This is a genomic window from Methylomonas sp. 11b (assembly GCF_000515215.1).
Taxonomy (GTDB): Bacteria; Pseudomonadota; Gammaproteobacteria; order Methylococcales; family Methylomonadaceae; genus Methylomonas.
In genome coordinates this window covers 1-57,671 of the sequence record NZ_KI911557.1, presented here as the reverse complement: position 1 = coordinate 57,671, position 57,671 = coordinate 1, and the positions used below count along the sequence as shown (strand labels likewise).

General features: G+C 49.0%; 53 protein-coding genes and 2 tRNA genes (1 of these 55 running past the window's edge). 15 read left to right on the top strand and 40 right to left on the bottom strand.

The annotated features are described in order from the left end of the window. The 8 genes from METH11B_RS0100270 to METH11B_RS0100240 all read right to left on the bottom strand — a co-directional run. Nucleotides 1-518, bottom strand: partial view of a hypothetical protein gene (locus METH11B_RS0100270; protein WP_026600233.1) — the 5' portion only. 247 nt of this gene lie to the left of the window's left edge; 518 of the gene's 765 nt are visible here — the first part of the coding sequence; the start codon lies at nt 516-518; its stop codon lies off the left edge, out of view. Between the two features lie 41 nt (nt 519-559). Beyond that, a complete protein-coding gene (locus tag METH11B_RS0100265) occupies nt 560-1,909 on the bottom strand; it encodes a hypothetical protein (protein WP_026600232.1) in 1,350 nt (449 codons plus the stop codon). Nucleotides 1,910-2,009: 100 nt separating this feature from the next. Next, complete coding sequence (locus METH11B_RS0100260; protein ID WP_026600231.1) at nt 2,010-2,918, bottom strand: hypothetical protein; 909 nt, start codon at nt 2,916-2,918, stop codon at nt 2,010-2,012. A gap of 189 nt (nt 2,919-3,107) precedes the next feature. Next, nucleotides 3,108-3,452: a hypothetical protein gene (locus METH11B_RS0100255; RefSeq protein ID WP_026600230.1), complete on the bottom strand. Its 345-nt coding sequence runs from the start codon at nt 3,450-3,452 to the stop codon at nt 3,108-3,110. Then, on the bottom strand, nt 3,452-4,204 hold the full coding sequence (locus tag METH11B_RS0100250; protein WP_026600229.1) for a hypothetical protein: 753 nt from the start codon (nt 4,202-4,204) through the stop codon (nt 3,452-3,454). The genes METH11B_RS0100255 and METH11B_RS0100250 overlap by 1 nt, the downstream gene beginning before the upstream one ends. 714 nt (nt 4,205-4,918) lie before the next feature. Next, a complete protein-coding gene (locus tag METH11B_RS28195) occupies nt 4,919-5,101 on the bottom strand; it encodes a CstA-like transporter-associated (seleno)protein (protein ID WP_081733713.1) in 183 nt (60 codons plus the stop codon). A gap of 11 nt (nt 5,102-5,112) precedes the next feature. Beyond that, nucleotides 5,113-5,427, bottom strand: coding sequence for a PilZ domain-containing protein (locus METH11B_RS0100245; RefSeq protein WP_231499555.1), 315 nt, complete (start codon nt 5,425-5,427; stop codon nt 5,113-5,115). 106 nt (nt 5,428-5,533) lie between these two features. Continuing rightward, complete coding sequence (locus tag METH11B_RS0100240; protein ID WP_026600227.1) at nt 5,534-7,831, bottom strand: DNA internalization-related competence protein ComEC/Rec2; 2,298 nt, start codon at nt 7,829-7,831, stop codon at nt 5,534-5,536. Nucleotides 7,832-8,091: 260 nt separating this feature from the next. Between METH11B_RS0100240 and METH11B_RS25865 the strand changes: the two genes are divergently transcribed. After that, complete coding sequence (locus METH11B_RS25865; protein ID WP_026600226.1) at nt 8,092-9,411, top strand: PepSY-associated TM helix domain-containing protein; 1,320 nt, start codon at nt 8,092-8,094, stop codon at nt 9,409-9,411. 29 nt (nt 9,412-9,440) lie between these two features. Here the strand turns inward: METH11B_RS25865 and METH11B_RS0100230 are convergent, their stop codons facing one another. From METH11B_RS0100230 to METH11B_RS0100145, 18 genes are all read right to left on the bottom strand, one after another. Continuing rightward, nucleotides 9,441-10,301, bottom strand: a complete 861-nt coding sequence (locus METH11B_RS0100230; RefSeq protein WP_020481931.1) for an HDOD domain-containing protein — start codon at nt 10,299-10,301, stop codon at nt 9,441-9,443. 29 nt (nt 10,302-10,330) lie between these two features. Next, the gene (locus tag METH11B_RS0100225) at nt 10,331-15,403 is read right to left on the bottom strand and encodes a response regulator (protein WP_026600225.1); all 5,073 of its coding nucleotides are present in this window, start codon (nt 15,401-15,403) and stop codon (nt 10,331-10,333) included. A gap of 13 nt (nt 15,404-15,416) precedes the next feature. Further along, nucleotides 15,417-15,956, bottom strand: coding sequence for a YfiR family protein (locus tag METH11B_RS0100220; protein WP_026600224.1), 540 nt, complete (start codon nt 15,954-15,956; stop codon nt 15,417-15,419). A gap of 63 nt (nt 15,957-16,019) precedes the next feature. Next, entirely contained in the window at nt 16,020-16,889 is an 870-nt protein-coding gene (locus METH11B_RS28940; protein WP_026600223.1) for a TonB-dependent receptor plug domain-containing protein, read from the bottom strand. Further along, nucleotides 16,880-18,010, bottom strand: a complete 1,131-nt coding sequence (locus METH11B_RS28935) for a TonB-dependent receptor plug domain-containing protein (protein WP_026600222.1) — start codon at nt 18,008-18,010, stop codon at nt 16,880-16,882. Before METH11B_RS28935 ends, METH11B_RS28940 begins: the two co-directional genes overlap by 10 nt. A 391-nt stretch (nt 18,011-18,401) precedes the next feature. Beyond that, the gene (locus tag METH11B_RS0100205) at nt 18,402-19,469 is read right to left on the bottom strand and encodes a hypothetical protein (RefSeq protein WP_036276470.1); all 1,068 of its coding nucleotides are present in this window, start codon (nt 19,467-19,469) and stop codon (nt 18,402-18,404) included. 56 nt (nt 19,470-19,525) lie between these two features. Beyond that, on the bottom strand, nt 19,526-22,324 hold the full coding sequence (locus tag METH11B_RS0100200; protein ID WP_026600220.1) for a class I adenylate cyclase: 2,799 nt from the start codon (nt 22,322-22,324) through the stop codon (nt 19,526-19,528). 42 nt (nt 22,325-22,366) lie between these two features. Continuing rightward, the gene (locus tag METH11B_RS0100195; RefSeq protein ID WP_026600219.1) at nt 22,367-22,966 is read right to left on the bottom strand and encodes a histidine phosphatase family protein; all 600 of its coding nucleotides are present in this window, start codon (nt 22,964-22,966) and stop codon (nt 22,367-22,369) included. Nucleotides 22,967-22,976: 10 nt separating this feature from the next. Beyond that, complete coding sequence (locus tag METH11B_RS0100190; RefSeq protein WP_036275496.1) at nt 22,977-23,723, bottom strand: phosphate/phosphite/phosphonate ABC transporter substrate-binding protein; 747 nt, start codon at nt 23,721-23,723, stop codon at nt 22,977-22,979. 12 nt (nt 23,724-23,735) lie between these two features. After that, entirely contained in the window at nt 23,736-24,212 is a 477-nt protein-coding gene (locus METH11B_RS0100185; RefSeq protein WP_026600217.1) for a PAS domain-containing protein, read from the bottom strand. A 27-nt stretch (nt 24,213-24,239) separates the two neighbouring features. Then, nucleotides 24,240-24,602: a roadblock/LC7 domain-containing protein gene (locus METH11B_RS0100180; protein ID WP_020481940.1), complete on the bottom strand. Its 363-nt coding sequence runs from the start codon at nt 24,600-24,602 to the stop codon at nt 24,240-24,242. Between the two features lie 41 nt (nt 24,603-24,643). Further along, nucleotides 24,644-25,300, bottom strand: coding sequence for a hypothetical protein (locus METH11B_RS0100175; protein ID WP_026600216.1), 657 nt, complete (start codon nt 25,298-25,300; stop codon nt 24,644-24,646). A gap of 5 nt (nt 25,301-25,305) precedes the next feature. Then, on the bottom strand, nt 25,306-25,842 hold the full coding sequence (locus tag METH11B_RS0100170) for a GTP-binding protein (RefSeq protein ID WP_020481942.1): 537 nt from the start codon (nt 25,840-25,842) through the stop codon (nt 25,306-25,308). Nucleotides 25,843-25,861: 19 nt separating this feature from the next. Then, nucleotides 25,862-27,091: a hypothetical protein gene (locus METH11B_RS0100165; protein ID WP_026600215.1), complete on the bottom strand. Its 1,230-nt coding sequence runs from the start codon at nt 27,089-27,091 to the stop codon at nt 25,862-25,864. Further along, on the bottom strand, nt 27,088-27,789 hold the full coding sequence (locus METH11B_RS0100160; protein ID WP_026600214.1) for a type IV pilus assembly protein FimV: 702 nt from the start codon (nt 27,787-27,789) through the stop codon (nt 27,088-27,090). Before METH11B_RS0100160 ends, METH11B_RS0100165 begins: the two co-directional genes overlap by 4 nt. Before the next feature lie 60 nt (nt 27,790-27,849). Then, nucleotides 27,850-29,241, bottom strand: a complete 1,392-nt coding sequence (gene argH, locus METH11B_RS0100155) for an argininosuccinate lyase (protein WP_026600213.1) — start codon at nt 29,239-29,241, stop codon at nt 27,850-27,852. A 35-nt stretch (nt 29,242-29,276) separates the two neighbouring features. Continuing rightward, complete coding sequence (locus METH11B_RS0100150) at nt 29,277-30,620, bottom strand: sensor histidine kinase (RefSeq protein ID WP_026600212.1); 1,344 nt, start codon at nt 30,618-30,620, stop codon at nt 29,277-29,279. After that, nucleotides 30,617-31,282 carry a response regulator transcription factor gene (locus tag METH11B_RS0100145; protein ID WP_020481947.1) on the bottom strand — a complete coding sequence of 222 codons (666 nt, stop codon included), beginning with the start codon at nt 31,280-31,282 and terminating at the stop codon, nt 30,617-30,619. Before METH11B_RS0100145 ends, METH11B_RS0100150 begins: the two co-directional genes overlap by 4 nt. A 135-nt stretch (nt 31,283-31,417) precedes the next feature. On the opposite strand from METH11B_RS0100145, the gene METH11B_RS0100140 reads away from it, so the two are divergent. The 5 genes from METH11B_RS0100140 (at nt 31,418) to lplT (ending at nt 38,113) form a co-directional block, all read left to right on the top strand. Further along, nucleotides 31,418-32,044 carry a cytochrome b/b6 domain-containing protein gene (locus METH11B_RS0100140; RefSeq protein ID WP_026600211.1) on the top strand — a complete coding sequence of 209 codons (627 nt, stop codon included), beginning with the start codon at nt 31,418-31,420 and terminating at the stop codon, nt 32,042-32,044. A gap of 289 nt (nt 32,045-32,333) precedes the next feature. Beyond that, on the top strand, nt 32,334-33,821 hold the full coding sequence (locus METH11B_RS0100135; protein WP_026600210.1) for an Ig domain-containing protein: 1,488 nt from the start codon (nt 32,334-32,336) through the stop codon (nt 33,819-33,821). A gap of 71 nt (nt 33,822-33,892) precedes the next feature. Beyond that, complete coding sequence (locus tag METH11B_RS0100130) at nt 33,893-34,522, top strand: cohesin domain-containing protein (RefSeq protein ID WP_026600209.1); 630 nt, start codon at nt 33,893-33,895, stop codon at nt 34,520-34,522. Between the two features lie 202 nt (nt 34,523-34,724). After that, the gene (locus METH11B_RS0100125) at nt 34,725-36,890 is read left to right on the top strand and encodes an AMP-binding protein (protein ID WP_026600208.1); all 2,166 of its coding nucleotides are present in this window, start codon (nt 34,725-34,727) and stop codon (nt 36,888-36,890) included. A gap of 47 nt (nt 36,891-36,937) precedes the next feature. Then, on the top strand, nt 36,938-38,113 hold the full coding sequence (gene lplT, locus METH11B_RS0100120) for a lysophospholipid transporter LplT (RefSeq protein WP_026600207.1): 1,176 nt from the start codon (nt 36,938-36,940) through the stop codon (nt 38,111-38,113). Here the strand turns inward: lplT and METH11B_RS0100115 are convergent. Next, complete coding sequence (locus METH11B_RS0100115; RefSeq protein ID WP_026600206.1) at nt 38,052-38,681, bottom strand: TetR/AcrR family transcriptional regulator; 630 nt, start codon at nt 38,679-38,681, stop codon at nt 38,052-38,054. The two genes, lplT and METH11B_RS0100115, sit on opposite strands and share 62 nt — an antisense overlap. A gap of 68 nt (nt 38,682-38,749) precedes the next feature. Between METH11B_RS0100115 and METH11B_RS0100110 the strand changes: the two genes are divergently transcribed. Further along, the gene (locus METH11B_RS0100110) at nt 38,750-39,253 is read left to right on the top strand and encodes an NUDIX hydrolase (RefSeq protein ID WP_026600205.1); all 504 of its coding nucleotides are present in this window, start codon (nt 38,750-38,752) and stop codon (nt 39,251-39,253) included. A gap of 69 nt (nt 39,254-39,322) precedes the next feature. On the opposite strand, the gene METH11B_RS0100105 is transcribed toward METH11B_RS0100110, so the two are convergent. Further along, nucleotides 39,323-39,399: transfer RNA gene (locus tag METH11B_RS0100105), tRNA-Asp, on the bottom strand. A gap of 64 nt (nt 39,400-39,463) precedes the next feature. Between METH11B_RS0100105 and METH11B_RS0100100 the strand changes: the two genes are divergently transcribed. Beyond that, the gene (locus tag METH11B_RS0100100) at nt 39,464-40,123 is read left to right on the top strand and encodes a class I SAM-dependent methyltransferase (protein ID WP_026600204.1); all 660 of its coding nucleotides are present in this window, start codon (nt 39,464-39,466) and stop codon (nt 40,121-40,123) included. On the opposite strand, the gene dmeF is transcribed toward METH11B_RS0100100, so the two are convergent. Further along, complete coding sequence (gene dmeF, locus METH11B_RS0100095; protein ID WP_026600203.1) at nt 40,086-41,087, bottom strand: CDF family Co(II)/Ni(II) efflux transporter DmeF; 1,002 nt, start codon at nt 41,085-41,087, stop codon at nt 40,086-40,088. The two genes, METH11B_RS0100100 and dmeF, sit on opposite strands and share 38 nt — an antisense overlap. A gap of 160 nt (nt 41,088-41,247) precedes the next feature. On the opposite strand from dmeF, the gene xseA reads away from it, so the two are divergent. The 3 genes from xseA (at nt 41,248) to METH11B_RS0100080 (ending at nt 43,679) form a co-directional block, all read left to right on the top strand. Next, nucleotides 41,248-42,591: an exodeoxyribonuclease VII large subunit gene (gene xseA, locus METH11B_RS0100090; RefSeq protein ID WP_026600202.1), complete on the top strand. Its 1,344-nt coding sequence runs from the start codon at nt 41,248-41,250 to the stop codon at nt 42,589-42,591. A 114-nt stretch (nt 42,592-42,705) separates the two neighbouring features. Next, nucleotides 42,706-43,110, top strand: coding sequence for a bacteriohemerythrin (locus tag METH11B_RS0100085; RefSeq protein WP_026600201.1), 405 nt, complete (start codon nt 42,706-42,708; stop codon nt 43,108-43,110). Further along, the gene (locus METH11B_RS0100080) at nt 43,107-43,679 is read left to right on the top strand and encodes an alpha-ketoglutarate-dependent dioxygenase AlkB family protein (protein WP_026600200.1); all 573 of its coding nucleotides are present in this window, start codon (nt 43,107-43,109) and stop codon (nt 43,677-43,679) included. Before METH11B_RS0100085 ends, METH11B_RS0100080 begins: the two co-directional genes overlap by 4 nt. 35 nt (nt 43,680-43,714) lie before the next feature. On the opposite strand, the gene nqrM is transcribed toward METH11B_RS0100080, so the two are convergent. From nqrM to METH11B_RS0100040, 8 genes are all read right to left on the bottom strand, one after another. Next, nucleotides 43,715-43,903, bottom strand: a complete 189-nt coding sequence (nqrM, locus tag METH11B_RS0100075; RefSeq protein ID WP_020481960.1) for a (Na+)-NQR maturation NqrM — start codon at nt 43,901-43,903, stop codon at nt 43,715-43,717. 88 nt (nt 43,904-43,991) lie between these two features. Further along, nucleotides 43,992-45,212, bottom strand: a complete 1,221-nt coding sequence (nqrF, locus tag METH11B_RS0100070) for an NADH:ubiquinone reductase (Na(+)-transporting) subunit F (RefSeq protein ID WP_020481961.1) — start codon at nt 45,210-45,212, stop codon at nt 43,992-43,994. A 10-nt stretch (nt 45,213-45,222) separates the two neighbouring features. Then, a complete protein-coding gene (nqrE, locus tag METH11B_RS0100065) occupies nt 45,223-45,831 on the bottom strand; it encodes an NADH:ubiquinone reductase (Na(+)-transporting) subunit E (RefSeq protein ID WP_020481962.1) in 609 nt (202 codons plus the stop codon). Continuing rightward, nucleotides 45,831-46,499, bottom strand: a complete 669-nt coding sequence (locus METH11B_RS0100060) for an NADH:ubiquinone reductase (Na(+)-transporting) subunit D (protein ID WP_020481963.1) — start codon at nt 46,497-46,499, stop codon at nt 45,831-45,833. Before METH11B_RS0100060 ends, nqrE begins: the two co-directional genes overlap by 1 nt. Before the next feature lie 9 nt (nt 46,500-46,508). Beyond that, nucleotides 46,509-47,372: a Na(+)-translocating NADH-quinone reductase subunit C gene (locus tag METH11B_RS0100055; RefSeq protein WP_026600198.1), complete on the bottom strand. Its 864-nt coding sequence runs from the start codon at nt 47,370-47,372 to the stop codon at nt 46,509-46,511. Further along, nucleotides 47,365-48,564 carry an NADH:ubiquinone reductase (Na(+)-transporting) subunit B gene (locus METH11B_RS0100050; protein WP_026600197.1) on the bottom strand — a complete coding sequence of 400 codons (1,200 nt, stop codon included), beginning with the start codon at nt 48,562-48,564 and terminating at the stop codon, nt 47,365-47,367. Before METH11B_RS0100050 ends, METH11B_RS0100055 begins: the two co-directional genes overlap by 8 nt. Continuing rightward, nucleotides 48,564-49,910 (bottom strand): Na(+)-translocating NADH-quinone reductase subunit A, encoded by a 1,347-nt coding sequence (locus tag METH11B_RS0100045; protein ID WP_026146837.1) that lies wholly within the window; start codon nt 49,908-49,910, stop codon nt 48,564-48,566. Before METH11B_RS0100045 ends, METH11B_RS0100050 begins: the two co-directional genes overlap by 1 nt. Before the next feature lie 186 nt (nt 49,911-50,096). Beyond that, nucleotides 50,097-50,825, bottom strand: a complete 729-nt coding sequence (locus METH11B_RS0100040) for a metallophosphoesterase (RefSeq protein WP_026146838.1) — start codon at nt 50,823-50,825, stop codon at nt 50,097-50,099. Between the two features lie 101 nt (nt 50,826-50,926). Here METH11B_RS0100040 and ispG point away from each other — a divergent pair, with 101 nt between their 5' ends. After that, a complete protein-coding gene (gene ispG, locus METH11B_RS0100035) occupies nt 50,927-52,147 on the top strand; it encodes a flavodoxin-dependent (E)-4-hydroxy-3-methylbut-2-enyl-diphosphate synthase (protein ID WP_020481968.1) in 1,221 nt (406 codons plus the stop codon). Between the two features lie 323 nt (nt 52,148-52,470). On the opposite strand, the gene METH11B_RS0100030 is transcribed toward ispG, so the two are convergent. The 3 genes from METH11B_RS0100030 to METH11B_RS0100020 form a co-directional block, all read right to left on the bottom strand. Next, nucleotides 52,471-53,643, bottom strand: coding sequence for an NnrS family protein (locus tag METH11B_RS0100030; protein WP_026600196.1), 1,173 nt, complete (start codon nt 53,641-53,643; stop codon nt 52,471-52,473). Next, on the bottom strand, nt 53,636-54,451 hold the full coding sequence (locus METH11B_RS0100025; protein WP_231499554.1) for a ferritin-like domain-containing protein: 816 nt from the start codon (nt 54,449-54,451) through the stop codon (nt 53,636-53,638). The genes METH11B_RS0100030 and METH11B_RS0100025 overlap by 8 nt, the downstream gene beginning before the upstream one ends. 105 nt (nt 54,452-54,556) lie before the next feature. Then, entirely contained in the window at nt 54,557-54,946 is a 390-nt protein-coding gene (locus METH11B_RS0100020; protein ID WP_026600194.1) for a lipocalin family protein, read from the bottom strand. A gap of 221 nt (nt 54,947-55,167) precedes the next feature. On the opposite strand from METH11B_RS0100020, the gene METH11B_RS0100015 reads away from it, so the two are divergent. The 3 genes from METH11B_RS0100015 (at nt 55,168) to METH11B_RS0100005 (ending at nt 57,498) form a co-directional block, all read left to right on the top strand. Next, a complete protein-coding gene (locus tag METH11B_RS0100015) occupies nt 55,168-55,878 on the top strand; it encodes a DUF6901 family protein (protein WP_026600193.1) in 711 nt (236 codons plus the stop codon). Between the two features lie 398 nt (nt 55,879-56,276). Further along, a tRNA-Leu gene (locus METH11B_RS0100010) sits at nt 56,277-56,363 on the top strand. Between the two features lie 181 nt (nt 56,364-56,544). Continuing rightward, nucleotides 56,545-57,498: a tyrosine-type recombinase/integrase gene (locus tag METH11B_RS0100005; RefSeq protein WP_026600192.1), complete on the top strand. Its 954-nt coding sequence runs from the start codon at nt 56,545-56,547 to the stop codon at nt 57,496-57,498. Nucleotides 57,499-57,671 lie beyond the last annotated feature (173 nt).

Here is a 57,671-nt window from a genome sequence, read left to right as displayed (position 1 = left end):
TGATGCACAACCAAGTGCATAAGGCCTTTCACACCATCCTCGGCTAAGGCTTTTTCTACATGAACATGGCTTGTCGATAGAATCGCCGCGTAGTCATGCGCCGTTGCGGTTCCATATCGGTCAAACAGCTCCATTAAGCCAAAAATAACATCCTGAATGCCTTTCGCCGGGTATTCGGCCAGTAGTTCTTTACGGCACTCAATCCGCTCCGTAAGAACACCTTTCATGTGCTCAAAGAACGGATTGCCGGTATTAACTCGTATCTCACGCGAAAATCGATTAATGTCATGATGTATCGCGGCCTTGACTTTGCTTATTCTTCGGTAAACACGCTTGAATTTGAATAGCTCGTTTGCCAATCGTCTTTGTTCTAGCCTGGCTAAATCAGGCGTGTACTTGGCAAAATCTTCCGGATCCCAGCCAGCAAGCCTAAGCGTTTCAATTGAGCACCAATCGCACGTTAACGGGCAGTCTTTGCCGAAATCAGAAATGTATTGTGCATACTCAGTTTCCGACATAACTGTTGCTGGCTTGCCGCACTCGCAGATAGATTTATGCGTCACTGCACACCCACACCAGGAAAGGCGACATTAAACTGTCTGGCTTTGGCAGCGGCTTTTTCCAGGACATAATCAGTAAAGCTCTTACCGTTGTAGTCGCTTTGCATATTGTGAAAGTAACGCGCGGCATTCTTAAAAGCCTCGAAACCTTCCTCTGGATCACGAATCCCTTCCCTCGCCATAAAAGAGGTTAACGCCGCCAGACCATTGATGAACAGGTAACGATCAGAGGGCAGGGCAGACGCCTTGGCCCGAATATCGATACCCACTAGTGGTACGTTCCATTCCAGCGCCAGTAAAGACTCCCAGACCGGATGCAACGGCCAACGCGATTTTGAACTGTCGGATGGATTCGGGATGGTCAATTGCAACCAAGAACCTAACGAATACCGCCATAGCGCGCTGATTTTGGCTAACAAGGTTTCGACCGTACCGGCACCCATTTCCACCAACACCGAGCGCTTGAACTGAAATTCCAAACGCCAGACCGTGGCCTCACCATCCCAACCTTTATCGGCCCATAGTTTTCGCAGGTAGTCTTTCTTAGACTCTTCAAGCTCCTTGGTCTTGTCATACAACCGAGCCGACAAATCGCCGCCCAGGCCGAAGGAATAGCCGGTAAAGTTTCGGCTAATGGTATGCGTCGAAATCCGCTTGGCCCGGCTTACCCATGCCTCTATCGGGATCTCGGCGAAAGGATAAGCGCAGACGAAATCGACGAACACATCCGCCCGGCTGACATTTGCTTGAATCTGTATCTCATCGAAGCAACCGAATTGCTCGATAATCACATCCAGCTCGGCCACCGCATCCAAAACACCGCGATGAACCAGCCAGTCGCTTTTGATCTGCACATAAGCCAATGGGGTTTGCTTGGCGCCCATCCCCGATAAGCTGATCCTAAAGGCATTATCGGACAGGATATAAGAGAATAACCCCGAGCCTTTGCTGTGAACCTCGAAGATATGCCCAGGCACCTTATAAACCGCCTCAGCTTGCTCCAATTCAATCACTGAACGCGCTTGCTCTTTGAGTATGTGCAGCTCCAAGGACTTGCTGAAACTCAAGTCACCGGGATAAGACAAATAGAGACGATCAATCCCGGAGCGCAGCACGAGAACGGGATAATCATCCCCGGTAATGCAGTTTGCGGGTGCTGTGTTACTAGGGGGCGCACCCGAAGCCCTGGCGACCTCCACGGCCATACCGGCCTCAGTGTGGCCACCGCTTCGCGCGGTTTGCGGCTGACCGCCGCAATCCCGCGTCTCGCCGGTGGCTGCATTTAGGGCGGATGGGTCGATTTGTGCGGCAGGGCATGCGGTATCGTGCTGAGTATTTTGATCGTACATAAAGAAATATCTCCGTTAATGCCGGAAGGACCATCCTTCCCGCGACGGATACGAACTTTATGCATCAAAATCCCTACGGACGATGCACTAAAAAAGAATTTCAGTGCGTTGACTCGTAGATGTTTTTATGATTTTGAAAGCGACGATATTCCGTTTTGCGCTTATTCAGGTTACTAACGTCTTCAATCCTGTTCTGCCAGCGATCCAGTCCGGCAGCATCACAAATATCCAATATCTCAGTGCCGGTTAGATCATCCAATAAATTCATGCCGTCCAGGGTGGCAAATAGCATGTAAAGAAGCGGAAATCGAATCTTGCTTTGCAGTGGCGGAATCCGTCTTCGATAGGCGAGTTTTTCCAAGAAATTGCCATCCCCCTCTCGATAAGCGCGCTCCTCGCGCGCTTGAAAATAGGGAATATGACGCATCACGGAAGGATCAATCTGAGCGGCAAAACAAAGAGAATCGTCATCGCCGGCGATGGCTTCGGCCACCAACTGAGTCATCTTCTTGCGATGAACCATCATGGCGATGCAATCATGCACACTGATCATATACAACACCATGAGGCAGCCAGCCTGTTTAGCGGCCTCTTGCTTTTCGTCCTCACTCAGTGATTCGAAGAGAGCCTGAGCTTCCTGCTTTTCCTCCGGCGTTTTGGGAATACGGAAGTCCCAGGTTGAATCAAATTCGTCGGAATCAGTATCGGTAATGCACTCGTCTAAAAAGGCAGTACGCTCTTCGTCGGTATAGCGTTCAAGTTCGGCGTTAAGATCTTTGAATTCATCTTTATCGTAAACGGCGGCAATGAATGCCTTCACGACCACATTTTCAATGGTGTAGTGCTTGGCGTAGTCAGTAAGTTTCAGATTGTTGAGGATCTCGTACATCCATGGCTGGAACTTAATCCAGCCGCCGTCCTTTCTGATTCTGGCCAGCATTTCGCCATAGTCGGGCAGGAGGCGCTGAACGTAACGGGTGGCGAATTTCTTGCTGGGTTTGGGGAGCATTTCAGATGCGCGTAATAAATAACACGCTAAAATTTAGACGATTTCCTGGAGTCGAATGCACCGAGCCGCCATTAACCATCGGTCAACAATTCATGCTAAACGTAAGGTAAACTTCGGAAAGCAGCAGTTTAGGGTGTCTGAACAGAGTCTGATTGAATACTAGGCTGGCGGCATTACCGAAACATAGAGTTATTTCGGCAATATGTCGATCAATCTTTCTGTTTGCGATACGGTTGTGTACTTGTCATTTGCGGTAACTGTAGATGACAGATCATAATCAGCGGTTGTTCTTAATGCTCTCAATTGCTTAAGGATGTAACCGATTTTTTTATCATTAGTGTCAGGGCTTTTGACTAACCCTGAAATTAGCTTTGCATGAACACCGCCGTCTGCAGAGCTATCCATCTTGTAGACATCGAGACAGTGATGATATGCCGCATAATAAGCGCGGCTTATCGAGTTTCTTATTTGAATTTCACTGTCATCAGGCAAAGCTTTTGCGAATTGTAAAAATTCCCATTTGTCGATTGGCATTAGTTCTGGCAAGCTCTGAACGCAACTGTCATGTTACCGAGATCGATGTTAGGTTGACAGGCCAGCATTTCGCACAACTCCATATTCATCTCGATTGTTGCGTCAACATTCGAGGACGTTCCTATCCAGCTAAATAGTTCTTGAGTTTCTTCTGTATCAATCAAAGAAAGATCCAAGGTTCTGATGTCAAAATGGTGTTTAAGGCGAATGCTTTCCAGAATATTGGAAAGCATATGAAGACTATCTATAGGAATGCCTAGGCTCAAAACCACTTCTGCGTTTTCGAAAAAACCTTGCGTTTCTCTGTCAACCATAGGTAGTTGTAGTGGAATCAATGATTGATAGTGCTCTACCACTTTATCGAACAAACAGAGAAAATAAGCTGCTTTAATTGCCTTTTCAAGAAGTTGAGGAGCGTAAGGAAACCGAGTCAAGCCTTTTTCCGCCCATTGATAACTTTCAAAGATACATCCAATATTGTACAGAGATGTGCAATAAGCATCATAGTTGGAGGCCGAGCTTTCTAAGCGGATAGCTAACTCATGCTGTTTTTTGCATTCTTCTACATCATTGTCCAAGCATGCAATCATCCCTAAGATACAGGCATAAGATGCGTGATTGCCACCTTTGATTTTAGATGCTTCCCGTTTTAACCTAGCAACTTCAAACTCGGAAGGAACTCTACCATCAGCTATGTAGTGGCAAAGTTCGTCAATGAGCTGATTTTCAATTGTATTTGGCTGTAACGTCATTTAAGTTGTCCGGTAAACGGAAGTGTCAATTTTATTAGCAGCTTTTTTCTGTACAAATTAGCAGCAATTGTTAGCTGTACTTAAGTAGTAGCATTTTTTTCTACATCATAACTAACAGCAGCTATTTTCACCACAAGTTTAGATGCGTTTTTTGACCTGCAAGTTCTCAGAAATTGTTTAGAGGCCACATATCAGTTTTACGGCAACATAAGGTTTTGCCGATGATTGTCATTCCAGACACCCAGCTTATAGTCAGTAAGCTCTGGAATTTTCTCTGTTTTTCTATGGCTATCTTTTTTTCGGTCGGCAATGAGAAAAGCTATATGACCAATTCAAAAGCTACGCAACCAGATAGCCGTGGGTCGCTCCGCCCAAGATCAAATCAACAACTGAGCTAATCTAACGTTTGTGTGCTGTACCAAAATTGTACCAGCGCATGTTATTCGAGCCCTGCAACTCAAGTGTGAATGAGGTAGGGCTGGTATAAGCGAAGCCGGCAAGTTATTGATATTTAAGGTTATCGCCTTTAATGTTAGGCTTTGTAATCAGCCGGTCGCGGGTTCGAACTGTCACCAATGACTATAGAAGCTTGGGTTGAAAAACCTGAGCCTTTTTATTGCCTTCCGGCTTACTATTCCATGGCTGTAATAACCGCATCGGATCTTAAAGTAGTCCGACAACTTTTGGTGCCAGCAATTCAAGCAACAATTAAATTCAGCAACACCGCTTCACGCCATTCCATTTACGCTGCGTTTCAGCGGCAAAAAACGCTTTTCTACTTAACGGTGGAAGCTGTTCCGCGTGATGTTCGTGCCAGTGTCGCAGATAGCGTTCATAAGCGGCATCGCCGTTGAGGTGGCGCCAGAATGACCGTAAAGACAGAATGAACGCGCTCATTACGCCCCCGATTAATCTTTACGCTGCGGAGCCAGCTTGACGCATTCGAACATCAGATCGTCAAATTCGTCTTCGCTGTGTTTGTTCGGGTTATATTGCAAGCCGCATTCGCGGTCTTCACGGATATGTTTGATGTTGCCGTGTATCGACATCGCTACCCTCGATTCCGGCAGGATGATGGAAATCCGCAACTCGGCCTCTTCCACTGCTTGCCCCAGGGGTTCTTTCAAACGAATTTTAATGCCGCTGTAACTCATATCGACGACCTGGCCATCGATGATGATTTCACCGCCGGGCGGTGGCGGTTCGATAATGATGTGCGCCACGAGTCCTTCAGGATTAAAACGTATTCTGGTACGGTTATCATTCTCCACTGCAATGCTCCATATTTCGGTCCTGAGAGTATAGGCAGAAACGCCGACACGGCAAAATTTATCTGACATCAATACTCTGCCGATTCGGAGCGGGTGTCCGCCAATAGCGTTGCCGCTTTACTCGCTCTGCTTTGGGCTGAATCTTTTCATATCCAGTGCGCACTGAAATAGCGCCCTGCTCGGCCGTATTGAACCAAGCTATGCCAAGTTGTTTATAGCGTTCGATAACCTGCGGGTGCGGAAAGCCAAAGCGGTTTTTATAACCGGCGGGAATCAAAATAAGCGTGGGATTAACTTTTTCAAGCAAAGCACGGCTTGAAGAGGTTTTACTGCCGTGGTGCGGCGCCAGCAATACATCGCTGGCAAGTTCTTCACCGTACTCGCGCACCAACCAATCTTCAGCCGCTTGTTCGATGTCGCCAGTCAGCAAAAAATGCTGCCGTGCGGTGCTTACTTGTAATACACAGGAGTTATCATTATCGCCGACGAATCCACTTTCCGGAGGGGACAGCACCTTGAATGTTACCTCATCCCAACGCCAGGTTTGGCCGGCCCGACAATACTCGCCGTGTTCGCGTGCGGCCCATTCAAGAACGCTACTAGCGGTCTTGTTCACCGGCAATTCGGCAAGTATCGACTCGGCGCCGCCACTATGATCGTTGTCGCCGTGACTAATCACCAAGCTATCGACTTTAGCGATACCTTGCTCGCGTAAAAACGGCAAAACCACTGAATCGCCCGTATCGGAGTATTCCGAATAACGCGCACCGGTATCGAATACCAGAGTATGTTCCGCAGTTTGTAGCACGGCCGCTAAACCTTGGCCCACATCCAGCACCGTCAGCCAGGCTTCGCCGGGTTTGGGTTTTTCGACCTGCACGAATATCAGCGGAAAAAATAGTAACGGACTTAAATACCGGCATGGAAAGCCGCGTGGCGCCAACAGCAGGAGTACACCGATGGACGCGAATCCAACGGCATACCAGGGCGGCGGGAGGCAATAAATGCTGGCTAAGGGCAATTCGGCCATGTACGAAAGCACCCACCACAACCCTTGCAGGATATAGTCCAGGAGTTGTAGCAACAGCGCACCCAACGCGGGCCAGATGAACAGTAACACCACCGCCAGCAGTGCCGGCGGTACGATCAATATGCCGATAACCGGCACCGCAAACCAATTGGCGATAGGCGATATCAACGATACCTGCTGAAAAAACACGATCAATAACGGCGATAAGCCCACTGCTGTGGCTAATTGCGCGCCGCCGGCTTCGCGCCAGTACGAGGGTCTGCCCAATCGCCCCACCGACACGTAAATCAACAATGCCACTGCCAAAAATGATAACCAAAAACCGACCGATAACACGGCCAAAGGATCGAACAGCAATACGGCCAACAACGCCAGCAATAAAATTCGCATAGCCGCGATATTACGCTGCCAAGCGATTGCCGCAAGAGCTACGCTGAGCATAATTACAGCTCGCAGGGTTGGGACCGAGTATCCCGCCAGACCGGCGTAAAACACCGCAGCTAGCCAAGCGCACAAAGCGGCGGCCCGTTGCGGCGAAATACTCAGCACCCCAGTCCAGGCCCAAAGCCGCCTGGTCCAAAGATAAATCAGGCCGGCGATCAAACTAATATGAGAGCCGGAAATCACAATTAAATGCACAACACCCGTGATTCTGAACACTTGCCATTGCTGTTGGGTGATCGCGTTTTGGCTGCCGATAGTCAGTGCTTTTATGATGCCTAACTGCGCACTGCCGGGCAAAGCCGCATCCAGTCGTTCAGCAATTACCTGCCGACACCGGGCAAAATATTGACCGATACTCGGCGAGATACTCGTAAGTTGCGGCGCAGGTTTGTCGCGCACATAACCCGTCGCGCCGATATGGTTGGCAAATAACCAGGCTTCGAAGTCAAAGCCGCCGGGATTGAGGCGGCCGTGCGGTTTACGCAGTTTTACGTAAAACTCCCAGCTTTGGCCGGCAGCCAAGTTAAATTGCGGGTAATACCAACTCAGACGAATTTTATCCGGAAAATCGCCAGACGGCGCCGTGACAATAAAATCGAAATTGGTCCGCTGCCCTTGTTGTTGCGGCAGAGTGGCAATATAGCCTTGAACCTTCACTTCCTGGTTTTGATAGGCGTCGGGTAATTGTTGGGACAGCCGCCAGCTGCCGAATATACTCGCCCACAACACCCCGGCCAGCAACGCGAAAAATCGCCAATTTCGCCGGTACATCAACAGCAAGCAGCTTCCACCTAAACCGATAAACTCAAACAGATTCGGCAAGCGGCTGAATTGTTGGACCGCAACAATTCCGGCCAGAAATAGCAAACTGGTCGCATTCATTGTGTCTCCAACCGAAGTTTATCCTTTACTAACCACCCCATGTTTTTCTACCAAACAAACTCCGCCGCCTAACGTATTTCACGCAGTCTAGTCCATTTTTTAAACTTGTCCGCCCTGCAACGGCTGTCGCGGGCTGGTTGTTGTTACATTAATCCTGCAAAATAGCCAGCTGCCGTGCCCGGCAAATTTTGTTTTTTAATTGATAGCGTCTACGGCTGCTCAGCAGGCGGACTGTCGCTAAAACGCCAACTGTTTACCTAATGCCAGAGACCCATTACCCGTTGATTGTCCGCCCGCGCTTTATCCTCAATGCCCGCAAATGGTGGCGCTTATGCCATGTTTATTTGGCACTATGTTTGGGGCTCATCTTCGCGCTCATCGGCTTGACCGGCAGTTTGAGTATTTACCGGGAAGAATTGGATAGCTTGCTCAATCCGCAATTACGCGTCGATACCCCACAATCACCTGCTTTATCGCCGGACAAAATCGTCGCTGCGGTACGCGCAGCCCAACCGGATCGGCACGGCGCCTGGACACTGGAAATGCCGCGAACGCCGGACGGCATGATCACCGCCTGGTTTGAAAAGCCCAAGGAAAGCGTGGGCGCTTTTTATGCACCGTTGATGGTCTCGGTCAATCCCTACACTGGCCAGGTTGTCGACAGCCGGCTATGGGGGCAGACGCTAACAACCTGGCTGTTGGACCTACATACCCAATTGCAATTGGACGGCTTTGGCCGGAATGCGTTAGCGGTTGTAGGCGGTTTATTAATGTTGTCGGTCTTCAGCGGCTTGTACTTGTGGTGGCCAGGCTGGCGAGCGTTGCCCCGCGCCTTTTCGGTAAGTCAAAACACTGGCTTGATGCGGCTATTGTTTGATTTACACCGACTACTGGGAGTAGCCAGCTCGGGATTTTTAATCTTGCTGGCCTTTACCGGTTTTCATCTGGCTTATCCTACCCTGCTGGAAAACCTGACCGCCGCGTCCGGCATGGGACATGGTGACGCCGGACCCAATGTGCGCAGCAGTGCCATACCCAATGACCGGCCGACCAGTCTGTCGGAAGCAATCTTAGTGGCGCGCGGGCCGTTTCCCAGTTCGGAAGTCCGGCGTATTACTACACCGGTTGGCGAGTTGGGGACGTATCGGATCAATTTACGGCAACTCAACGAGATCAATCAACACCATCCGTTCACGACGGTCTGGGTAGACCGCTGGAGCGGGCAAATTCGCGATGTGCAAAACCCCAACAAATTCTCGGCCGGGCAAACATTTACTACCTGGCTTTGGCCACTCCATACCGGCGAAGCCTTTGGTGAAAGCGGCCGTTTGCTGTGGTTTTTTGTGGGATTGACGCCGACATGCCTGTTTTTAAGCGGATTAATACATTGGTTGTACCGGCATGGCTTTGTTGCGGATCGAGAAGTAGACCTGGCACGGGTCACTGGCGCAGCAACCACTGCTTGCATAACGGCATTAAGACGCGTGGCCCAGGCAATTTTTAGGGTAGTGATCCCAGCTGCAAACAGCTTTTTGCAAAAGATGTACGGCCGAATCAGGCGTATAAAAAGACTAAAGTAGTTGTGTAGGACTTGTTTCTGAGACACTTCTTAACGAAACAGCACTTTTGCTAATTCCTGAGTTTTTAGATATTGGGTTTGCAGGTCGGCAAATATTTCAGCCTGACAAGCCGGGCTGATGGCCAGTTTCTCGAACGCCGAGACCGGCCACATCTCTTTATTGTCGAACACACTACCTACCATTTGCGTCGCAGCGCCGACTAAAGCCGCCTGCCGCCAATAGCTACCTTGATAACCCGGGTTACGATGGTACCGAATAATCGCCACCAACGCTTCGGGTATTCCCCAGGAGAGAGTCAGATGCGCCCCTACTTCGCAATAATCGGTATGCAGCAATTTACGTAGGGCTTGATTCAAATCCAATTCGGGATTGGCTTGTTTAAAACGCAGGGCCTGATGGGTTTCTTCGGGCATGATGTCGGCCATGCACAGCAAGCCGATGTTGTGCAGTATGCCGCCGGTATGCACGGTTTGCGCTAATTGCTCCTGGCCTCGCTCCGCCGCAAGCTCGTCGGCCAGCGCACGGGCAGCGTGCGCCACCAGCATGGTACTGATCCAATAGCGTTTAATATCGAAACTTCGGCAATCCCTGACATTAAACGGCTTCATCACCGACAAACCTATACCGACGCCCCGGACAATATTCAAACCCAGTTTCAAACAGGTTCTTTCCAATGACGTCACCGGTTCGCTGGAGTTGTTAAACCAGGCCGAATTGGCCAAGGCAATCAATCGGGACGAGATAGTCGCATGCCCCGCCAGAATCTTGGCTAACCGGGCATAATCCAGATTGTCGTCGGACAAGGCTTTAACGACTTGATGAACATCATGCGGCAAAGAAGGTAGCCGCTTAATATCTGCGAACCGTTCCGGCAATTCAAGATCAGTCATAATCGTTTACTTGTCTGTCGTTAGGGGGCTTATTTCGCCCGAATAAATTCCAGCCGGAAATCTTTGTCAAACATGGCCGGCACTTCGGCGGCGGTCAGAGGTTGGCTAAACAAATAGCCTTGCACCACTTGGCAGCCCAAACCGCTCATCACCATGGCTTGCTCTATCGTTTCGACGCCTTCCGCCACCAGCGAGAAATTCATCGCGTTAGCCATGCCGATAATCGTACCGAGCAGAATCGGGGTTTGCGGATTGAACAACACATCCTGAACAAAGGTGCGGTCGATTTTCAGGCAATCCACCGGCAACTGCTTCAGCGACGCCAGCGACGAAAAGCCGGTACCGAAATCGTCTATCGCGATTTTCACCCCTATCCCCTTCAGTTTTTTAAAAATCTCCAGGTCTGCGGCAGTTTGCATGGCACTTTCCGTGACTTCGATTTGCAAATAGTGAGCCGGCAATTGCGTATGTTTGAGGATTTCCCGCAACGTAAACGGGAATTGCGGATCGCGGAAATGACTTGCCGAGACGTTGACAGCCGTAGTGAGTAACGGCAACCCTTGTTTTTGCCAAGCGATTAATTGCTCGCAAGCCTGTTGAATAGCCCAGTCGCTAATTTTACCGATCAAACCCAAGGCCTCGGCCAAAGGAATAAACTCGCTGGGTCCCAACAAACCGCGCAGCGGATGTCGCCAGCGCACCAAGGCTTCGATACCTATCATTCGCCCATCTAACATACTTACCTGGGGCTGGTAATACAATTGCAACTGCTGATGCTCCAGCGCATCCCACAAGGTTTGCTCGTCTTGCATCCGCTTAATTGCCAGCCCCGTCATCTCCGGCCGATAGTAAGCGTAGCGCTGTTTGCCGGCACTTTTTGCTGAGTACATGGCGGTGTCGGCGGCTTTCATCAGGTCGTGCTCGTTCTCGCCATCTTTTGGATAAATAGCAATACCGATACTGACACGAGGCTTTAAATGGTGGGTGTCCAGAATTAAAGGCCGGTTGATTTCCTGCAAACAACGTTCGGCAATTTCCATGGCCTGAAATTCGTCCGTAATGCTGCTGGCGATAATACAAAATTCGTCGCCGCCCAATCGCGCGGCAAAATCCTCTTCGCGCACCACGCTTTGAATGCGTTGCGCTATGGCTTTCAGGAACTGGTCGCCGATGTTGTGCCCAAAGCTATCGTTGACATACTTAAACTCGTCCAGATCCAGGAATAAAAACGCAAACTCCAGCTTGGCGCGCGCCGAGGCTTTGATGGTCTGTTGAATACGTTTGTGATAATGCACACGGCTGGCCAGACCGGTCAACTCATCGAAATACGCCAACTGGTGGATAATTTGTTCCGATTGCTTTTGCTTGGAAATATCCTGAACCGTGCCGGTGACAAAACTGTGCTGTCCGCTGCTGATCATGGCCGTATCCTGACGGACGCTGATTGGGTTTTCCAGATCCGGCCGCAACCGGTACTCCACATACTCTACCTGTTCGCCCTGGGCAGCGGCCTCTATCAAGGTCTGCACTATTTTGCGGTCCGCGGCCTCGATTAAATTTAAATAGTTGCTGAGCTCTCCGCGAAAGTAGTCGGCCGGCATTTGGCACATTTCCGCTAGAAACGGCGAGATTTCGAATTTATCTTGCTTCGGATCCCAGGTCCAGTAACCCAAACCGGCGATGCGTTGCGCGGCGGAAAGTTGCTGCTTACTGTTGCGTAATTCCGCGGTGTCATGGCTGGAGCGCAGTAAAAAACGGATGTGATGGATTAACACCACATGGTTAAGCGGTTTGATGATAAAGTCGGTAGCGCCCACCTTAAATGCCCGATTTATCGATTCGATGTCTTCCAATCCGGTAGACATAATGATGGGGACATCGGTCATGGCGGGGTTGGCCGACATGCGCCGGCAGGTTTCAAAACCGTCGATACCGGGCATAATCGCGTCCACTATGACCAGATCCGGAATAGCCGTCTCCAACAACAGTAGTGCCGCTTCTCCACTCTCGGCCTCCACAACGTCGAATCCAGAGGCTTTTAACTGCTCGCCGGTAATCAATCTGAAGTTTGGATCGTCGTCTATCAGTAAAATTCGCTTGGCTTCCAGCGACAGGTCGGCTACTCGCTTATCAATGCTGGCTTGCGGCACATCGGGCTGCGCTGTGCTGGCATTGGCAATAGCGCGCAACTCGGCTAAAGCCTCCGGCAATTGCGCCTCGAATTCCGCCAGCAGTGCCGGAATTGCTGCAAGATCTGCTTGGCGGCCGACAGCTTCCAGTAATCGGCAGGTTTTGGACAAGTCCCTGGCACCCAGATTGGCGCTGGACGATTTGAGGGCGTGAGCCATATCGGCTAACAAATCCGCCTGCCCATCGGTAGCGGCTTGTCTAAGTTTTTCGGCTGTTTCCGGCGCGGTTTGCAGATAGAGTGCTATGGCTTTGTTTAATAAACTTACCCCATTCGCATCGTAAATATCCCGAAGCTGAGCTAGATCGGCCTGGCAAATCGGGCCGGGGGTGCAGTTGTCTGACATTACTGCGTCTTGATATTCCAGCGGCGCCCGCTCCAGTACATTATCCACGGCATTTGGCAGCCAATTTAGCAACAGCTGGCGCAGTTGTTCCTTACTGAACGGTTTACTTAAATAGCCGTCCATTCCGACCATTTCACATTGATCGTGTATGCCTTTTTGCACATCGGCGGTTAAAGCAATAATGGGAACTCTGGTCGAGGCCGTGGCTTGCTCATGCTCGCGAATTTTGGTCGTTGCCGAAAAGCCGTCCATAACCGGCATATGACAATCCATCAAAATCAAGTCATACCGACGCCGGCAGGCTGCTTGCAGCGCTTCCTGACCGTCTGCTACCACCTCCGCGGTGCAGCCCATGCTTTCCAAAAAGCTTTTCACCACTTCCTGATTGACCAAGTTATCTTCAGCCACCAAAATGCGTCCTGAAAACCTAATTTGCTCCGGCGTAACGGCGGAAGGCACCGTTTGCTCCACGGGTGCGAACGTGGCGATTTCCAGCAAGCAATTCAGCAGGCGTTGTTGGAAAACCGGTTTGTTCAAATAAAAGCTGATGCCGTATTCGTGGGTCAGGCCGGTTTTAATGCTGACATTTTCAGAGCTGAGCATGATCAACGGCAGTTTGGGAATACGCTGGTCGCGTTGAATGGCCTTAGCGAGCGTCAAGCCGTCCATCACCGGCAAATGCCAATCCAGCAGAGCTACTTGAAACGGATTATTTAACGTAGCCGCCTCGACCAATAGCTTCAGCGCCCTGGGGCCGCTATCGACGGTCGTGACATGGGCGCCCCATAGCGAAACTTGATCGTGGAGTATGTCGCGGTTTATCGCATTATCATCCACTACCAGGATGTGCAGACCTTCCAAAGCACTGGTATCGGCACGTTCGATGTTGGTCTGGATGCCCAACCCCAATTCTAAGTCAAAGTAAAACCGGGAACCTCGGCCGATATTGCTTTCCAGCCCCAGACTACCGCCCATTAATTCGACTAATTGCTTGGAAATGGTCAAACCTAAACCGGTACCGCCATAGCGCCGGGTTATGCTGCCGTCGGACTGCGTGAAACTATCGAAAATTTCCGCCTGGCGCTCCGCGGCAACCCCTATGCCGGTATCGATTACTTCGAATAATAATCTGACTTTATCGCGAGCCGCATTTTCCGGAAAACTCACCTTAAGCTGTACATCGCCTTCTTCGGTGAACTTGATGGCATTGCTCAGCAGGTTAACCAGCACTTGCCGTAATCGTTCCGCATCGCCTTGCACAATAAAGTGCATTTGGTGCGGAAGATTCAATATCAATTCCAAGCCTTTACGGTGGGCTTGCTCCGCCATCATTTCCACGGTGTCTTCCAATAAGCGGCGTAGATCGAATTCCTGAACGATCAACTGTAATTTGCCGGCTTCGATTTTGGAGAAATCGAGAATATTATTGATGATGCTTAATAGCGAATTGGCGGAACGATAGGCGGTATCGGCAAATCGGCGTTGCCTGTCGTCCAAACCGGATGACATCAACAACTCGGTCATGCCCAATACGCCGTTCATTGGCGTTCTGATCTCGTGGCTCATGGTTGCCAAAAATTGCGACTTGGCTTTACTGGCTTGTTCGGCTTGTTCTTTAGCGGATAGCGCTTCGGCGATGCTGATACTCAGTTCTTGATTTTTTTCTTCCAATTGCTGGGTACGTTCGACAACCTGTTGCTCCAAAGAATTGCGATGCATGGCCAGTTGGTCGTCTCGGAACTGGATTTCCGCCAGCATGGCATTGTACACATCGGCTAAATCGCCGAATTCGTCGTTGCTGGTCTTGTTAATGCGATGCGAAAAACTCTTCTCATGACCCACCGACTGCATCGCGTCCATCAGTTTAAGTAAGGGTGCCAAAAATATTTGCTGCAATTTAGTGGTTAAAATACCGATTAAGATCATGGTAAACACCACGATCAAAGCCATAGTCGAATAAAACGCTTTTAATATAGCGTAGAAGCCGCTTTGGTCATCCACCAAATGCAATACACCCACCACGTCGCCATCCAGTTCTATCGAACGGACAAAATGCAGATTATTTTCCTCATCGTATTTGAATACGTTTTTTTCGCCAGCCTTACCGACAATATTATTGGTAGGAAACAAGTTCTCATACCAATCAACGAAAACTTCGCCTATAAAACCATATACGCTTTCAGAGCTAGGAATGGATTGCGCATCGTTTAAAAGCGCGGAAGCTTTTTCCGCATCCCAATGACTAACACCGAGTTTTTGCGAGTGATAGTCGGCAAATAACTTGCCTTGCTTATCGTATAATTCGGCATTTAATATACTGTCCCGGGTTTTCATACTATTCAGCATGGTATTAGCCGACACAGTATCTTCAAAAACCAGTGCCGCTGAAATATTCGATGCAATAATATTGGCAATTAATACCAGCTGCTGCTCGGTATCTTTCTTTTTGGCATAATATTCATTTACAACAATCGCAGTGCTTGCCGAAAATAGCGTCAACACAGCGATCAAAGTCATAATAAATACTAGCTTTATCTTGATAGGCGCATTATTAAACCATTTAAACATGCGATTATCTCTCCTAATTATCGCCGACAATTTTCGCTAAGCGCAGAAGGCTGGAACTAATCGTTAGCCCCGAACTTTTAACCATGGAAAGATTGATATGTAACTGTATTTTTCCATCGGTATTCACCATAGCCACCATGCCTCCCGATCCAATAAAATCAGCTTCTTCACCTATCGTCAACACTGGGAACTGCCTGGTATCTAAAAAAACTTGCGACAAAACACTATTGGATAATTCGCTTAAAAACAGAATATGACATTGACTTAAATTACGTAATTTGTCCGAATTAATTATTTTAATCACTCTATCCCCAACCGCTTTACCGCTAATTGAATCGAAAGATTGCAATAATGCATTGTCCCCCACCAAACAAACCTGCAGGTTATTTCCGGAATTGGCAAACGCCTGCTCCGGCCATTGCGTAAAACGGGCAAAATTAAGCGTCAATGCAGCCAATACCGTATATTGCTCAAGCGCCAACGGCGCCGCGCAAGACGCGCTTGAACTAAATAACATTAATACCAACAGATAAATTTTTATTGCGTTTTGCATATCCGTCGCAACAACAATCCAATTAAATAGAAAAAATGCAAAACAGTCTACCTGCCAGCGGCGTTAGAAATTCCAACTGATTTTGCCGTACATACCCCGATCAATAAATGTCGGCAGTATCAAGTTTTCCTGTTGATACTCCAAGTGACTATTAGTTAATAAGTTTTGACCTACCAATGATATTTCCAGATCAGGTTCGGGACGCCAGGCCAAGCGCGCGTCCATCGTCACATAATCGGGTATGTAACTGTTGCCGGAAGCTGTTGCTGCGGCATTGTTGCCGACGTAGCGAAACCAAACATCAAAGTCCAAATCCGGCCGTATATTCACCGCACTGCGTAAATTCATGCGCTGCTGCGGACTGATGCCCACCACCGCCATTGCGGTTTGCGGCACTTCGGTTTTAAGCACGCTGTAATTGGCGTCCCACCGCCACCAGTCCAGCATTTGCCAAACAGTCGAGACTTCGACACCATAAGTCTTGGCTTTTAAATTATTGCTAAACGGCAAAGGCTGGACCAAAACACCGCGAATAGGATCGAAATATACGGCGCCTTGGGAAGCGTTGCGCATGTGCGCGTAATCGTTGTAAAACGCCGTCACGTCCACCGATACGGATTTGATCATGGTGGTGCGATAGCCCACTTCATAGGCAATCACGTCTTCACTGCGCAAGTTTCTATTACCTTCCAGGGCTAGTTCCACCGGGATAAAAAATGGCGACGACGGCGGCACAACCGCCGTCGTCAAGCGCATATTCGCTTCGCCGCGCGAAGGTGTGCGCACCGCTCTGGATACTCCGGCCCAAAGCCGATGATTCAGAGCCGGTGCCCACATCAGTCTGGCGGTGGGCTGGCCTTCAAAACCGGTGAAATCGTTATGTTCGAACTTGTTGCCCAAGGTCAGCCACAGCGTTTGGTCTATCAATTCCATCTCATCCTGGACGAATGCGCTGAATAACTGATTTTTCCGGTGGGCAGGAGAGGAGACATGCTGAATATAGTGCTACTTTCAAGGCGATCCGAGGTTAGTTGGTAACCCAGCCCCCAAATCAATTCATGGCTATCAAACAAGCCGAAGCGATGCTGAAAATCCAAGTCAAACGTATCCCGCCCCTCGGACATCCACTCCTCATTGCGTCGATAGTAGTCGTAAAACAACTGTAGGGATATGTCGGACTGGGTGGAAAACGTGTGCTGCCAGCGCCCCATGATATTGCCGCCGTAAGCTTCGGCTTTATCACGGAAAGTTGTACTGTAGGGCGCTAAAATACTGGGCTTAGACAACACTTGATTGAGATGGCTGTGATAAAGATCGCCCTGAAATTTAAGTTCGTCCGCTGACGACAGCTGAGAATCTATGCGAAACCCACCCTGTACTTTGTCCCAATCGTCGCCGGCGCCGTGGCCTTGCGCATTGGTATTTTGATCGCGTTTAAACCCCTTCGCATAAACCCGGCCAGTGGTATCCTCGCCCAGTTTGCCGCCATAGCGAAACGCACCAAACCCCTGCTCCTCAGTACCGCCGCCCGCCGCCACCAGACCGCCTTGTGTTTTCGAGCTGTGCTTGGTGATGATGTTGATCACGCCATTTACCGCGTTCGCACCCCACAGCGTTGCACCAGGCCCTCTAATCACCTCAATCCGCTCGACATCCTCCATCATCACGTCCTGGTTTTCCCAATAGGTGCCGGAAAACATGCGGCTGTAGGTATTGCGACCATCGATCAATACCAGCAACTTGTTGGAGAAACGGGCATTAAAGCCCCGAGAACTGACCGCCCACTTGTTCGAATCGATACGCGCCACGTCAAGACCCGGAGCCATACGCAATGCTTCGGGAATGCTGGTTGCTCCAGTGCGTTTGATATCATCGTGAGTAATCACAAATACTGCAGCGGCAGAATCGTTTAAGGCTTGGGCTTTCTTGGAAACTGAAGTGACTTCAACATTCAGCAAATCTTCCACATTTAGCTCAAGTACGTCTTCGGATGCAGCCTGCAAGGCGCAGACATGACCAGTCAACAATAAAAATCCGGCAATATATTTTTTCATAGGGGTTTATCAGCAGCGATTTGAGTAATCCAATGTCTATTAACCTGTCATTCCGGACGGTTAGATTCCGATTCCGGTAAGTGGCTTTGACTATCAACCAGCCTTTAATCAATGGCGACGGAGGTTCTCACAGCTTGGGTAGGCGTATGGAACACAAAGAGAAGCCAATCCAATCTGAATTTTCGGGAACGGCAATATTTGCGGGCCGGGTTAAACATAAAAGTTAGTGTGAAATGACTGTTTCGAGATTCTTTTGAGTTGTGGGCAAGTCTAGTTCAATTATCGAATTCGGACAGATGATGTGTCAGGCGCGGGATGGAGGGACCCTGCTCGGCCAAGCCGGAAAAGTTGCGCCGACTCGGCCGGAGGGAAATGGTGTGGAATCGTTGGTTCAAGCCAGGAAATTAAGTTGCTGCACACTGCCGGCTTTACCTTGTTCGGTTAAATAGATGCCGCTACTGGCTATTTCTCCCAGCGCTTGATTAGCCGTATCTTTCAATTGAAACGGCGTAGTCAGGTGACCTAAGTAAATCGCGCCGACATTTTTATCGCCCAGCGCCAATAATTGCTGAGTCCCGTCATCATGCCGTTGCCAAATTCGCAGTTGCTTGTAGATAGCATCGCCAGCATCGATAAACTGATTGTTATCGTCGTCATAAACCGCTAAATCGGCAAAGCCGTTGCCGCTGCGCGGACCGAACAATTCAGAACCATCGTTAATCAGGCCATCCTGATTTTTGTCCAATGCCAACATACCGCTGCCGGATTTCAAGCCGGCAATTTGATCCAAACGACCATCGGCATCGATATCGAATTGAAATCGGCTACTGCTCAGTTCCGCGGCTGTGCCGTCGAAATTGATGACCAATGGATCGGTTTTCACCGCATCGCCTGCGCGGATACTCAGATTGGATTCGGTGTAAAAGCTGCGGCTCATGGACAAGGACACCGAAAAACTCAGCGTTTGTCCATCCTTGGTGGTAATACTGCCTTCGGCGCTAAAACGGGTCGTTTCGCTTTCGAAATAAGACTCGGACTTTTGATATACCAGCCCGTAGCCTTCCCGCTCCGGTGCAGATTCGGCCGGTGCTTGCTGCGGCGCCTGAATAGTCACTGGATCGGCTTGCGCTTTTAGTTGATCCGGTGCGAATAATTCAAAATCCCGGCCGGTAATCTCCTTGACCATGCGTCGAATGATTTGCAGCAACAAATTATCTTTGGAATTAAGTGATGTAACGGTATCCAGGGTTTGCGCTGCGGTTGCAGAAGTTTGCGCTGACTGGCTGAGATCAAGGGTATCTTGAATGTTGTCGTGTGCCGTTTCGGGACGATGCTTTCGTACTTTATCGGGGTTATCTTCCGGCTTATCGATCCAGACCCGCAGCGATTCGCTGCGTTTGCTAATCTGTTGCGCTTGATGTTGGCTTTGCAGGTGGAAGGCGGAATTCTGGATAATCATGGCAACCCCCATAGCTCGATTGATTTGAGCTGAATAGCGGCTGACGGCCTGAAATATTAAATATTTAGTTTGTCTTCTATTTTTTGTTTGTAGTTTAGGAAATGGGCGGCCTGTAACTGCTCGTTTCGGTCTGTGCCCAACAGACGACAAGGCACATCTATTTCAGTGATGTGAAACGGATAGTCGTCGTGGTTTTTCCGATAGCCCAGTATGTGGGCGCGGATCGGTTTGAAGCTGTCGGCATTGGCAACGGAAAACTTGTGTTCGTTACAGTAAATCGCAATAGCACCGCCCTCCTCGGTCGCTATCCGGACTCTCAGATCCATCACACTGGCGCCAAGTTTGACCGGCACAGCGTGACAAGACAGCACCCCCGCTGAATTACGCTGGATTTCATAAAATTTTACACTCAAGCCATCCGGCAATTGCGCGCGCGCCAGCAAGGTTCCCAAAAACACCGAATAGTGGGTGACGACATGTTCTGGGTTGGCATTGCTATGCTGATGGACAAACAGCGCGCCTTTTTCGTCAAGCACGTAAACACCAACGTGTTTGCTGGTAGCATGATAAAAAACCTGAATCACATCAGCCAAATTCTGCGTATATAAAGACGGAATATAGGTTTGATCCAGTACGTAGGCATCAAAAAATACTGCGGAAAATTGCGGATTCGGTTTGGCTAATTCATGTAACAGTTGGTTTTGGGTGTCCAGCCGATAATAACCCAGGCTGCCGTTTCTAAGTTGGAACAAGCCATAACCGGTCTCAGCTGCCACGATATAGCGCTGCAAGCCGTCCCGACCGGAGGCAAAAAACTTTAGCAAATTGCCGAACAAGGCTTCGATGCGTAAGATGATGCTTTTGCCGCGCACCGGGTTGTAACATAGAACTTGGAGTTTATCGGCCGACAACGGCGTGGCGCTGTTGTTAAACACATCGACGAGGCAGTTAAAAACCCCCTCTATGCCTATATAGCGCTGCAAACTGGCCTCACCCCAATTGGATACGGATAAGCGCTGTATACTCTGGATAAAACACTGGCGGCTGTCACCGTAACTTAAAGGGTCCGAGCGTTCGCTCATCACTAATTGTTGATTGTTCGCGTCGATAGCCAAACTTTCGCCGAGATTTATCAGTAACAACGACGACGCGATGCGATTCGGCTCGCCGTAAACCTCCAGATCGTTCTCCCTGCCGGGCAAATAGCGGCTTAGAAACGCATTCAACTCATTAAATAGTTGATATAAATCATTACTGGCTATTTTAAGACTGGAGGTAACCAGTTGCAGATTGAGCGATTTTTTATATAAGCCGTTTACCACCGCCCAGCACAAAACTTCGAGTAAGCTATCGCCGGATTTAATAGCGCTTTCCGGGGAGGCTTTTTGCGACGCAATTCTGTCGTCATATAGACACCAGCGTGGCGGCGCGTCTTCAGTAAAGACTTCAACAACCACCAGCAGATCGGGTTTGGCATGTACAGTGGTTCGGGTGGTTAGCACTTCGATTTTGTCGGGACGTAAATCCAGGGTTGCCCGCAATTTCCGGCCGATCAATTTCAAGTCTCTGTTTTCGCGCTGCGCCTGATCCAATGGCAAACCGGAAAACTTTAAAATCATCCGCAGACATTGTTGCAGTTGATCGCGAATCACCACGTGCTCGACACTGGCTTTCTTAATGTCCCAAAATTTTTGACTGGCCAAATTGTCCAACAAATCGTCCGGCCATTCCCATTGGTTTGCCACGCTGTGCAGATAATCTTCACGTTGCAGACGTACCCTGTTCTCCGTGAGATTTTCGGAGGCAGCCATGATTTTCATATAAAAACATTCCCGAATCAGATTCAACCGCCGCTTGGACTGCGCTTGCCGCAGATAGGCATCCACTTTGCGGTACATCAGCAAGTATGGATCCAGGCTTTCGACACTGAAATCGCCTTGATACACCGCCTGTTTTAATGTCAGGCACAGCCACTGCGGTTCGGGAAATTCACTGGCGTAACTTTCCATCAGCAGCAGCTTCAACAAGGACTTATGCGGGGACGTCAAAGATTTGTATATATGCCAAAGCGTAGCGCTGACGAATTCCGCCATCGGCATATCTTCTAGGCCACCGAAATCGACAACGTCGGTTTCCGAAATAAACCGGTTCTCCAGCAAATGCGCAACATATTGCTTGTAGTATTTTTCCTGTTGCGGCGGTACCAACCACCAGACCGGCACCCGCCCGGCGATGTAAATCGAGGTGCGGTAAAACTCTTCCAACAACAGATAATGTTGAGTTTCGCCGCTACTCTCTTTAGAGATCGGCGTATTTTCGCCGCGCAAAAACTGCGCCGCATCGACAAGAAAAAAATGCGTCTCAATTTTTAAGGTCGCCGCCCATTTTTCCACTTCCTGAGCTTTTTGCCGCAATTCGTTTAATTCGTCGGCTGCCAAAGTGGATGAATGGCAAAGCCAAATATCAATATCGCTGTTTTTCGAAAACGCCATACTACCGACGCTACCCATTAAAAAAATAGCCTGGATAGGATAGTGTCTTAAGGCTTTGCGCTTGTAGACAAAGCCTTTCGAAAACTGTTTGGCAACATCGGTAGCCTGCTTGTTGGGCGTGTAATCAGGAATACCGGCCGGGCCTTCCAACGACACGAAACCGGGCAACAAGGGATGGTTTTGATGAAACAGTAAAGGCAGCAGCTTCAAGAAATCCTGCTGGCGCGGCTGTAGAAAACTTTGCACATGTTGCAAACGCAACTGATTGAAGTGCTTGAATCGTTGGGCAACCGCATATAGATCTTTTTTGCTGATCTCTTCGCCCGGCGCGCCTAAATGGATGGGTAGGAATCGATTGGTCAAAATTGCCGCGCCTAAATCAAGTGTGAGGCCAGTATAGAAGAATCAACCCGGCTTGTGAAAATTAAGCTGGACGAAGCGCCCCTTACCGTCATCGAAGCTGGTAAAACGGGTTAAACAGGCGTGCGGCAAATCGATATGAAAACTTTGGGTAACCGGCAGATTGAAGGCTTCGGCGAATATTGCTCTGATCACACCGGCATGGGTAACCACCAGCACTCGCCGCCCGGCCTGGCCGACCAATAAATTTTCCCAGCCCTGCCGCACGCGGGCGGCGAATGTTTGATAGCTTTCGGCATTGGGCGGGGTGAAATTCACGGGGTCTTTATAAAATTCCGCAAGTGCGTCGGGCCAGCGGCTGGAAATTTGCTCGGCGGTTTGGCCTTCCCAAGCGCCGAAATCAATTTCACGCCATGCCGGTTCGATCAACAAGTCCAGTTGCTGTTGTTCGCACCAGGCGGCGGCAAAGGAACGGCAACGGCGCAACGGTGAACTGATCACCACGTCCCACTGCCCTTCCCCGCATTGGCTATACATCTGCCGCCAACCGCGTTCGGTAAGCGGATCGTCTGTGACTCCGCGATAACACGAACCGCCTCGGGCTTCGCCGTGCCGCAGAAAATCGATTATGGTTGACTGATGCATTAGGATGAAATCAGGTGTTCAAGGTGTCCATCAAATCGATCATGAACTCCATTTCTTCGTCCTCGATCCGTTGCCATGCGTTGAAGCCTAAGGCGTTCAACACACCACCACCTTTTTCATCCTTGTCCATCTCCAGTAGTATTTTTTGGAAGTCGTCGCGACGACTCCGCAATCTCGGACCTATCATCAGAGAATGGTAGATGACGCTAATTTGACTGCGCACCAATATCCGCAGCTGTTTTTTGATCATACCGGACAGGTTGTCGTATGCCTCAGCGAGAATAATGCCGACATCCGCCTCGCCTTTCAGCAGATGTTTTGCCACCAACACATGATTGTCCGATAACAGCGGGATGATATTGCCGGCATGCAAATCAGCGGGCTCCAACATGATCATCCCCATCAGGCGCACATCCGGATCGTCGGTGAATGCCACACGCGTATTCGGCTTTAAATCCGCCACGTCGTTAATATTGCTATCGGCGTTAACAGCAATGATCGCTTCGTCGGCTTCACCCTGGGCGCGCACCAATGGCAAAAAACCTTTCTCTCTGACCAGCATGGCGGCATCGAAGGGATTGGCGTAAATCAAATCGATCTTATCCTCGGCTATGGCTTGGTGTAGATCGTGATAATGATTGTACATTTCCAAATGGATGGCTTCGGCGCTCTGTTTTTGCAGCCAGGTGTTAAAAATATACCAACCCGACAGGCGGTCTGGGGCAAAATCCGGGCTAACTGTAAACATGTAAGACATGATGCTCCCCAATTAAATAAGTGTCGGATACAGCGCGATGCATTCATCGACTTTGCTGCGCGAGGGTTTGCGGCGCACCGAGGTGTAGCCAACCACCTTACCAGCGCGCACATTGGGAATCACCGTAGCTTTTACCCAATAATAACCGCCATCCTTGCGTAAGTTTTTCACAAAGCCTTGCCATTTTTCACCGCGTGATACCGTATCCCATAAGTCTTTAAATGCGGCTGCCGGCATATCCGGATGTCTGAGAATACAATGCGGCGCGCCAAGTAACTCCGCTTCGGTATAGCCGGACATTTCCACAAATGCGCGATTGACGTGGCTGATGATGCCATCCGGCGTGGTGGTGGAAACAATCAACTTGCCATCGGGATACGGCGTTTCAAGCTCGGTGTATAGCACTTTTCTGGATTTGCCATCGCAATAGGTAAGCGTTGCTTCCTGGTACTCGCCAACGATGTCTTCGGGTTTCATATCAACGATCATGATTTGCTCCGGGTTGCCGGTTAGGGTTTACAGCATTTCGGAAATACTCTCCGCCGCACGCTTCACGTCAAGAAAGATGAGTCCGAGCTTGGCGTTGGGTTTGGCGAGTACGGTGAGTACGGCTTCATTACCCGCATAGGTCATTAACACATAGCCCCGGGCACCTTTGATCAACACCTGCTCCAAATTGCCGCGATTTAATTCTTGCGCAGTTCTATCGCCCAAGGACAACATCGCCGCACTCATAGCGCCCACCCGATCCTCGTCCATACCGGCGGGTAACACCGACGCCATCATCAAACCGTCGGTGGAAATCACGCCGGATGCTTCTATATCCGCCGAAGTGCCGTTCAATTCAGTTAAAACCGACGTCAGCATGTCTGCTTTCATAATGTAATTCCTCTTTGATAAAGGGTGGTGTTGCGATGCGCTTAGTTGGAAGCGTCAGCGGCTTTGGTTAAATAGCGGGTGATTAAAGCCCAGGCCAGGGTTACAAACTCCGCCTGGTTAAAATGCGGTACGCCGGTTATCGCCAATACGAAACGGTGCTTACCGACGAACATCGGCCAGAAGCCGATTTGACTGTTACCGAAAGGATCAACGATGGCCCAGGCATGACTGGATATGCCCATATTGTTTATCAGTAATCCGGAACGGCGTTTATGCACGGTCGCCAGTTCTGCACTGAGCGCGGACAGTTCTTCGGCTACTTCATGTGGAAAGCCGCTGCAAGCCAGGTAAAACCCTTGGTCGTCTGCCAATAGCACTTTGCCGCTCTCGGAAATCTTTCCCAACAAATCCGGCAAAATCTCCTCTAGCGCTGAGTGTGGCGCCTGCAAAGGTGTATCCACGCCTTGCACCCAGCCCAGTTTTTGGCAATACAACAGCAATTGCAAGGCCTTGTCCTCGTCATCGATTTCCATCAATGTTTGCAATTGCGCGATAGTCAGTGCCGGAGTTTGTTCCTGTTGCAGCAAGCGGATTAAAAACCGCCGAGGTTTATCGGTTTCCGGCGACGATATGGCGTAATAAGCACCAGCGGGGGTGGGATAGAGATACAGCCCATTAATCAGATCAAATCTTTCCATCGTGATTAGCCCGCCAAACCAGGATCGAGGGAATATAACAGGGCTTGTACCAACAAAGAGACGTCATTCTTTTCCCGCGCATCCACCGCAAAAACCGGCGGTTTCAAGCCAACTCCCTGCAATTGCACATGGTAGTCTTCTATTGAGGGTGTGCTACTCAAATCCATTTGCGTCACCCCAATCGCTACGCTGGTATCGTTGATAAACTTACCGAACGCGTCCAGAAAAAAACGCATATCCTGAAAAGGGTCCGCGCGCGTGTTGTCTAGCAATAAAATTAAGCCGATGCCGCCGTTGGTTAAAATATCCCACATGAAATCGAAACGTTCCTGGCCGGGAGTGCCGTACAAGTGAATTTTTTCGCCTCCCGCCAAATTCATCACACCGTAATCCATAGCCACCGTAGTGGATGCTTTACGGTTTTTTGTCATATCACTGGCGGCCGCATCGGTTTTGACCGGCGGCACATCGCTAATGGCATTGATTGCAGTCGTTTTGCCGGCACCTACTGGGCCCGTGAAAATAATTTTGTATTGACTCATCGAGATTCCTTATCGTTTGCTAAGCGCCGCGCAATTTGTTGAGAATTTTGCTTAATAAACCTTCATTTTTAGGCTTCTTGGTTTGTTCCACGGCAATCACCGCATCGACTTGACGTTCGCTCTGTTTCAATATGCCTATGGCATGACACGCACTAATAAACACAAACACATACTGCGGTTTGACATGTAACAGACCAGCGACTTCCAGCGGCGTTCTCGGTGCCTGAACCAACAATGCGGCAATGCGCAAAGCATCTGGCGTGATGACCAGCCGGGTAAAATTCGGCCATCTTTCCAAGTAGACCGGCCGTTGAATATCCAGGCCTATCGGAAAGCGTCCCTTGGATGTCCAGATTGCCAATTTCCAGACAAAAGCGCCCATATCTTGAAACTTGTCTTCGGCGCGCTGAATAGCGGTTGTGGAATCGACTGCCGTCAAAATCATTTTGCCTACGGATCCTTTACCTAATGGCATCCCGGCAAATGCGCGGGTTTGTTTATCGTCGGCATCTACCCAGATTTCCTGGTTTTCCGGAAAAATCGTCAAAGGTTTCCAAATCGAGCAAAGTTGCAAGACGCGCGACTGCAAATTAGCGGTTTTATAGGCCGACATCACGTAGCCCAAAAAATACTGCCTGGGGTCGTAACAGGCTGTTAACAACTGCACCTCGTCGTCGAAATCGATATCGCTCAGTGTTCCCAAAAACGCGGTGAAGCCGCCTTCGTTCAACTGCATCGCCGATTGATGTTTGCTGGCTTTATGGTGTTCAGCGGAATCACCTGAGTTTGGTGCCTTAGCCTTATTGACATAGACATCCATAGTCATTTTTTTCGGCGTCTCGTCTTTGGGCGGTTCCGGCACATCAGGTATCTTTGGTGCTACCTGCGCAATTTTCGTACGTTCGGTAATAGCTTTGCGAGCTTCGGCAACCGCCTTGATTTTGTCGAGCACCGCCGTTATTTGTTCGACATTCACCGGCTTCTTGATGAAATAAGTGTTATCCAGTTGCAGGTTTTGTAACGACAATAAGATGATCGGTCGGCCCGGCGCGGCGGCTTTTCTGGCATCCAAAATATCCCGGGCTTTAGGGTGATCCGCGTCGATCATATCGATGTCGGCTTCGGCATCGTCAACCACGACGGCAACCCCTCGGCATGGCCCCTTCAAATACATTTCCATGGTTTTACAGGTGCGGCTATCCATGCCATGCAGAGCGATTCGAAATGGCGTTTTATTCGGCTTGCTCATGATGCCTGTCCTTCAAAGTAATTTGCCAATTCCCGCCATTCAGCATCTAGGACAATGGCAGAGTCGCTAAAGCGTTGCCGATTGATTTGAAAGCGCTCGCGGTTTTTTGTGGATTTATAAAGCTCTAACAAAGCCAGTTGTAAATCCGGACGATCATGCTGAAGGGTGATGCCGGTTTCCAACACATCCATGGCCTGTTCAAGCTGACTGTATTCGATAAAGTCGTTAGCTAAGGCCAGATAATCATGCTGAGCTTCCGTTTGCTGTCTGGACCTGACCAGTTCGCGGCTACCCAACATTCCTTTGCTAAACAGCGAATATCGATTACCTTGTGGCTCCTTCGCATCAGTTTTAAGCAAATCCTGACATTGCTGACCATGCAGTCGCGCCTGACTAGCTTGTATCATACGGCGACTAATCGAAGTCCCTTTCCCATCCAAAATAATCACTAAATCCAACAAGGCTGCGTAGAGTTGCTCGGACAGATGCCGGTCGTAACAAATATAAATCCTGCGTAGATGCGCCAGTAGATCTTTCGGGTTTCTACTAATTTTGAAAACTATGGAGGTCAATACTTGATCGGCATCGGCGTCGGGACAGCTAAATAAGCTCAGTTCCCGGTCGTGCCAAAAGTCGGTTTCTTGCTGGCGCTCATCAGGCGATGGTTCAGCAAGCAGTCGGGAAAAATATTGGGGCATGCCACCCTCCGAATCAAACGATGCTCGAAGGGTAGCAGTTAAAAAGCCAATTTCCAGGATTTAGTGGGGTATTTGTTGTCTTGCTTCACATATTGCCTGACGAACCGCTGCCGGTGCGGTGCCGCCGATATGATTGCGGGCAGCGACCGAACCTTCCAGTTTCAGAATGTCGAAAACGTCAGCTGTAATGGTGGCGGAAAAGCCCTGCAACTCTGTGAGCGCTAATTCTGACAGATCCCGTTCCGTTTGTAGTCCTAGCCGCACAGCCTGACCTACGACTTCGTGGGCATCACGGAATGGCATACCTTTGCGAACCAAATAATCAGCCAAGTCGGTAGCGGTGGCGAATCCTCTTTTGGCGGCGTTATACATATTTTCGCGTTTGGCTTGAATGCGCGGCATCATATCGGCAAAGGCCCGTAAACAATTGATTAAGGTGTCGGCGGTATCGAACAAAGGCTCCTTGTCTTCCTGATTGTCCTTGTTATACGCCAAGGGCTGGCTTTTCATCAGCATTAACAAGGACACCAAATGCCCGGTGACCCGGCCGGATTTGCCGCGCACCAGTTCCGGTACGTCCGGGTTTTTCTTTTGCGGCATGATCGAGGAGCCGGTGCAAAACGCATCCGGAATGTCGATAAAATTGAATTGCGCGCTGGCCCACAACACCAATTCTTCCGAGAATCTCGACAAATGCATCATGATTAAACTGCCGGCCGCCGCAAACTCAATCGCAAAATCACGGTCGCTGACCGAATCCAAGGAGTTATTCGACGGCCGGGAAAATCCTAATAGTTCGGCAGTCATGAAACGGTCGATAGGATAACTGGTACCAGCCAATGCCGCGGCGCCCAACGGCATCACATTAAGGCGTTTACAGCAGTCTTGCAGACGCTCCTTATCCCGGCACAGCATCTCGAACCACGCCATCAGATGATGGCCGAATGTCACGGGCTGTGCGACTTGCAAATGGGTAAAACCCGGCATGATGGTGTCGGCCTCGCGCTCCGCCACATCCAATAAAGCGATTTGCAGGCGTTGCAACTGCGCCAATATCGTTTCGATTTCGCTGCGCAAATATAAGCGAATGTCAGTTGCGACCTGGTCATTACGCGAACGGCCGGTATGAAGTTTTTTGCCGGCAATGCCGATCAAATCGGTCAAACGCGCTTCGATGTTCATGTGCACATCTTCCTGCTTGATCGACCAGACGAACTCGCCGCGTTCGATCTCACCGCCGATTTGCATCAATCCGCTGCGAATGTCGGCGAGCTCCTGCTCAGTCAGAATACCTATCTTGCACAGCATGGCCGCGTGCGCCAGAGAGCCTTGAATATCTTGCCGGGCCATGCGCCGGTCAAAATTGACTGAAGCGGTAAATTCTTCGACAAAAGCATCGGTGGCTTCGGCAAAACGGGCGCTGGAAAGTTTTTCGGTGTTAACGGTGGTCATAAGCAATCAAACGGTAAATGCAAAAGAAGCGGGAATTATACCGATGCTGCAGCTATCCACCTTGGGAATTGCACACTCACATGCAAACCACCTAGCTGCTTGGAACGCATGATCTCCAGCGTACCGCCATAAAATACGGCGATGTCACGCACAATCGCCAAGCCTAGCCCATGTCCCTGCACTGCTTCGTCCAGCCGTAATCCCCGCTTACTTAATTGCTGCATATCCTGCAACGAACAACCGGGGCCATCGTCTTCGACACTGATGGTAATGCCGTCCTCATGTTCAACCGTGACTACGACCTGCTTATCAGCCCATTTGCAGGCGTTATCCAGCAAATTACCGGTCAGTTCCAGCATGTCTTCCCGATCAAAATTGATTAGTTGATCGGGGGCATTTACTTTGATCGTTAGATTTTTCTCAGCATAAACGTTTTGCAAAAGCATGACTAAGGCCGTGAGTTCTTGCTGCGAATTAAACACACTGGCAGTTTGCAGATTACCGGAGATACGGGCGCGTTTTAATTCTCGTTCGATGCGCTCGTGTATCGCTTGAGTTTGCTGTTGCAGCTGATTGCGCAGCTCCGGATGATCATCGAGTTGCGAATTTTCAGCCAGCCGAAACAGCATCGCCAAAGGCGTTTTTAACGCGTGAGCCAAATTGCCAATCGCCGTGCGCGATTGATGCAAGCGCCTCTCAACCAGCACTAGCAAGCGATTGACTTCCGCAACCAAGGGTTTGATTTCCGCCGGCACTCTGGCTTGGATCTGTGACTGACGGCCATAGGCAATTTCCGCCAATTCATCCCGCGCGGCCTGCAACGGTTTCAGCGATCTGCGCACATCGTTACTTTGCAGGGCGATTGCAGTCAGCAGTACCATGGCCGTCAGTACCAGATAGGCGAGCCGGATATGATCTATATCGTGACCAATATCGCTCAAATCCTCGGCAATACTAATTGTGATTGCATGACCAAACCGCTCGAAACCTCGACTCAAGACCAGCAAAGGTTGATGATGCGGCCCATCGGGAAAATGGAATTGCCTGGCGGTATTGACAGGCTCCGTGGCGAAAGGCAAAACCCCATCTTGCAGCGATTTTGAATAATAGGCTTTTCCCTCAATCTGGATCACGAAATAGTGGCCGGAATACGCCTGACCGTAAACGGTGCCTGCATGCGAGCTATCGAAGATCAGTTCGCCTTCGGCATTGCGTTTCAATGTATCGAGCAACGAGTCGCCATCGTGTTGCAAGCGGGTCAGCATTTGTTTTTCCGCCACGGAGCGAATCACCCAATCTGCTGCTAACCAATGCCCGGCAAACACCATACTCAGGATAATAATCAAGCCGCGGTTGAGCCGCTGGCGTAACGAGATCATGGCTTTTCGCCAAAGATGTAGCCTTGCCCACGCCGAGTAGCGATCAAATCCTTACCTAATTTACGCCGTAACCGATTGATATACACTTCGATAACGTTGCTGGCGGGGTCGCCATCGCTTTCGTACACGTGCTCAAGTAAATGGCTTTTGGTGAGCAGCTTGCCGGGATGCAGCATGAAATAGCGCAGCAAACGAAACTCGATTGCCGTCAACTCGGCATGCTCAGCGCCATCGACACTGACCGTTTGTCTGTCTTCGTCCAAGGTCACACCGCAACCACACAGTTGCGGCTGCATCATCCCGTGCATGCGCTTTAACAAGGCTTGGATGCGTGCCTGTAACTCCTCGATATGAAACGGCTTACCTAAATAATCATCGGCGCCCACTTTAAAGCCATCGACTTTTTCATGCCAGGCATCCCTCGCCGTCAGCACAATGACCGGCACATGATTGCCCGCCTGCCGCCAACGTCGCAGTACTTCTAGTCCGGGCATTTTCGGCAAGCCTAAATCCAGGATGACGATATCGTAGGATTCAGTCATGCCTAAAAACTCGCCGCTTTCGCCATCCATGGCCAAATCGACCGCAAACCCGGCTCTTTCCAGGTCGGCTTTTAAGGATCGGGACAGGCCTGGATCATCTTCTACCAGCAATAGTCGCATAGTTGAGTCATAACAAAGGTTGGTTTCAAAGAGTTACTCGGAGAAAACTATTTTAACCCCGAACTTTTAAGATTGGATTTATCTCGGTTTCCTAGACTAGCTATATCCGCAACTAAGCATACCGAGGTAAACAACATGAATAACGAAAACACCGTAGCGGTCTGGGACATTTTTATCCGTATTTTTCACTGGTCGTTGGTCCTTGCCTTTACTGTGGCCTATTTCACCAGCGAGGAAGAAAACGCTTGGCATATTTACGCCGGCTACACGGTTTTGGGTCTGATTATTTTCCGCATTCTGTGGGGAATAATCGGCAGCCGCCATGCCCGCTTTAGCGATTTTGTCCGTTCTCCCGGGAATGTTTACCGCTATATACGCGAACTGCGCGCAGGTTCCGCGAAACATTATGTCGGCCACAATCCTTTGGGCGGCTGGATGGTCATGGCATTGCTCTCTACGCTGCTGGTTGTGACTGTCAGCGGCTTAAAAGTATATGCGATAGAAGAAGGCCGAGGCCCGCTGGCTGCCAATCCGACAACGCTAACTTTGATTAGTGCTGCCCATGCAGAAGACGACGACGATGATGGAAAAGCAGAGATGGAAAGCCAAGACGAAGAATTTTGGGAGGAAATTCATGAAGGTGCAACGAACTTTATGCTGGTATTGATTGCCCTGCATATAGCCGGTGTCATTATCTCCAGCAGATTCCACCGAGAGAGCCTGGTAAAAGCTATGCTCACCGGAAAAAAGTCAAAGGAATGACAATAGAAACGTGATAATTGACGCAGTTTTAATTTTAAATTCATTTTCCGCTGTTATAAATTCCCGACTTTAAGTTGCCTGACAGTCTGAAATCTGCTTTCCGAGTTAGGCAACTCACTACATGCCTCGCGGCAAAACTATTTTAACTCCCGATTTTTTAGATCCCCATACGGCATTATTTGGGCTTATTAAAACCGGGAATTTGCTTTGATTTAGTTGATTAGTACGCCGCCAGTTTCATTGCTAGTTTAGGTCAGTTTACACACCACTAATCAACAGGGAACACACTATGAAAAAGATGACTCTCTTATTGCCATTGCTAGCGCTTGGCTCTGCCGCCGAGGCGAGCAACATCAGGGGCTCTTTAGGCAATTTTGATGCGATGAACCGCACTGGCGAAATCGTATACGGTATCGAAATAGAATTAGACGATTGTCACAGCAAAGACGTCATCAGCACTTACCCAGGTAATCACTATGGTTACGGAAAAATTCGTGAAGACCTTACCGACCCGGCGCATCCAAAAACGTTTGTTCGTTATGAACAACCGGTAGCCAGCGGCTTTCAAACTGGCTTCACTAATTTTTTACCGCCTAATAGCGCCCCGTCTTGCTATAACTTGGCTCAAAACGTTGGTTGCGAGCATTTTGGTGTGCATTTTGCGTATGGAAACGCCAATCCCTACAGTGCTGTTAAATACAACTGGCTAGTCAAAGACGCCAGCGGCAAAGTCGTTGTCGGTCCATCGCTACTTATCAGCACGCCCGTTTTTGATTTTACCCCGCCAGTTGTTGGCATTCCCGCGCAAGTCGTTGCGACTATTCCCGCCCCCGTCGTTCCGCAACCCGTGGTTAAAGAATTTGGCGAACCTAGCTGGGTTAAGGTCATCAAAACCAAAACACATAAAACCCGGCCTTTGGCCTTGGGCGATCTGATCAGCGATGACCATGATGGCGACAACCTCCCTGACTGGACCAACGGCGAACCTGACGAAGTTGAGTCGGAATGGCATTTATTACAAACACGAAACGGCGCCAGCAGCAAGAAGACTGAGTTAACCGGCAAAGCCGAGGATATGGGCGAAAATGGTGACAAAGTCATTACCCGCCGCTATGAGTTTTATGCCTATGCGGGTCCCGCTGCCTCGATAGACGGTGAAAAAGGCGAAGCCATGTGTGACGCAGTCGGTGCGGACGGCATTTCCGGCTTAGACGTCGTGGACGTAACAAACGCTTTTGGCGAAACTCAAAGTTTTGATTGCAGCACGGTAGCCGTCGTCGGTGAATATCTGGGCGCGCAAATGACAGAGTTTTTGGCTGCCACACCGTTCAGCATGGTCGATGCGTTGCAAAACGGCAGTGTCAATGAGCTACTTCCACAACGGCCTGTCGCTAACGGCGGTAATACACCCTACGTTGTAAACGTTACTACAGGTGCGTTACCTAACGGGTTGGCAATCGATTCGGACACCGGCTTGTTATCCGGTGTGCCGTCAAAAGTGGGTGTGTTTAATTTTACCGTATCCGCAAGTGATACCGATGGCACCGCGGCTTCTAAAGCCTATACCGTAAAGGTAACCGGCCCTGGCGATACAGATCGCGATAACGACATTGATTTGAATGATTTGAATACCATCAAAGCTAAATACGGCCAAGTAGTTAGCGCAGGTGACCCATCCGATGTGAATGGCGATTTAAGAGTCAATCTCGCCGACCACAGAAAAGCAGCGACGCTTTGCACTTTACCAAAATGTGCTTTGGTTACTCCAACACCATAAGTGCTGTTTCAATTTTTTAAGCATGATGTCGGGGTGCAGGCCCCGACAGACCACAAATCTACGGAATCGTTATGAACAAAAATTTATTTATTAGATTGCTGGCATTAGCTGCCGCTGGTTTTTTCCATACTGCGGAAGCGACCACTTTAAGTCTCAAATTTCCAAATAATTCGAATATCTATACCACTACTGTAGGCTCATTTTTTGATGCCAATATCTATGTCGATGGTTTAGCTGATTTTGGTGCTTTCGATCTGACCTTGACATACAACAGTAACAATCTGTCGGCGCAGTCCCTAACTAGCACCAGTATTTTTGGCACCGACGATTCGGCAGTATTTATTAACACCATTACACCTGGCATAGGTGGTTCGGGTTCCATTCACTTTGCTGAAGATTTATCCCCCACAAGTTCTGCAAACACAGGCTTGAATATAACCGGGCCAACTTTATTGGGCACCATAACGTTCAAAGCACTTACAGTTAGCGCGATTAATACTGCTTACTTAATCAATTTCAGCGCTTCATCAGAAATTTATACTTTCGACGGCACATCAATCGGCGGGACAGCGCAAGGCGGGAACGTTAAGATCACTGCCGTACCGGCAGCAGTGCCCTTGCCAGCCTCGATATTTTTGTTTGTTCCGGGTTTGTTAGCGGTATTTGGCGCTCGCAAAGGCACAAGAAAAATTGCGGCATAGGGGCTAAGGAAGGCTGCGCAGTCTTTTATCGATAGTTTCCGATTGCGTTATAAACCCACAAAAGCCATCTCGGGAGAGTTGGCTTTTTTTATTTGTGTTTTAGGAATGAAAAATTTGAATTGAACACAGTTTAATTTATGTTTATAGTGCCTCCCGGCAAATCGCAATCTGTCTGCTAATATGCGCTTACGGGAGGAATACTATGTTAAAAGTTGTTTTACGCTGGCTGTTGACGCTAGTCTATCGAGTGAAAGTCCACGGGCTTGATAATTATGCCAAAGCCGGCAACCGCGTCTTGATCGTCGCCAATCACACCTCGTTTCTCGATCCATTGTTGTTGGGCGTGTTTTTGCCGGACGACATCACCTTTGCGATCAACACCCAAATCTCGGAACGCTGGTGGCTGAAACCATTCTTGCGTTTATCAAAAGTGTTTCCGATGGACCCGACGCATCCCCTGTCATTAAAAGCGTTGATTCATCATTTACAAAGCGACACAAAAACCGTGATTTTTCCGGAAGGCCGCATCACGGTCACCGGTTCCTTAATGAAAATCTATGATGGCACCGGCATGGTTGCCGACAAGTCGGGGGCGACGATACTGCCTGTTCGAATTGAAGGTGCCGAATTTAGCCGCTTTTCCAGAATGGGCGGAATCTTGCGCAAACACTGGCTTCCACGCATCGCCATTCATATACAGCCGCCCACGCTGATAGAAACGCACGGCGACGTGACCGGTAAAGCCCGCCGCAAACATAGCGGTCACATCCTGGCCGACATCATGACCGAAATGATGTTTGCCACCAGCCATTACCAACAAACCATTTTTTCGGCATTGCTGGAAGCTCGCACATTATATGGTGGTAGCTACACCGTTGCCGAGGATCTGGAGCGCAAACCTTTAAGCTACGACGCATTGATAACCCGTAGCCTAATCGTTGGTAAACTGATTAGCGCAATTACCCAAACTGGTGAAAATGTTGGCGTGCTATTGCCGAATAGCTGCAAGACGCTGAACGTGGTTCTGGGTTTGCAGATTTATAGACGAGTACCGGCCATGTTGAATTATTCAATCGGTGCAAATGGCATGGCAGCGGCCTGCCGTACCGGGCAAGTCAACACCGTGCTGACTTCGCGCAAGTTCATCGAACTGGCGCATCTTGAGGATGACACAGCCACATTGGCACAACATGTCAAACTGGTCTATCTGGAAGATCTGGCGGCATCGTTAACCGGTGCCGACAAGTTACTCGGATGGCTAAAGGCTAAATCCGCCGGAATTTGGTACAAAAGTCATGACTATGATGCTGACGATGCGGCGGTCGTGCTGTTTACATCCGGCTCGGAAGGCTTACCCAAAGGCGTGGTATTGTCGCACGCCAATATATTAGCCAATCACAAACAAATCAGGTCACGCATCGATTTCGGTCCGGGCGACGTGGTACTAAACTTTTTGCCGATGTTTCATTCTTTCGGCTTCAGCGTTGGCACCATGATGGCGGTGCTGAACGGCATGACCAGCTTCTTCTACCCTTCACCCCTGCATTACGCGGTAATACCGGAAATGGCGTATGAAGTGGGTGCGACCATCATGTTCGGCACCAACACCTTTCTGGCCGCGTATGCCAAAAAAGCCCATCCTTATGATTTTTTCTCCCTGCGTTACGTGGTAGCCGGTGCGGAAAAATTACAGGAAACCACCCGTACCACTTGGCTAGACAAATTCGGCATCCGTATTCTGGAAGGCTACGGCGCTACCGAAACCTCGCCGGTAACTTCGGTGAATACGCCAATGGATTATAAAGCCGGCAGCGTGGGCCGTTTCATGCCAGATATGCTACACAAGCTGGAACCAGTGCCAGGTATCGAAAATGCCGGTAAATTACACGTCGCCGGCCCGAACATTATGAAAGGCTATTTACTGCCGGATAATCCCGGCGTATTGGTACCGCCCTGCTCGGCCGCTTATGGCGAAGGCTGGTACGATACCGGCGATATAGTGCATGTCGACGACGAGGGCTTTATTCATATTCGCGGCCGCAGCAAACGTTTTGCAAAAATCGGCGGGGAAATGGTCTCGCTGACCGCCGTCGAGCAGTTGGCCATCAACGCCTGGCCGGATGCGCAACACGTAGTCGTAAGTCTGCCCGATCCGAAAAAAGGCGAACAACTGGTATTGTTGACTACTCGCCGCGACGCCAACGCCAAACAGTTGGCCGAAGCCTCGACCGGTGTGGCTACCATCAATCTGCCCAAGAAAGTGTTTGTGCTGGATAAGTTGCCGGTATTGGCAACCGGAAAAACCGATTATCCAGGAGCTACCGCGTTAGCTGCGCGATTGCTGGAAGGCAACGTCGAGCCCGCTTGAGCGTGGCCCCACCTCTGTCTTGCCTAACTTAACTACCCTTTAACGCCATGAGCAAACACATCTATCCCCTTCTAGTCGCGCAATTCCTGTCTGCATTTGCCGACAACGCCATTTTATTTACTGTCATCGCCATGGTGATGCAGGACGCGCATCCGGTTAGCTGGTACGTGCCGGCATTGCAAAGCGTATTTCTGGTGGCATTCGTGGTCTTGGCTCCCTGGGTGGGCGGATTTGCCGACAACCATGCTAAATCGAGGGTGTTGATTGTCGCCAATCTGATCAAGGCTTGCGGTGCCGGCTTGTTGTTATTTCACGTCGAGCCTCTATTGGCTTATTGTCTGGTCGGTGTCGGCGCTGCCTTATACAGTCCGGCCAAGTATGGCATTTTGCCGGAACTAGCAGGCCACGACGGCCTGGTCAAAGCCAATAGCTGGATAGAAGGTTCGACAATTCTGGCTATATTAACTGGCATGGTGGTCGGGGCCAAACTGGCCGATCATTCCACCACTTGGGCCTTGATTGCCACAATAGTCTTGTTTTTGATTTCCGCTGCAACCACCCTATTCTTGCCGATTGGTTTGCGTAAAACGCCACCATCCGGCTCGAAAGTCAGGCTGTTCTACTTGGAAGTTAAAACTTTTCTGGCGATGCCGCGCTCACGGTTCGCAGTGCTTGGCGCGTCCTTATTCTGGGCGGCTGCTGCCAGCGTGCGGGTCATCATCATCGCCTGGGCGCCGTTGGTGTTGATGACGCATAATGCCAGCGACATAGCCAATCTGACGCTATTTTTGGCTATCGGCATCATCGCCGGTTCGGTCCTGGTCCCGCGCTTGATTCCGCTGGAACATTTACGTCGCGCTCGAATCCCGGCCTATTTGATGAGCATCTTTATCATCGCCCTGAGTTTTACCGAGGCGGTTTGGCCGGCGCGTTTTGTGTTGTTTTTAATGGGTATGGCCGGCGGCATGTTTATCGTACCGATCAATGCGGCACTTCAGGACCTTGGTCAACAAAGCATAGGCAGCGGCGGCGCGGTAGCGATGCAGAATTTTTTCCAGAATGTGGCAATGTTATTGTCGGTCGGCGGCTATACCCTGGCTGCTGCCGAACATGTAACACCAATTGCCGCGCTAATCGGCCTGGGTTTGCTGCTGCTGGCGGCTACTTTTCTGGTGGTTTGGCACTTACCTGAAGTGGAGCAAGCGCCTTCCAACCTTGAATAAAGGCTTGCACTAGCAAATCCACGCTTAGCTTGGATGCTTCAATATCGCTGACTTGCGGTTTGGCGGTTAGAGACAAAATACAGATCCCATGCACGCCGCTCCACAAGGTTCTGGCAGCCAGCCGGCTTTGCTCGGACGAGCTACTTGGCGTAAGCTGTATAAACAACACCTCGACAATGGCAAACATCTGCTCCACTTTTTGTAGATACCAGTCAGGCTGAGGCTCCTCACTCTGGATATCGAAGATCATTCGCCAGCGATTGAAATGCTGGGCGGCAAAATTTAGATAGGTTTCCGCCAAGATAAGAATATTTTCCTCGACGCTGGCGGACGGTACGCAGTGGAGCAATTGTTTAGCCAACTCGTCCAGTGTCCGGCCTTTGACGTGGGTCAGCAAATCGTTCATATTGGCAAATACCATATAAATGCTGCCCACCGTATAGCCAATTTCCATCGCGATTTTACGCACCGTCAGGGCGCTGTATCCGTCCTCTATAACGATGGTTTCTGCGGCGACCAACACCATTTCCTTGATTTGTTCCTGACTATGTTCGCTTCTTCTTGCCATATGTTCTCTGCGACATGCACTAAAAACAGCTACCATACACGACCTTGCCTCAGGAATCGATAGTTTACATGCACAACGAACTTCTCGATGTCGTCGATAAAGACGATGCCGTTATTGCCCAACAACCCAGATCAGTGATTCACGCCAACAGACTGCGTCATCGGGCCGTGCATATTCTGGTTTTCAACGATGCGGGCCAGTTGTTTCTGCAAAAGCGCTCAATGAAAAAAGATCTGAACAAAGGCTTATGGGATACCTCAGCGGCAGGTCACGTCGACGCCGGCGAAAGCTATGCCTGTTCCGCGCCGCGTGAATTACAGGAAGAATTGGGCGTATCTGCCGAGAGCCTGGAAGGCTTATTCAAACTGGAGCCTAGCACCGATTTAGGTATGGAATTTATTCAGGTCTACCGCTGCCGGCATAACGGACCGTTTGATCTGGCGACTGATGAAATCGATGAAGGTTGCTGGGTGGATCAAGTTATCTTGGACGAGCGAGTAGCCGCTAATGATCCGACTTTGACACTTACATTCAAAATTATCTGGCAACAGTTTAGGAATATCGCAAACTAAAATGTATGCCGATATTCATGATGATTGCCACGTCAGCGATGAAATGAAAACGCGGGTAAAACAAGAAAGTGGCGGAGCGGACGGGGCTCGAACCCGCGACCCCCGGCGTGACAGGCCGGTATTCTAACCAACTGAACTACCGCTCCGCAGTAGAGAGCGGCGCATTCTACAGCATATCACCCACGCGTCAAGCAAAAGCCCAAATTAATTATGCCGGCACTATCCTGCCCACTCTGTAATAGTCTCAATACCCATCATTTTCACAGTGACTCCCAACGCGATTACAAGCGTTGCCAGAATTGCTTACTGGTATATGTCGATTGCACACAGCATTTATCGCCAAGCCAGGAAAAGGCTATTTATGATCTGCATCAAAACTCCATCGACGATCCGGGCTACATTGAATTTTTATCGCGCTTGGCAAACCCTCTGCTCGAAAGATTGCCGAACAATTCTGCAGGCCTTGACTACGGTTGCGGCCCCGGTCCGGCGCTCGCAAGACTGTTAAAAGCCCAAGGGCATCGAATAAGTGTCTACGATCCCTTCTATGCGGACTTTCCTGAGCGCCTGCACCAAACCTACGACTTTATCGTCTGCACCGAGGTGGTAGAGCATTTTCGTGCGCCAAAACGCGAATTCGACGCACTATTTGAGTTATTGAAACCCGGCGGCTGGCTGGGCATTATGACCAAATTGGTCATTGATGCCGAAGCCTTTGCCAAATGGCATTACAAAAACGATCAAACCCACATCGCTTTTTTTTCGCGGCCAACATTTCGTTGGTTAGCAGCGCATTACCACTGCCAAATTGAATTCATCGGCAACGACGCGATTATTCTGCAACGCAATCCTCGCCATTACAACGATTGACCTCCACGGTGATGTGGTCGAGCTGCGCGAATTTGGCCAATAGATTCTTATAATAACTGGGCGATTTTGGCTGCTGGGTGACCAAAACCACGATTGCCGCATAATGATTCGCACTAACGGGCCAGACATGCAGATCGCTGACACGGCATTCGCCGTCATCCTCCAGCACAGCTTGTATGGCTTGGGTAAATTTAGGGTTCATGGCTTGGTCCAACAAGACCGGACTAGTTTCTTTGATTAAACCGTAAGCCCAAACCAGGATCACTGTCGCGCCGACGAAACCCATCACCGTGTCCAGCCATACCCAGCCGTAATATTTGCCGGCAACCAAAGCGACGATGGCTAATACCGATGTTAGCGCGTCGGCCATTACATGCAGATAGGCAGCCCGTAGATTGTGATCCTGATGATGGGGACGATGATCGTGCTCATTGTCATCGTGATGGTCATGGTCATGGTCATGGTCATGGTCATGGTGAGAATTATGCCCGTGTCCATGGTGATGATCGTGATGGTCTCGTAATAACAACGCGCTTAATAGATTGATCAGTAAACCCACTTGCGCGACTAAAATCGCCTCGTCAAAGCGAATGATTTCCGGCATTAGCAGCCTTTGTACCGAGTCGGCAATCATCACCAAGGCTACCATAGCCAATGCTATCGAACTGGCAAATCCGCCCAACACGCCGACCTTGGCTGGACTAAACGCGAAGGTTTGGTCATCCTGGTGGATACGGCTGTAACGGTAAGCGAAGATTGCAATCATGAAAGCCACCACATGCGTGGCCATGTGCCAACCGTCCGCCAACAGAGCCATCGAATGAAACTGCATGCCAGCGACAATTTCCACAATCATGGTCGCAAACGTCAATAGCAGCACCCATTTCGTGCGCCGCTCGCCTTTGCGATTGATCCGCGCGAAATCGTGCGAATGTTGCCAGTTACTCAATTGATGTTCATGCATCCGTAGTTCCTTGTTCTCCAAAGCTGAAATCTTCACCGAGGCACCATTCTAGCGCAGCTTACCGGGAAACACTTCCGCAAAGTAAAAGCGCCTGGTATTTGCGGCAAACCGCCGTAAAATACGATTTTGAAACTATTCGCCCTGCACTCTCAAGTATTCGATGAGTAATTCCAAACACATCTTCAGCGTATCCCAGCTAAACCGCGAAGCCAAACGTTTGCTGGCTGGCCACTTCTTGACCGTGCAGGTACAAGGCGAGATTTCCAATCTCAGCCTACCCTCATCCGGCCATTACTACTTTACATTGAAAGACGCGCAAGCCCAGATTCGCTGCGCCATGTTCAAAGGCCAGCAGCAACGGCTGCGCTTCAAACCGGCCAACGGCAATCTAGTTGTCGCCACCGCGCAAGTCAGCTTGTACGAACCGCGCGGCGATTATCAATTGGTGGTGGAACAGTTGGAAGAAGCCGGTGACGGTGCATTACGACTGGCTTACGAACGCCTGAAGCAAAAACTATTGCTTGAAGGCTTGTTCGAGCAAAACCGCAAGAAACCGATACCGCAATTGCCAAAGCAAATCGGTGTCATCACCTCGGCCAGCGGCGCGGCTATTCACGACATTCTCAGCGTTTTGAAACGGCGCTTCCCGGCCATCCCGGTGTTGATCTATCCGGTGGCCGTGCAGGGCGAGAGTGCCAAATTTGAAATCTGCGCGGCACTGGAAACAGCAAATAAACAAGACTTGGTGGATGTAATCATCCTGGCGCGCGGCGGCGGTTCGCTTGAGGATTTGTGGGCCTTTAACGAAGAAATTGTGGCCCGGGCGGTAGCTGCCAGCGAAATTCCGGTGATTTCAGCAGTAGGCCACGAGGTGGATTTCAGCATAGCCGATTTCGTCGCCGATTTGCGCGCACCGACACCATCGGCGGCGGCCGAATGTGCTGTGCCGGACCAATCCGCGTGGCTGAACCGCTTTGCAGCAATCGAGCGCCAACTTACTCGGCAGATACAGGATAAATTACAGCAGCAGCAGTTGCATTTAACCTGGCTAAACAAAGCCCTACAAACCCAACATCCAGGCGAAAAACTACAACGTAATACACAGCGTCTGGACGAATTGGAACAACGCTTGAATCGCGCGACACAAGCCGGCTTGAAACTGCGCCGCCAGCGACTGGCGTTAAACACACAGCGTCTGAACAGTCAGCAGCCGTTGGCATCAATTCACGGCTATCAGCTCCAACTTGATTACTTCCAACAACGATTAAGCCGTTCCATGCAAATTAAACTGACAGCATTGAAAAACCGGCAACACGCGACAGCACAAACCTTACATGCGATCAGCCCGCTGGCAACACTGGAACGCGGTTACGCTATTGTGCAACGACACGAAAGCTCGCAGCTAGTTAAGTCGGTTAAACAGTTAGCCAAGCTTGAACTGCTCGATATTAGAATGGCCGATGGTCACATTGTTAGTAGAGTTGATAAGGTAATACCCGATTAAATCTTGCCTGCTCTTTAATTGCCACCGACGATCAACCACCCAGTATGTCATTGGCAATTACCGGGCATAAAACATGCTTATTTGTATTGGTTTAAAAATCACACTAGTGTTCATATGACAATATTCGACAAAACCATTCCCCTGAGTGTTGGTTATGCTCACATCGATCATGATCACGGCATATTTATTGATCTGATAAATCAATTGGATAAGGCCAATAACACCGACTTTCCCGAATTGTTTGCGCAATTGTATCAACACACCGAAGAGCATTTTGAATCCGAAAATCGGTTAATGGCGCAATGCGGATTTCCGGCGGAAACTGAACACAAAGGAGAACATCAACGCGTTTTGGGCGAATTCAAACAGTTTAAAACCCGCATAGACAAAGGTCTTATCACATTTGGTCGTTCATTTGTCAGAGAGCGTCTGCCGCAGTGGTTTGTGCTGCACGTTACAACGATGGACAGTGCTTTATCCGCGCATATAAAAATGCAACAAGAGTTGCCTGGCGAATGACTGCCAATAAGGAACTTAGAGTAATCGAACATTTTTACGACGCGGCCGAAAGCGAAAGCATTTATCGGCGTTTGCTGCAAGAACAGAACTGGCCCGACAATTGTTATAGCGTTGCCGGTCGAGAATTTACGCTACCTCGTCTACAAACCTGGCATGCGGACCCGGGGATAAGTTATAGCTACAGCAATAATCTATTGCAAACTCGGCCTTGGACTCCGTTGCTGTTGGATATACGGCAAAAAGTCGAACGCTGCTTAAACTTTTCGTTTAACTCCGTTTTGGTGAACTTGTATCGAAACGGCGAGGATTATGTGGGGTGGCATGCGGATAACGAAGCGGAGTTGGGAGCACAACCTTTTATCGCGTCATTGACGTTTGGCGCGACCCGGCAATTTGCATTTCGGCATAAAAAAACCGCGGAAAGCGGCGTTATTTTACTCACTAGTGGAATGCTATTGATTATGCAGCCCGATTTCCAACATCACTGGCTGCATAGTATTCCTATCGATCCAGAACTATCACAAGGACGTATAAACTTAACATTTCGGAAAGTCATCGCGCCCAAATAGCTTGGTTTAACTTCACTTGCTTTGGACGACAAGTCTTAATGTTGTTCCAACGCTTGGGCTTGCTCGGCTTCAAATTTCTTTCTTTTATCGCATTTCTCGCTACAGACGCAGTTACCGGTGCCGCCGCAAGACCCTTTGATAGCGTTCCTACCGAAAACAACACCGACGGCCATGACGGCAATAACGATTAACATAAATAAAAATGTTACTAAAAAATAACCCATTGTTTTCTCCTGTTTTTTCTAATGGCTGAAAGCAAAAAAGGAGCGATCCGAAAATCGCTCCCCGTGTTTCCCGTCAGATTAAGATAAATTAACCGCCGAAATCATCCAACATGATATTTTCAGGATCAACGCCATTAGCTAACAGCATGTTGATCACTGAAGAGTTCATGATTGGAGGTCCGCACATGTAGTATTCACAATCTTCTGGGTTCGGGTGTTTCTTGATGAACTCCTCGAACAACACGTTATGAATAAAGCCGGTGTAACCTTTCCAGTTATCTTCAGGTAACGCATCCGACAATGCCACATGCCATTCAAAATTATCATTTTCTTTGGCCAGCATATCAAAATCTTCTACATAGAACATTTCGCGTTTGCTACGTGCACCATACCAGAAAGTCATTTTGCGTTTGGATTTCAGTCTACGCAGTTGATCAAAGATATGCGAACGCATCGGCGCCATACCAGCACCACCACCGATGAATACCATTTCCGCATCGGTTTCCTTGGCAAAAAACTCGCCGTAAGGACCGGAAACGAATACTTTGTCGCCTGGCTTCAGATTGAAGATAAATGAAGACATTATACCTGGCGGGATGCCATCCGGCGCCCCTGGAGGCGGGGTAGCAATCCTGACATTCAGCATAATTTCCTTTTCTTCAGGATACGATGCCATTGAGTACGCACGCAGGGTTGGTTCTTTTACGTCTGACACATAACGCCATAGATTGAATTTATCCCAATCAGGACGGTATTCATCGGCAACATCCATATCCGCATATTTTGAAATATGTGGCGGACATTCGATTTGAATATAACCGCCGGCACGGTAGTTAATAGCTTCGCCTTCCGGCAACTCCAACACCAATTCTTTAATGAAAGTGGCAACGTTGTCGTTCGACTTAACCGTGCATTCCCATTTTTTTACACCGAATACGCTGTCTTCAACTTCGATGTCCATATTTTGTTTAATGGACACTTGGCAAGCCAGACGTTCGCCATGCGCCGCTTCGCGCTTGGTGATATGGGATTGCTCGGTTGGCAGAATATCGCCGCCGCCGCTATGCACTTTAACTTTGCATTGGCCGCAAGTGCCGCCGCCGCCGCAAGCGGAGGAGACAAACAGTTGGTTATCCGCCAATGCTGTTAACAACTTAGAACCAACCGGTACACGGATTTTCTTCTCATGATTGATCAGAATTTCCACATCCCCGGAGGCCACCAATTTACTCTTGGCGCCGATGATTAAAAACACCAGCGCTATCACGATGACCGTGAAGAAAATAACACCTAATGCAATTTCCAGCATTACGATACCCTTATAATTGAATTCCAGAGAAAGCCATGAAGCCCAGAGACATCAAGCCGGCAGTGATAAAAGTGATGCCCAGACCTTGCAATGCAGCAGGTATATCGCTGTATTTCAATTTCTCACGCACACCGGCCATTACGGTAATCGCCAAAGCCCAACCAAAACCACTCCCTATACCGTATACCACGCTTTCGCCGAAATTGTAGTCGCGTTCAATCATGAACAAGCTACCGGCCAAGATCGCACAGTTCACGGTAATCAGCGGCAGGAAGATACCCAAGGCTTGATACAGAGCCGGAAAGAATTTATCCAGAATCATTTCCAGGATCTGTACGATCGCAGCGATCATACCGATACAGCTCAACAAGCTTAAAAAGCTTAAATCCACACCGGAAATGCCGATCCAAGATAACGCATCTTCTTTCAACAAGGTTTGGTAGATGAAGTTATTGGCAGGCACGGTCAGGGTTTGCACCACCATTACCGCGATGCCCAAACCCATTGCTGTAGAAATCTTCTTGGAAACCGCCAAGAAAGTACACATACCTAGGAAGAATGATAATGCTAGGTTTTCAATGAAAACCGCTTTAACAAAAAGACTGATATAGGCTTCCATTAGTGATGTCCCCCTTCACCGTGAGCAATCGACATAATTTTGAACTCGTTGTGCTCCACCTGTTTCGGTTTCCAAGTACGGAAACCCCAGATAATCAAGCCAATGATGAAAAACGCGCTAGGCGGCAGCAACATCATGCCATTAGGCACATACCAACCACCGTCTTTGACTAGAGGCAATACATCGAAGCCAAGCAGTTTGCCTGATCCCAAAGTTTCTCTGAACAGTGCCACGATGACCAGAATCAAACTGTAACCTAAACCGTTACCGATACCGTCTACAAAGCTTTGCAGCGGCGGGTTTTTCATCGCATAGGCCTCAGCACGCCCCATGACGATACAGTTGGTAATAATCAAACCAACAAATACTGACAGTTTTTTACTGACATCAAAGGCAAAGGCCTTAAGCAACTGATCTACCACAATAACCAACGAAGCAATGATGATCATCTGCACGATAATCCGAATGCTGCTGGGTATATGTTCCCGCACCGCACTGATCGCCGCACTGGAACAGGCGGTAACCGAGGTCAAGGCCAAAGCCATGATCAATGAAGTAGACATTTGCGAAGTTACCGCCAACGCCGAACACACGCCAAGCACCTGTAAAGTGATTGGGTTGTTATCGACCAACGGTTCGAATAATACTTTTTTAGTTTCTTTATCCATTGTTTTGCCCTAACCGTTTGTTCTAATCTTGTTCAGATAGGTTGCGAAACCTTCCGCACCCATCCAATACTGGATCAGATTGCTGACACCACGGCTGGTCAGTGTTGCACCGGCCAAACCATCCACTTTGTAAACAGAATCCGGACGACTGGAATCCACACCGCCTTTAACCAGCGTCAAAGCCACCTCGCCTTTGTCGGAATAGACTTTCTTGCCTTTCCACAACGCACGCCAATTAGGATTGACTACCTCACCACCCAGGCCAGGGGTTTCCCCTTGGTCATACAGGTTGATGCTTTGTACCGTTTGCGCATCCGCTTCCAACGCCAAAAAGCCGTACATGGTAGACCACAGACCGTAACCGTTGATAGGCAGAATGATGGATTGCAGCTGATCGCCTTTCTTAACCAAAAATACTTTGGTGTATTTGGCTTTTTGACGGATGCTGGCAATATCTTTCTCGACCGGAATCAATTCGTTCTGCGCCGGGTCTTTGGCAGCTTTGCGTTGGTCGTATTCGTCGACGTTAATATTGTCAACGTAATCGCCGGTTTTAAGATCGACAATCTTGCTTTCGATTCTTTCCGCAAAGGCTTGGTCGATATCCGTACCTTCTTCCAACAAACCGGCCACATCAAGAATGTTTTTCTTCATGTCCAGGGCTTTGTTGTAGCCTTGCAAAGGCCGTAAAGCCACTGTTGCAATAGACACCAGTACAGCACAAACCAAACATAAGGCCAAAGCCACATTTACGGTTTTTTCCAGGCTGTCGTTACTTAAAGCCAGGATTCTGTCGGCGTAAACTCTGAACTGTTCATAATACTTGCAGAGCTGCTCGTTATACTTAGAGGTTTTTTTCTCGGCGTTAAGCATGGCGTTTGATCCTTCTTCTAATATTTGCTTGAACAACAAAGTAATCAATCAATGGTGCAAACATGTTTGAGAAAAGAATTGCAAGCATCACACCTTCAGGGAAAGCCGGGTTGATAACCCGAATGATGATAATCATCACGCCAATCATCGCACCGTAAATCCAACGACCGGTGTCGGTCACGGCTGCGGATACAGGATCGGTTGCCATGAACACGGTACCGAACGCAAAACCACCGACCACCATATGCCAATACCAAGGTATTGCAAACATTGGGTTGGTGGTACTTCCGATAATATTCAGCAGAGTAGACATAGCGATCATGCCAATCAATACACCGCCCATGATGCGATACGAAGCGACACGCGTGTAGAGCAGGAACGCCGCACCCAGCATACAAGCCAAAGTCGAGGTTTCGCCCATGGAACCGGGAATGAAACCCAGGAAGGCCTGAATCCAGCTAAAGCTTTCCTTAATCGCTTCCAGGCCGCCAGCCGAAGCCAGAGACAATGCAGTAGCACCACTGTAACCATCCACGGCAACCCAGACCGCATCCCCTGAAATGGACGCAGGATAAGCGAAGAACAGGAATGCCCGACCAGTCAGTGCGGGATTAAGGAAGTTTTTGCCGGTACCACCGAAAACTTCTTTACCCAACACGATACCGAAAGAGATACCCAGCGCCACTTGCCACAAAGGTATGTCAGGCGGCAGGATCAAGGTATACAGCATCGAAGACACCAAGAAGCCTTCATTAACTTCGTGTTTACGCACAGTCGCGAAAAGCACTTCCCAGATACCGCCAACCGCCAAAGTCGTAATGTAAACCGGGAAAAAATACAACATACCGTGCACTAGGCACGAAAAAGGATTGTATGGATTGTAGCCAAACAGCGCCATTGGAATGCTGCGCCAGTTATTGATTTCGGTGGCGCCGATTTTTTCCATCGCCAAATTGGCTTGGTAGCCGGTGTTATACCATGCCATCAAAATACAAAACGCCGTGGCTATTACCACGAAAGTCATGGTCCGTTTCAGGTCATTGCCGTCACGAACGTGGGTTCTACCGCGCGTTACATCGGATGGCGTATAGATGAAAGTATCCACCATCTCATAGAGACCGTAATACTTCTCAAACTTGCCGCCCTTTGTAAAATGCGGCTCTATGCTATCTAAAATATCTCTAGCCGACATTATCCTTCCTTCTCGATTTTAGTTAAATTAGCTCTGAGCACAGGCGCGAAGTCGTGTTTACCTGGATCGACAAAGGTGAACAAAGACACGTCTTCTTCACTCAATTCCAGACAACCAAGAGACTGTGCAGTATCGGTATCGCCGACTACAATCGCTTTTAACAAAGGTGTAGCCAAAATATCCAAAGGCATGACCGACTCATATACGCCAACAGGGACGATGGCCCGGTTACTGCCGTTCTTATCGGTGGTCAACGGGAACAGGCGATTATCTTTACGATCTTTACTGGAAACGTAGACATTCAACGCCGAGTATTTGTCTTTACCCGGGACGATCCAACCGAAAAACTCCCGATCGCGACCTTCTTTGATAGCCGAAACTTGCAAACTGTAAGCACTCAAAAACGCAGCAGATCCGGTAGCTTCGTGGCCATATAAAACAGAACCCGAAATCACGCGATTTTCAACATCTTGCAATTCGCCAGCAACCAAATCATCCAAGTTCGCGCCCACACGGGTACGCACCAGCCTGGGGTTTTTAACGGTTGGACCAGCCAAGGAAACCACGCGCTCAACATTCAGTTTACCGCTGGTAAACAAGGCGCCGATAGCAATCACCGCTTGATAATCGATATGCCAAACAAATTTATGGATATTGACCGGATCGATGAAGTGTATGTGAGTGCTTGGCAAACCGGCAGGATGCGGACCGGAAAACTCGGCTATTTGCACTGCTTGGTTAGCAACCACATCGGTACCAGAAGCCTTGCAAAGATAGGTTTTACCAGACGTCAACTTGGAGATCACAGTCAAGCCATTAGCAAAGTCCGCGGCGCGCTCCTTGATAATCACAGCTGGATCGGCCGCAAGCGGACGAGTATCTATGGCTGTGACAAAAATCGAACTTGGGGAGGAATCAACAGCTGGGATTTTGCCGTAAGGACGAGTCAGGAACGAAGTCCACAAGCCCGATGCCAGCAAATTTTCCTTGACTTGTTCTTGAGTCAAATTGCCCAGCTCTGCTTCGCCGTATTTCGCGAAAGACTCTTGCTGATTTCCCTGCAATTCGATGACAACAGACAACAAAGCACGTTTATCGCCGCGATTAATAGCTTTGACCACACCCGCGCCGGGTGATACGAAGTTAACGCCAGGATTCTTTTTGTCAGAAAAAAGCGCCTGTCCTAATTTGACCTTATCTCCTTCGGCAACCATCATCTTCGGTTTCAGATCAATATAGTCGGCACCTAACAAAGCAACCGATTTGATGCTGTTACCATCGCTTATCTTTTGTTCGGGGCCGCCTGTTATGGGCAAATCCAAACCTTTCTTTATATTAAATTGCATAGTTAATACGCCTGCTCCCCAGACTAGTTGCAGCAAAAAGCCCATTGAGAAACATCTCTCCCAAAGGACACTTCAAGACAAAACATGTTCATTACATCACAAGTTATCGGCTTTCTCAACGGAAAATCCCAAGGCTTGTGGCCCCGTAAGCCGCGCGATAGCGCCCGGCGCAAGTGGAAATGCCGATCAAATATCAACCACTTTATCGATATCAAAACCGCTGACATACTTGCGGCCGACATACCCCCGGGTATTGCTTAAAATACGGGCATCCGCTATCCGGTAATCACCCAAATTGTGCACATGACCGTGAAACCAGGCCGCTATTTCATACTCGTGAAATAAAGGCTTCAAGTCATTACAATACGCCAGCTTTTTAAGTACGTTGGGTGAATCGATCCAACTCCATTCGGTCGGCGCATGGTGGGTGACCACAATGGTCCTGCCGGCAAAGGGAGTGGCAAGCTGTTGTTCTAACCAGGACTTTGATTCCCGGTGTAGTTCGGCAAAGTGTTTAGGCTCGAATGATTGACCTGTAAACGACACCTTACGAAAGTCATTCAAGGTTTTTCCCAGCGCTTCGGCTTTTTCAGCGCCCTCGATAAACAAATTCGTCCACAAAGTACAACCCAAAAAGCGCACGCCCTGGAAGATAAACTGATCTTTTTCCAAGAACTGAATTTGACTGCCCGCACATTCCCTACGCAACATGTCGATGGTCTGTTGATATTCGTAACCATAAAACTCATGGTTACCCGCCACATAAACCACGGGCTTGCCGATAGACTTCAACCATTCGACACCTTGTTTGAATATGCCAATATCGCCCGCCGCCACGACAATATCGGCATCGGTTTCCGGCAAACTCTGCTCGCCAAATTCTAAATGCACATCAGAAAAGTAATTTATCCGCACAATTTGCTCTTTCGTCCTGTAACTAAGGAGGTATAATTTATATCCTAAGTGAATTACTTGGTATTTTTAGATAACTTTCAGTTTTTGCAAACCACAATTCTATGTCGATTAGCCCCAGAAAACACACCCAACAGGTTTTGGTAGGAAACGTAAAAGTCGGCGGCGGTGCTCCGATTGTAGTTCAATCCATGACTAATACCGATACAGCTGATGTTGCAGGAAGCGTTCAACAGATCATGGAATTAGCGACAGCCGGCTCAGAAATGGTCCGCATCACAGTCGACCGAGAAGAAGCTGCGCAAGCCGTACCGGAAATTGTCAACCGACTGGCGCAAAAAGGCTTTTCGGTGCCCATTATCGGCGACTTCCATTTCAACGGCCACAAGTTACTGGAAAAATATCCGGATTGCGCGCAAGCACTTTCCAAATACCGTATCAACCCCGGCAACGTCGGCAAAGGTAAGGCGCGGGATCCGCAATTTCAGCAGATGATAGAGCTTGCGATTCAATACAACAAACCCGTACGTATCGGCGTCAACGGTGGCAGTCTTGATCAAGCCGTGTTGACCCGCTTGCTCGACGAGAACAGGCAATTGGCGCAACCCAAGGAATTACCCTTGATCACCCGCGAAGCCATTATACTCTCTGCCCTGGAAAGCGCGGCAAAGGCCCAGGAGCTGGGATTGGGCAAAGACAAAATCATTCTGTCTTGCAAAATCAGTGATGTCCAGGAGCTGATCAGCATTTACCAAGACCTGTCCAGCCGTTGCGATTACGCCCTGCACTTAGGCCTTACCGAAGCAGGCATGGGCTCCAAAGGCATCGTCGCATCGTCGGCAGCGCTTGGAGTATTGATGCAACAAGGCATAGGTGACACCATCCGCGTATCCCTAACACCCGAACCCGGTGCGGCGCGCACCAAAGAAGTGATCGTGGCCCAGGAAATTCTGCAAACCATGAACTTCCGCTCCTTCACCCCCATGGTAGTAGCCTGCCCCGGCTGCGGTCGTACCACCAGCGATTATTTCCAACGCCTGGCGCAAGACATTCAAGGCTATTTACGCGACCAAATGCCTGTCTGGAAAGATAAATACAAAGGCGTGGAAGATATGAAAGTCGCGGTGATGGGCTGTGTCGTTAACGGCCCCGGCGAGAGCAAAAACGCCAACATCGGCATCAGCCTACCCGGCACCGGCGAGTCCCCTGTTGCACCAGTTTTTGAAGACGGCTTCAAAACCGTTACCCTAAAAGGCGACCATATCGCTGAAGAGTTCCAAGCTATAGTCGAGCGCTATATCGAATCGCATTACAGCGCACAGTAAAACCGTTTCAACACAAAAAAGGCGGCTAAGAGCCGCCTTTTTTTATAATTCTATCCAGCGCCCCTATCACTGACCGAGATCATTACTCCTGCCAGCAACAGCCCAACTGCTGCCGTTGACAGAAGTCAATTCCGCCAGTCTCGTCTTCACATCAAACCTGTCGTGCAATTAATTTCCATGCACTCTCGTCTCGTTGTCCTCGTTGCGCAGCAAATCGATATACCAAACCTACGTTTCCAGCCGCCGCTCCAACAAATTCAATGTAAAACGCGTCACGCCCGGGACAAGCTCATCCGCCATCGCCGCTGTTTTTATGAACTACGCTATCCCGGCTGCCCGTCCAGTCTGGGCGACGTCAAAATTGGCGAATAATAAAATGCAAACAGAGAAAATGCCGCCAACCAACAATAGGTGGACACCATTACCAAACCGCCATACCAGTTTGGCAACAACGCCGGAAAAAACACTCGAAACAGCGCCGCCAAATTGATCAGCACAAAGGCCAACGCCATCACATTCGAGGCTTTCAACGCTCTACCGGTATGACCCAACGCAACGCGGGCCATCATGCCCAGAGTCAAAATACCGATGCCGCCCACAGTAAAGGCATGTAAAGCCAAAGACTGCGGAACCACACCAAAAGCAGCGAGTGATACCAAGCCAAATCCAAGAATCAACCAACCGTAGCCGATATACAAAACCCAAAGCAGGGGCACAAACCAAATCCGCGGGTTGTACCAAGCCGCCACTCGCACAATATTAATCACAATCGCCGCGACCGCGGCAACAGCCAACAAAGCGCCGGATATATTCAGCATCAATAGTGCAAACACCACCAGACTCACGGCAACAGCCGCTATATCCAATAACGGATTGCGAATACAAATAACCCCGGATAGCCCTCGTTCGGTAAAAAACGGAAATACCCGGCCGGCTATGACCAAAATCATCGCGACGATAACGGTAACTACCAGGATTAGTCCTAGCGAGGCGCTATCGGCCAAACCCAGAACTTGGGCATGAATCAAACCATTACCCAAGGCCAATAACAGCAATAAGGGGATAAAAATCAGATTTTGGTAGTTGCCTGTTTTTAAAATAGGCTTACCGACAAAATACGCCAACACCGGTAAAAATACGAAATCCACGGCGCCTATCAACGCATCGGGCAGTAGTTCCGAATAAAAAGGCAATACCCGGCCATAAATCCACAGAAAACATAGCGACGCCAATTGATCGGGAGTAACCGTTTGCAAGCCGGTCCAGTTTCTCGCCGCCGTCAGTAAAAAACCGGCAATCACGGCTGTGGTATAGCCGAGCAACATTTCATGTGCGTGCCACGTACTACCAGTGAAGTAATTATCGATATGCAGCGAACCATTGGACATCGAATTCCACAGCGCAATCAAAGCCAGAGCTGATAACCCCGCCAGCGCGAAAAACGCCCTAAAGCCCATCGCAAACAGTGGATAATCAAAAACCGGTTTGTTATTCATGCAAACGCTCCTCCAGCCAATCGATTTCGTTATTCGAGAAGCCGGCGATTATACGCACTTCTCGATTAAAGGGCCCTTTGGGTTTGCCCTTGAAATAATTCAGAATCAAGTCTTTGAAGCAGTGTTCAGGTTCCAGACCGCGCTGTCTAGTCAGAATATTGAACCAGTAAGAACCGCGCTCGACATGCCCGACTTCATCGTCGTAAATCCGCCGCAAGATAGCCAGACCTGGCTGATCGTCGATAGCGACCAGTTTATCCATCATGCCCGGCGTCACATCTAATCCGCGCGCCTCCATACAGCGCGGCACTATCGCTAAGCGCGCCAAAATATCATCCGAAGTATCTTCGGCATGCGACCAAAGCCCACGATGCGCGGGCAAATCGCCGTAGTCGAATCCCAAGCCAAGCAAATGGGTGCGAATCAACTCGAAATGCTGTGCCTCTTCCTCGGCGATGATCAGCCAATCCCGATAAAAATCATCGGGCAAGCCGGGAAACCGGTAAATGATGTCCCAAGCCAAATAAATTGCCACAAACTCGATATGCGCGAGTGCATGAAAAAAAGCCGCTTTACCTTCGTTGGAATCCAGACGACGTTTAGGCATCTCACGTGGCATCAACAATGCCGGCCGGCGCGGAAATACGGTATTGCTTATTGGCAATACCGCGCCAGCTGTCTGCAGGGATAATAAGCCGTTATCTAACAACTGCCTGGCTTGATGAGTTAAAACAAGCTTTTGCTCAATATCGCCATTAAACAAACAGCGCTCCGCAAAATCGGATAGGCTTTGGATCTGTTCTGCCAAAATCAAAGTTCCTGTTTTCACGTTAATCCCAATGAGTCCATCCCTGCCGGCAGCTAAATAAATAGGTCAAACTAAGCAAGACGCTATCGGGAATGTCCGGCGTTCCTATTTTTTAGACATAAAGAAGTAAACGGTCTGGCATTTCAAAACCATATTGTTGCCGGATTTTTCGATTGCCTCGCAGGTTTCCATCTTCGAGCGGCCCGGCGCGGCCTGCTTGACAATCTTGCCGCCTTCGACAGAGTAATTCAGCACAGCCCGCATTTGGTCAATTCTGGCGTGCGAATCGTTTTCATGAGTCATACCTTCGATCGTGCCGTCTTCTTTAAACGTCCAGGTAGTATTAGAGCTACGGGCCTTGCTGCCATCACTGGTGTTCGATTCTTTGTCGATTTGCCATGTTCCCAAAAGATCGGCTTTGGTCAGCTGTACATCCGCTGCGGCATTAAAAGATAAAAACAGCAAAGCAACAGCGGGGAGTTTAATAAATTGCATGGTAAAGCCTTTTGAGATTATGTTTTTAGAACGGTCGATTGTAGCATGGAGCCGGAGGCTGCCCCTTTTACTTGGTTACCGCGACTATACTCAAGCTAAACCAGCCGTATCATTGAGCCTTGCCAGCCAGTGACTGGCGCACCTACAATCGCCCAACAACGCGCTTTAGCCAAATTGAAATTCACCCAAGAAAACGCATATCACAAGTTTGCCGAGTTTATATGTCCGACGACATCCTACATTTTACCTACCGCCTAAGTGCCGAAGATTACGAGAGCGCGGATTTCCTGATAGAAGTTGACAAACAAAGCATGACCCTTATTTCTGCAGCTCCACCCCCCTATCCTTTTTGGACGGAGCTTGCGTATCAGCAATGCCGCAATTGCCCGTTAAATCCGGAACAGGTTCCACATTGTCCTGTCGCCATTAATCTGGTGTCACTGTTAGATTTATGTGGTCACTTAGTTTCCCACAAGCAAATGGCTGTAGAAGTCATTACCGATAGAAGAACCATATGCGCCGAAACCACTGCTCAACATATCGCCAGTTCGATTCTAGGCTTAATTATGGCCACCAGCCCGTGCCCACATACCGAATTTTTAAAGCCAATGGCACGCTTTCACTTACCCCTGGCCGATCAAACTGAAACGATTTACCGAGTAACTACGATGTTCCTGCTGGCACAGTATTTTCGCCAAAAAGACAAACTACCCTATTCGCTGGAACTGGATGAACTGCTCGCGCTTTATCAAAACTTACAAGTCATCAACCTGCATTTAAGCCAACGGTTAAAAACGGCGATTAGCGAAGACGCAGCGGTAAACGGCGTGATTTTGCTGGATTTATTGTCAAAGTCGGTTTCTTGGTCAATCGAGGACGGTCTTGAGGAAATTCATCATTTATTCGATGGATATCGCAAACTAGCTGAATAGCCTACCGACAAAGGCTTTACTGCACAAACTATCTCTCGTCCCCAGGTTACACCTGCAGCCCGGATGCCCAAACCGCTGCCTCAGAACGACTGAATCACCAACTGACAACTACAACTAACCCTTGAAGCAACGCGGTTCGCTGTTCCTCCGGATTGATACGGAGAAGATGGGCCGGCTTGCTGCTGGGCGCTCACCAGCAAGGGTGAGCCAATAAATTTTCCAATGTGGTCATCCCGTTTTGCCTGATGATCAAGAACCTGTTTGGATTGGCGTCACGTCAAGCCAGTGCTCCTTCAGGCGTGCGAACATTACGCTGCTCAGCGATGTGTCTAATAGCAAAGTTGACACATACCCGCCATGTATTTATAATACTCAAATTGCTTGCTAACGCGAGCAATGCCGAGGTGGTGAAATTGGTAGACGCGCTAGCTTCAGGTGCTAGTAGGGGTAACCCTGTGGAGGTTCAAGTCCTCTCCTCGGCACCATATATTTGCGGTAGCAAATATGTGATGAAAAATTTTTTAAGCTATTGTTTGTAAAGTAGTTTCTTCTAAAAATCTTTTCATCTTCTATAAGAAATTCTCTGCTACATATTCGTAGCTTCTTCTTTCTAAAAGTTGTTTTAAAGCTCCTTTGGCACAAATATGGCACATTGGGGTCGAAAAAATGGCGACTATCAGAAAAAGACAAGGCAGATACCATACCCAAGTTCGTAAAAATGGTAAAAGCATTACAAAAACCTTCACTAACAAGTCTGATGCTCTAAAGTGGGCTAAAGAACAAGAAGTAAAGATTGAACAAGGCACCTTTACAACAAAAAAAGATAAAGAAGTTGTAACACTGGCCTTTTTGCTGGAGCGATGGGAAAAAGAAGTTCTTGTTCACCTAAAAAGCTGGGAAGTCGAAAGATACAAAGTGGCTTTAGTCACAAGAGAACTTGGCAATCTTCCCTTGGAACAAGTAACAAGCAACTTGTTGGTGACTTACAGAGATAGTCGACTTAGAGTAGCCTCTAACCAAACAGTAAAGCATGAATTGAGCTTGATAAAAAGAGCTATGAAGAAAGGAATCGAGTGGAATTATGTTTTTACTATTCCTGTAGTCACCTCCCCTACCCTAAAAGGACAAGCCAGAACAAGAAGACTCAAAGAAAAAGAACTTAGCTTGCTTCTAAGTTCGGCAGATGAATATTTGCAGCATGTAATCGTACTGCTAATTGAAACGGCAATGAGAAGAGGCGAACTTGCTTCACTAAAAATCACCAACATTGACCTAGAAAATCGCCTTATGTTGCTTGAAGACACAAAAAATGGCGAAGATAGAACTATACCAATTAGCAAAAAAGCTTTAACAGCAGTTCAGTACCTAATCAAAGAAGCCAAGTCACCATTTTTACTAAATTACAAAAAAGAATGGCTAACAGAAAAATTTATTACCCTTTGCAAGTCTATAGGAATAGAGAATTTTAGATTACATGATCTAAGACATGAAGGAGTTTCAACCCTATTTGAAAAAGGTTTGAACATGATAGAAGTTAGTTCAATATCAGGTCACAAAGATTTGGCAATGTTAAAGAGGTACACACACATTAACCCATTAACACTTGTTGATAGAATTTAAATAAATTAATTAATGCGTTTTTTGGCACTTTGGTGTGTGTAATTAATATATTTTATTTAAATTTATATATATTTACAACACGCCAAAGGAGCTTTAAAACAACTTTTAGAAAGAAGAAGCTACGAATATGTAGCAGAGAATTTCTTATAGAAGATGAAAAGATTTTTAGAAGA

Coding starts and splice junctions, on each gene's coding strand:
- METH11B_RS0100265 (WP_026600232.1), bottom strand. CDS start 1,909: ATGTACGATCAAAATACTCAGCACGATACCGCATGCCCTGCCGCACAA.
- METH11B_RS0100260 (WP_026600231.1), bottom strand. CDS start 2,918: ATGCTCCCCAAACCCAGCAAGAAATTCGCCACCCGTTACGTTCAGCGC.
- METH11B_RS0100255 (WP_026600230.1), bottom strand. CDS start 3,452: ATGCCAATCGACAAATGGGAATTTTTACAATTCGCAAAAGCTTTGCCT.
- METH11B_RS0100250 (WP_026600229.1), bottom strand. CDS start 4,204: ATGACGTTACAGCCAAATACAATTGAAAATCAGCTCATTGACGAACTT.
- METH11B_RS28195 (WP_081733713.1), bottom strand. CDS start 5,101: ATGAGCGCGTTCATTCTGTCTTTACGGTCATTCTGGCGCCACCTCAAC.
- METH11B_RS0100240 (WP_026600227.1), bottom strand. CDS start 7,831: ATGAATGCGACCAGTTTGCTATTTCTGGCCGGAATTGTTGCGGTCCAA.
- METH11B_RS25865 (WP_026600226.1), top strand. CDS start 8,092: ATGCCAGAGACCCATTACCCGTTGATTGTCCGCCCGCGCTTTATCCTC.
- METH11B_RS0100230 (WP_020481931.1), bottom strand. CDS start 10,301: ATGACTGATCTTGAATTGCCGGAACGGTTCGCAGATATTAAGCGGCTA.
- METH11B_RS0100225 (WP_026600225.1), bottom strand. CDS start 15,403: ATGTTTAAATGGTTTAATAATGCGCCTATCAAGATAAAGCTAGTATTT.
- METH11B_RS0100220 (WP_026600224.1), bottom strand. CDS start 15,956: ATGCAAAACGCAATAAAAATTTATCTGTTGGTATTAATGTTATTTAGT.
- METH11B_RS28940 (WP_026600223.1), bottom strand. CDS start 16,889: ATGGAATTGATAGACCAAACGCTGTGGCTGACCTTGGGCAACAAGTTC.
- METH11B_RS28935 (WP_026600222.1), bottom strand. CDS start 18,010: ATGAAAAAATATATTGCCGGATTTTTATTGTTGACTGGTCATGTCTGC.
- METH11B_RS0100205 (WP_036276470.1), bottom strand. CDS start 19,469: ATGATTATCCAGAATTCCGCCTTCCACCTGCAAAGCCAACATCAAGCG.
- METH11B_RS0100195 (WP_026600219.1), bottom strand. CDS start 22,966: ATGCATCAGTCAACCATAATCGATTTTCTGCGGCACGGCGAAGCCCGA.
- METH11B_RS0100190 (WP_036275496.1), bottom strand. CDS start 23,723: ATGTCTTACATGTTTACAGTTAGCCCGGATTTTGCCCCAGACCGCCTG.
- METH11B_RS0100185 (WP_026600217.1), bottom strand. CDS start 24,212: ATGATCGTTGATATGAAACCCGAAGACATCGTTGGCGAGTACCAGGAA.
- METH11B_RS0100180 (WP_020481940.1), bottom strand. CDS start 24,602: ATGAAAGCAGACATGCTGACGTCGGTTTTAACTGAATTGAACGGCACT.
- METH11B_RS0100175 (WP_026600216.1), bottom strand. CDS start 25,300: ATGGAAAGATTTGATCTGATTAATGGGCTGTATCTCTATCCCACCCCC.
- METH11B_RS0100170 (WP_020481942.1), bottom strand. CDS start 25,842: ATGAGTCAATACAAAATTATTTTCACGGGCCCAGTAGGTGCCGGCAAA.
- METH11B_RS0100165 (WP_026600215.1), bottom strand. CDS start 27,091: ATGAGCAAGCCGAATAAAACGCCATTTCGAATCGCTCTGCATGGCATG.
- METH11B_RS0100160 (WP_026600214.1), bottom strand. CDS start 27,789: ATGCCCCAATATTTTTCCCGACTGCTTGCTGAACCATCGCCTGATGAG.
- argH (WP_026600213.1), bottom strand. CDS start 29,241: ATGACCACCGTTAACACCGAAAAACTTTCCAGCGCCCGTTTTGCCGAA.
- METH11B_RS0100150 (WP_026600212.1), bottom strand. CDS start 30,620: ATGATCTCGTTACGCCAGCGGCTCAACCGCGGCTTGATTATTATCCTG.
- METH11B_RS0100145 (WP_020481947.1), bottom strand. CDS start 31,282: ATGCGACTATTGCTGGTAGAAGATGATCCAGGCCTGTCCCGATCCTTA.
- METH11B_RS0100140 (WP_026600211.1), top strand. CDS start 31,418: ATGAATAACGAAAACACCGTAGCGGTCTGGGACATTTTTATCCGTATT.
- METH11B_RS0100135 (WP_026600210.1), top strand. CDS start 32,334: ATGAAAAAGATGACTCTCTTATTGCCATTGCTAGCGCTTGGCTCTGCC.
- METH11B_RS0100130 (WP_026600209.1), top strand. CDS start 33,893: ATGAACAAAAATTTATTTATTAGATTGCTGGCATTAGCTGCCGCTGGT.
- METH11B_RS0100125 (WP_026600208.1), top strand. CDS start 34,725: ATGTTAAAAGTTGTTTTACGCTGGCTGTTGACGCTAGTCTATCGAGTG.
- lplT (WP_026600207.1), top strand. CDS start 36,938: ATGAGCAAACACATCTATCCCCTTCTAGTCGCGCAATTCCTGTCTGCA.
- METH11B_RS0100115 (WP_026600206.1), bottom strand. CDS start 38,681: ATGGCAAGAAGAAGCGAACATAGTCAGGAACAAATCAAGGAAATGGTG.
- METH11B_RS0100110 (WP_026600205.1), top strand. CDS start 38,750: ATGCACAACGAACTTCTCGATGTCGTCGATAAAGACGATGCCGTTATT.
- METH11B_RS0100100 (WP_026600204.1), top strand. CDS start 39,464: ATGCCGGCACTATCCTGCCCACTCTGTAATAGTCTCAATACCCATCAT.
- dmeF (WP_026600203.1), bottom strand. CDS start 41,087: ATGCATGAACATCAATTGAGTAACTGGCAACATTCGCACGATTTCGCG.
- xseA (WP_026600202.1), top strand. CDS start 41,248: ATGAGTAATTCCAAACACATCTTCAGCGTATCCCAGCTAAACCGCGAA.
- METH11B_RS0100085 (WP_026600201.1), top strand. CDS start 42,706: ATGACAATATTCGACAAAACCATTCCCCTGAGTGTTGGTTATGCTCAC.
- METH11B_RS0100080 (WP_026600200.1), top strand. CDS start 43,107: ATGACTGCCAATAAGGAACTTAGAGTAATCGAACATTTTTACGACGCG.
- nqrM (WP_020481960.1), bottom strand. CDS start 43,903: ATGGGTTATTTTTTAGTAACATTTTTATTTATGTTAATCGTTATTGCC.
- nqrF (WP_020481961.1), bottom strand. CDS start 45,212: ATGCTGGAAATTGCATTAGGTGTTATTTTCTTCACGGTCATCGTGATA.
- nqrE (WP_020481962.1), bottom strand. CDS start 45,831: ATGGAAGCCTATATCAGTCTTTTTGTTAAAGCGGTTTTCATTGAAAAC.
- METH11B_RS0100060 (WP_020481963.1), bottom strand. CDS start 46,499: ATGGATAAAGAAACTAAAAAAGTATTATTCGAACCGTTGGTCGATAAC.
- METH11B_RS0100055 (WP_026600198.1), bottom strand. CDS start 47,372: ATGCTTAACGCCGAGAAAAAAACCTCTAAGTATAACGAGCAGCTCTGC.
- METH11B_RS0100050 (WP_026600197.1), bottom strand. CDS start 48,564: ATGTCGGCTAGAGATATTTTAGATAGCATAGAGCCGCATTTTACAAAG.
- METH11B_RS0100045 (WP_026146837.1), bottom strand. CDS start 49,910: ATGCAATTTAATATAAAGAAAGGTTTGGATTTGCCCATAACAGGCGGC.
- ispG (WP_020481968.1), top strand. CDS start 50,927: ATGTCGATTAGCCCCAGAAAACACACCCAACAGGTTTTGGTAGGAAAC.
- METH11B_RS0100030 (WP_026600196.1), bottom strand. CDS start 53,643: ATGAATAACAAACCGGTTTTTGATTATCCACTGTTTGCGATGGGCTTT.
- METH11B_RS0100020 (WP_026600194.1), bottom strand. CDS start 54,946: ATGCAATTTATTAAACTCCCCGCTGTTGCTTTGCTGTTTTTATCTTTT.
- METH11B_RS0100015 (WP_026600193.1), top strand. CDS start 55,168: ATGTCCGACGACATCCTACATTTTACCTACCGCCTAAGTGCCGAAGAT.
- METH11B_RS0100005 (WP_026600192.1), top strand. CDS start 56,545: ATGGCGACTATCAGAAAAAGACAAGGCAGATACCATACCCAAGTTCGT.